We start from the raw sequence: 56,473 nt of genomic DNA on the forward strand, positions 1-56,473 counted from the left end.
TGCCACCGCCGCCGCGGCGAGGGCGTCCGCCACCGCCTGACCGTGATCCAGCGACTGCGACAGGGCGAGCGCACGCTGCATCTGATCGGGCACCGCCGGATCGAGCGCGACCAGTCGCTCCTGACGCCAGAACAGGTCCGGCGCGATCGCGAAATAGCCTTCCGCGGCGAAGGCGTCGCAGACCGACCGGATGTAACCGTTCACGCCGAATATCTCCTGCAGCACCACGATGCTGCCGCCGTTCGGCGAGTCCGGCGTCGCCAGATACGCGTCGAAGCGCTCGTCGCGGCCGGCGGGAACGGGGATGAACGATGAGGGCATGGCAGGGTCTCCGCGGGCGGATCGATCGCCCTTCTTGACGGACCTCATGAAGCAACCGTAAAAACTGTTCAAGAGGACAATCTAATGTCGGATCGGCCGGTTTCGGGTGCACGATGCCGGATAGAGGCAGGGGAGGATCAAGATGGCAAGGATCGCCGAATTCCGGGAGCTGCTGTTCCCGCTCGAGTCGGATCGGCTCGCGCCGTGGCGCGGTGTGGATGCGCTCACCTTCGGGCGGGAGATGCGCCAGCATCCGTTCGCGGGGCGGATGATTTCCGGCTGGGAAGCGATCGCGGATGCGCCGTTCCACGGCCTGACCTGCGACGGCCATTGCGAGAGCGGGCTGTTTGCGCTGGCGGACGAGGGCGCCCCCACGGCGGGGATGGTGCGCGCCGCAGCCGACCTGCTTTCGATCCTTTCGCCGGACCAGAACCGGCAATTGCGCTATCCGATCGATGCGAAGGAATGGCGACGCTGGAGCAATCCGGAGTTCCTGTTCAATCCCAACGGGCTGCGACTGGAAGATTGCGCCGAGCCGATACGCGCGGCGATCCTGCGGCTGATCGAGGCGTCGCTCAGCGCGGACGGCTTCGCCAAGGCGCGCGGCTGCATGAAGACGAACGCCTTCCTGGGCGAATTGTGCGCGCTGCCCAACATCATGAACGAGTGGAGCTACAATTTCCTGCTGTTCGGGGAGCCCTCGCCGGACGCGCCATGGGGCTGGAGTCTCTATGGCCATCATCTGGTGCTCAACTGCTTCGTGCTGGGCGGTCAGATGGTGATCTCCCCCACCTTCATGGGCGCCGAGCCGAACTTCATCGATGCCGGGCCGGACAAGGGACTCCGCCTGTTCGACGCGGAAGAGGAGGGCGGCCTGTCGCTGATGCGCTCGCTCGACGCCGACAAGCGGCGCCGCGCGACGACCTATGCGGCGATGAACGATCCGGCGATGCCCGAGGGGCGGCTGCACATCGGCGATCAGCGGCACCTGGGCGGCGCGTTCCAGGACAATCGCATCGTCCCCTACGAAGGCGTCTGCGCCGCCGAGTTCGACGCGCGCCAGCGTCGCGCGCTGCTCGATATCGTGTCGGCGTTCGTCACCTATCTGCCCGAGGGACCGCTCGTGGCGAAGATGGCGCAGGTCGAGGCGCATCTCGACCGCACCTGGTGGAGCTGGATCGGCGGCCACGGAGACGACGACCCCTTCTACTATCGGGTGCAGAGCCCGGTCGTGATGGTGGAATTCGATCACCACAGCGGCGTGTGGCTGAACAACACCGAACCGGCGAAATGCCATATCCACACTGTCGTGCGTACGCCCAACGGCAACGATTACGGCCGCGACCTGCTGCGACAGCATTACGCGCAGGTGCATCCCGGCAAGACCCCCGGTCGTGATTGACGCCGGGCTGGTGACGCTCGTCACCGCCGGTGCGCTGGGGCTGCGCCACGCGCTCGATCCCGATCACCTCGTCGCGGTGACCGGCCTTGCCGCCGGCGAACCGACCGTGCGGCCGCGCCGACTCGCGCTGATCGGGGCGTCCTGGGGCGCGGGCCATGCGGCCAGCCTCGCGCTCGCCGGGCTGGTCGCGCTATGGGCCGGATGGCAGCCGGGCGAGGCCGGTCAGCAGAATTGGGAGCGGATCGTCGGCCTGCTGATCGCGGTGATCGGTCTGCGGCTGATCGCGATGCGGGTCGTCCTGGTCAGGCCGGCCAGCCTCCCGCCGACGCGCCGCGGCTTTCCGGCGGCGTTCCTCGTCGGCGTCGTCCACGGTCTGGCGGGATCGGCGGGGGTGACGCTGTTGCTTCTGCCGCTCGCCGCGCCGGGGCTGCGGGTGCCGGCCTTGCTGCTGTTCGCGGCGATGACGGCCGTGTCGATGGTCGGATGCATCCTGGCGGTCGGCGGCGTGGTGCGGCGCGTCCATCCGTCGACCGCCATCCCGCAACGGCTGCGGGTCGCCGTCGGCTGCGTCAGCGTGCTGTTCGGCGTGGGCTATGCCATCGCCGCCGCCTGAACGGCAGGGTGAAGGCGGGGGGCGAGAGCGGGGGAGGGGGCGAGGGAGGGGGCCGCGGCGCGGGACCGGCGCCGCCCGGCCCGGCTCAGATCAGCGAATGGAAGACGTTGGCCCCCAGCAGCTCGAACGAGACGTCGCTGCGGTCGCGCCGTCCCGCGAGCGGGATCTTCTCGAACAAGGGGTCGCTGCCCTCCATGATGCGGATCCAGTCGGCGACCTTGTCGCGGCGGACGATCCGCCATTCGCCGCCCCGCTGCTCGAACGTGTCGATGTAGCGCGCGGCGATGACGAGGTCCTTCATGTCCTCGCCCATCGGCGTCAGGTGCCGGCCGATCTCGTAGGATTCGACCCGCGCCCGGTCGCCGTCGCGCTCGATCAGGACGTTGCCGATCAGGTGCTGCACCCGCTGCGTCTTCTGCTGCACGGCGAGGGCGGTTTCGAGCCATTGCGCGAAGTCGACGGCATCCGGCGTCGCCCAGCGGACCTTCGCGTCGGGAAAGAAGCCCGAGGCGAGCAGATCGCGGTCGATCCGGTCCATCCCGCGGTTGATGCGGTACAGGCAGGTGCGGATGGCCTCGTTGGCGGCCAGTGCCTCGACCTGCTTTTCCAGCGCCTCGATCCGCGCCTGTGCTTCCTGTCCGTCCGCCATCATGATCCTCTCCTGTGTACGTGGAGGACACGTCGCATATATAATCCAAACGTTCAACTTAGACTTGGCTTCTCTCGCTTTCGCGCAGCACGTGGCGCTGGATCTTGCCGGTCACCGTCTTGGGCAGCTCGTCCATGATCTCGACGACGCGGGGAACCTTGTACGCGGCGAGCAGGGTGCGGCTGTGCGCGATCAGATCGTCGGGCGTCGCCGCGGCGCCCGGCCGAAGCGAGATGAAGGCCTTGACGGTCTCGCCGCGGTACGGGTCGGGCACGCCGACGACCGCCGCCTCGCGCACCGCGCCATGCGTGTAGAGCGCATCCTCCACCTCGCGCGGCCACACCTTGAACCCGCTGGCGATGATGCAATCCTTGATACGATCGACGAGATAATACCAGCCATCGGCATCCCGCACCGCGACGTCTCCGGTGTGCATCCATCCATCCGCCAGCGCGGCGGCGGTCTGGGCGGGCTTGTTCCAATAGCCCGCCATGATCTGCGGGCCACGGATCAGCAGCTCGCCCTGCTCGCCATCGGCCACGTCGCGGCCCTCACCGTCGACGATGCGCGCGGCGGTGAGCGGCGTGAGCTTGCCGATCGACAGCGATCCGGACTGCGGATCGACCGGGATCGTCGCACCGAACGGCGCGATATGGGTCTGCGCGGTCGTCTCCGTCATCCCATAGGCGGTGTGTATCCGCACCCCGAGCCGGCGCGCGAGCTCCTCCAGCAGGGCGGGGGGGACGGGGGCGCCGCCCGAATAGATCCGGTCGAAGCCGCGCATGTCCTCGGCGCCGATCCCCGGCACGTTCATCAGCGCGTTGAACGCGGTGATCGCCCCGATCGTGAAGGTCGGGCGATGTTCCCGGATGACGTCGAGCAGCAGCGTGGGCTCGACCCGATAATGCAGCACCAGGGTCGCGCGCGCGCTGAGCGCCGCCGCGACGTGACAGCTCATCCCGGTGATGTGGAAGAGCGGCGCGATCCCCAGGATGCGCGAGCTGCCCGACAGGCCGCACAGGTCGCGCATGGACTGGCCGTTGAAGGCGAGGCTGCGATGGCGGATCATCGCCCCCTTGGGCTCTCCCGTCGTGCCGGAGGTATAGAGGATGAGGCCGATCTCGTCGCCGTCGAGCGTCACGTCGGGGACGGCCGGCGACGCGGGTGCGGCGACGATCCGTTCGAGCAGCGGCAGGTCCGGCGTCGGCTCGGCGTCGGGAATGACACGCGCGTCGTGGCGCTGCTGGAGGCCGCGCGCCGATGCGACCAGGATCGCCGGCGCGATCCCGGCCATGCCGCCGGCGATGCGCACCGTCTCCACGTTCTCGGCGAGACAGACGATCGCGCGCGGGGCGCAGTCGGCGAAGACGCGCGACAGTTCGGCGGCGCGATAGGCCGGATTGCCGGGCACGGGGATCGCACCGATCTTCCACGCGGCGACCAGCGCCATCAGGCTCTGCGGCATGTTCTGAAGGATCATCGCCACCCGGTCGCCGCGAACCACGCCATGATCGATCAGCCAGACGGCCGCCCGGTCGCTCGCGCGATCGATCTGCGCGTAGGTGAGCGCGGTGTCGAAATAGGCGACGGCGGTCCGCGACGGTGCCTCGTCCACGCACGCCCGGAACATCGCGAGCATGTCGCGGAACTCGGCCGGCGCCTCCGGACAGGCTCGTGCCATCACCGCTTCGCCCGCGTCGCAGGCATCGAGAGTGCAGTCCCCGGTTCGCATCCACGTCTCCTCTCAGACCACCCACGCCCGGCCGCGTCGCGACCGGCCCGGCCGTTCTCCCTCAACCGGCCAGCCCGGACGGGCGGGGCCACGCCCCCGCCGCCGTCCGCCGCTCGACTTCCGCCACCGAAAGGACCTCGGCGGCCCCGCCGGTCGCGGCGGGATCGGTGCCGCGATGGCGGCGGATCTCCAGCCGCGCGATCTGGTTGCGATGCACCTCGTCCGGACCGTCGGCGAGCCGCAGCAGGCGGGCGGTCGCGAAGGCGGCGGTCAGCAGGTGATCGTTGCTGGTACCGCCGCCGCCGAACATCTGGATCGCCCAGTCGATCACCTGTTGCGCCATCGCGGGCGCGGCGACCTTTATCATCGCGATCTCGCGGCGCGCCTCCTTGTTGCCGACGGTGTCCATCCGCCACGCGGCGTTCATCGTCAGCAATCGTGCCTGATCGATCATCACGCGCGCCTGCGCGATGCGTTCGAGCGTGACCGTCTGCTCGGCGAGCTGGCGACCGAACGCGTTGCGCCGATCGGCGCGGCGGCACATCCGCTCCAGGATGCGCTCCGACAGTCCGATCAGCCGCATACAATGATGGATGCGCCCGGGCCCCAGCCGGCCCTGCGCGATCTCGAACCCGCGTCCCTCGCCCAGCAGCATGTTCCCGGCGGGCACGCGCACGTTCTCGAACACCACTTCGGACGCGCGGTCGGGGACGCCGTAGAAGCCGAACACCGGGAGCGCGCGCAGGACGCGTACGCCCGGCGTGTCGCGCGGAATCAGGATCATCGATTGCGAGCGGTAGGGATCGTCGCCCGCCGGCTGGTTGCGGCCCATGAAGATGATGATCTCGCAGGCCGGGCTGGTCGCGTTGGTGGTGTACCATTTGCGCCCGTTGACGACGTAATGATCGCCGTCGCGCACGATCGAGCTGTCGATGTTGGTGGCGTCCGACGACGCGACCTCGGGCTCGGTCATCGCGAAGGCGGAGCGGATGTCGCCCGCGAGCAGCGGTCGCAGCCAGCGTTCCTGCTGCGCCGGCGTTCCGTAGCGCAGGATCGTTTCCATGTTGCCGGTGTCGGGGGCGGAGCAGTTGAAGATCTCCGGCGCGAACAGGCTGCGCCCCATGATCTCGCACAGCGGCGCATAATCGACGTTGCTGAGCCCGGTCTCGACCTCCGCGATCGGGAGGAACAGGTTCCACAACCCCGCGGCGCGGGCGAGCGGCTTCAGCTCCTCGACTACCGGATAGATCGCCCACGGGCCCAGCCGCTCGGCCTCCTCGTGATAGCGCTGCTCGTTGGGGTAGACGTGCTGCGCCATGAACGCGCGCAGCCGATCCGCCAGCTCGTTGCTCTTCCCGCTCGGCTCGACCATCCTCACCCCCGCCGACACCCGTCGCGGGGGCGTCCTCTCGTCAGGTCACGCTTTACCTTGACTCGATGGACAAGTTAGACCGTTGCGCCATGCTGCGCAATGGCGATCATGCCGTCGCGGCGGTTCGCCGCCGGGGGTGGTGCAGCGGGTCCGTCACGACGTGCCGTGCGACTGGAAGAACAGGCGCAGGCAGAGGTCGATGTGCGCCTCGATGAACGCCGGGTCGAACGGCGACGTGCCGACGTGGTGCTCGATTTCCGACGCGAGTCCGAACACGCGGGTCGCGGCGCCGATGAACAGGAAGTGCAGGTGCGCCGGGTCGCCCTTGATGAACCGGCCGGCGGCCTGCAGCCCGCGGATGAGATCGAGCGTCAGCGTCAGGTCGTGGCCCCGGACCTGATCGAGAATCCACGCGGCACGCTCGGACTGATCCGCGAATTCGTGCGAGAACAGCCAGCCGAGTTCGGGGCGGCTACCCGACGTGCGGATGAAGTCGCCATAGACCGTGCGCAGGATCGTCTCCGGATCGCTGCCCCTCAGCTTCTCGATCGTCTCGACGAACTGAACGTGCAGATCGGCGACCGCCTTCTCCACGACGGCCTGCCAGACGCCCAGCTTGGTTTCGAAATGGTAGATGACGAGTCCGTGCGGAACGTCGGCCCGCTTGGCGATCGAACGCGTCGTCGCCCCCCCGAACCCCACTTGTGAAAATTCCTCCAGGCCGCTGGCCAGGATCTTCTGTCGGGTCGCGATCGAGCGATCCTGCCGGCGGCGGATATTGACCAGTTCCTCCGGCGCGTCCTTCGGGGAAGCATCATCGGCGTGGCGGATCGGCTTCTTGCGGGCGATCGGCCGTTTCGGAGCCGCACCCTCCGTTGCAGGCATCTCGCTCGCTGGTTTTGCCCTGTCGCCCATCACTTCTCGATCCTCGCGCCCGTGCTCACGGGATGCTGTCGTCCGCGGATACGCGACGCGGTCGAGATGTCAAAATCTGTGCCGACGCCTCACCCGTCGCCACGATCTTCGCCATCCGGAAAGAATAGCACGCGCGGCGGACGGATCTGCCCTCGCGGCGCAGGGCTACCACCTGACCCAAGCAAAGATAAACTGACCAAATGTACTGAATCACTTGACGTGCCGCCCCGGGTGGGAGCATCATCGTGGCAACGAGGCGCGTCGTGGCCGGAGCGGACGCCGGTTCGCCGCGCAGAAAAAGGGAGTGGATGGATGACGGACGTACGGGAAGCCGAGATCGACACCGGAACCGCCTATGGCATGAAGCCGGCGACCTACCGCCAGGAACTGGTCGAGGTCGGCCCCGGCACGCCGATGGGCGAGCTGATGCGGCGCTATTGGCAGCCGTGCGCCCTGTCGGAGGATCTGGGCAGCGACAAGCCGCAAAAGGTGCGGCTGCTGGGTGAGAACCTGATCCTCTTCCGCGACAAGAGCGGCCGGCCCGGCCTGGTCCACGAGAATTGCTGCCACCGCGGCACCAGCCTGTATTTCGGCCGGATCGAGGAGGACGGGATCCGCTGCTGCTATCACGGGTGGAAGTTCGACGTGAAGGGCAATTGCCTGGAGCAGCCCGCCGAGATCGATGGCGGCCGCAACCGCGCGAAGGTGCGCCAGCCGTGGTACCCGGTCGAGGAGCGCTACGGCCTGGTCTATGCCTATATGGGCCCGCCGGACAAGAAGCCCGTCCTGCCGCGCTGGGAGCATCTCGAAAATCTGGGCGACGACGAATATATCGAGACGCGCTGGAAGCCGGGCTACGGCCCGCTCAACGACGATCCGTACAATCCGCTCAAGTTCAATTTCCTGGCGGCCTACGAGAACACGATGGACTCGCCGCACCTGCCGTGGCTGCATTATTACCACTCGTGCGACCAGTTCACGGGTGCGCCGCTGCTGCGGCACGACGCGGAGGACGCGAACCTTCCGCCCTATGCCCATATCAAGGACCTGGCCGGACAGATCGTCGCCGAGCGCAGCGAGCTGGGCGTCAAGCAGGGCGTGCCGATGCCGATTCCCGGTCACGGGCTGTTCCTCGCGTCGAACGAGGCCATCGTTCCGAACATGGCGGTGGTCGCGACGCTGATCGACATGCTCTATTTCGTGCCGGTCGACGACACGAGCTTCATCTCCTTCATGCTGTTCCGCACCAAGAAGGGCGAGCAGCGCAGTAACCTCAACGAGCTGCATTTCGGCAAGACCTGGTGGGAGATGTCGGAGGACGAGCATCAGCGCTCGCCGGGCGACTATGAGGCGCAGTTCAGCATCGGCGTGCTTCCGGCGCACAGCCGCGAGCATCTGTCGCAGGGTGACGTCGCGCTGGGCATGCTGCGCCGGCGCCTCGCCGAGGCGGTGCGCGACGTGCAGGAGGGGCGCGATCCCCCCGGGGTGCGGCGCGGCCCGGATGCCGACGACGTGCTGCGGATCGGCGCGCACGGCATGATCCCCTATACCGCTGCCGCCTGACGCGGCGCATCGACAAGGGGGAGGGCGGCGCGGCCCCGGTCGCGCCGTCCGATCGTCGGATACTGGACGCTGGAGACTGACGTGAGCGACGATCGCCTCACCGTGCGCGACGCGACCTTCGCGCTGCTGCGCGAACTTGGGATTACCACGATCTTCGGCAACCCGGGTTCGACCGAACTGCCGCTGTTCCGCGCCTTTCCCGACGATTTCCGCTATATCGTCGGGCTGCAGGAGTCCGTCGTGGTCGGCATGGCGGACGGCTTCGCGCAGGCGACGCGCAACGCCGCATTCGTCAACGTCCATGCCTCCGCCGGGCTCGGCCATGCGCTCGGCAACGTCTTCACCGCCTTCCGCAACCAGACGCCCCTCGTCATCACCGCGGGGCAGCAGGCGCGCTCGATCCTGCCGTACGAGCCGTTCCTCTATGCGCAGCAGGCGACCGAATTTCCCCGGCCGTTCGTCAAATGGGCGATCGAGCCGGCCCGCGCGGAGGACGTGCCCGCGGCGCTGGCGCGGGCCTATTACGTCGCGATGCAGCCGCCGTGCGGGCCGGTGTTCGTGTCGGTGCCGGTCGACGATTGGGACCGGCCCGCGGAGCCGATCGCCGCACGCCGGATCGGCACGGTCGTCCGCGGTGACGTGGAGGTGCTGTCGGCGGCGGCGCAGGCGCTGACGCAGGCGCGCCATCCGGCGCTGGTCGTCGGGGCCGGCGTGGCACGCGACCAGGCATGGGACGAGGCGATCCGCCTCGCCGAACATCACCGGGCGCGCGTGTTCGTGTCGCCCATGTCGGGGCGCAACAGCTTTCCCGAGGATCACCCGCTGTTCGCCGGCTTCCTGACCGCGGGACGCGGGCCGATCGTGCGCGATCTCGCCGGCCACGACGTGATCGTCGCGCTCGGAGGGCCGCTGTCGCTCTATCATACCGAGGCGGCGGGACCGCACACGCCCGCCGGCAGTGCCGTGTTCCTGCTGGTGGACGACCCCGCGCTGGCGCATTGGGCGCCCGCCGGAACGGCGACGGTGACCAACCTCAAGAGCGGTATCGCCGATCTGCTGGCCTTCTCGGGCGAGGTGTCGCGCCATGCCCCGACGCCCAAGGCGCCGCCACCTGTGCTGGACGGCACGGAGTTCACCGATTCCTACCTGCTCCAGCAGATCGCCAGGCTGCGCCCCGCCGGCGCCGTCATCGTCGAGGAAGCGCCGTCAAGCCGGCCGACGATGCACGACTATCTGCCGATCACGATCCCGGACGGCTTCTACACCTGCGCGTCCGGCGGCCTCGGTCACGGCCTGCCCGCGGCGATCGGCGTGGCGCTCGGGCGGCCGGATGCGCGCGTCATCGCCTATATCGGCGACGGTTCGGCGATGTACGCGATCCAGGGGCTGTGGACCGCGGCGCAGCTCGGCCTGCCGATGACCTTCGTCATCGCCAACAACCGGCGCTACGAGGCGATGTACCATTTCGCCGGCGTGTTCGAGATGGAGGCTCCGATCGGCTGCACGCTGCCCGGCATCGATTTCTGCGCGATCGCGCAGGGGCACGGCGTGCCGGCGACGCGCGTGACGGCAGCGTCCGAGCTCGATGCGGCGCTGATGTCCGCCTTCGCCAGTACCGGCCCCTCGCTCGTCGAGGTCGTCATCGCATGATCGCCGGTCGGTCCGATCCGCCCATCCGAAAAGGTGAACAATGAAGATCGTTGCGTTCGAACATGATGATGCGGTGCAGGTCGGCACCGTGGACGAGGACGGCCAGGTCAGCGCACGCGGGGAGATCGCGGCCTTCTGGCGCAATCCGCACGCGGCGCTCGCCGGTACGGGCACGTCCGTGGGTCCGCTGGCGGCATTGCGCCAGCGCCCCGCCGCGCCGCCCACCGCGCGGGTGATCTGCGTCGGGCTCAACTACCGCCGCCACGCCGAGGAGACCAATCTGCCGATCCCCACCGTGCCCGTCATCTTCGCGCGTTGGGCGAACACGCTGGCGGTGGACGGCGACGGCGCGCCGGCGATCGGCGACAAGTTCGATTGGGAAGCCGAACTGGGCGCGGTCGTGGGCAGGCGGCTGTTCCGGGCGACGGCGGATCAGGCGAAGGCGGCGGTGCTCGGCTATTTCGCCTTCAACGATCTCAGCGCGCGCGATTACCAGATGCAGACGGCGCAATGGATCCTGGGCAAGAACTCGGACGCGAGCGGCCCGATGAGCGCGATCGTGACCGCCGATGCGGTCGGCGATCCTGCCGCGGGCCTGCGCATCTCGACCCGGGTGAACGGTACGGTCAGGCAGGACAGCAGCACCGCCGACATGATCTTCACGGTCCCGGAGCTGCTGGCGCACGTCAGCCAGGCGATGACGCTGTATCCGGGCGACGTGATCGTGACGGGAACGCCGGAGGGGGTCGGCATGGCGACGTCCGAATTCCTCCATCCCGGCGACGAGGTCGAGGTGGAGATCGAGCGGATCGGGCGCGTGCGCACCACGATCGTCGCCGCGCCGGCGGCATCGGCCTGACGGGCATCGAAGCGCGACGGTCGCCAGGCGGCGAAAAGACGGGAGAGACGATGATGGCGAGCACGATCGACGAGAGCCGGCCGCAAACCGATACCACCGACCGGCGCGACCCCGTGGCCGAGGCCGACGCGGCCTGCGCCGCGGCAGCCGCGGCCTTTCCCGGCTGGTCGGCGCTGGGGCCCAATGCGCGGCGCGCCGCCCTGATGAAGGCTGCCGACGCGCTCGCCGCGCGCGGCGACGAACTGGTCGCGGCGATGAAGAGCGAGATCGGCGCGACCGAGGGCTGGTCGCGCTTCAACCTCATGCTCGGCCTCAACACGCTGCGCGAGGCGGCGGCGATGACCACGCAGATCGCAGGCGAGGTTATCCCGTCCGACAAACCGGGGTGCATCGCGATGACGATGCGCGAGCCGGTCGGCGTATTGCTCGGCATCGCGCCGTGGAACGCGCCGATCATTCTGGGGGTGCGCGCGGTGGCGATGCCGCTCGCCTGCGGCAACACCGTCGTGCTCAAGGCGAGCGAGCAATGCCCCCGCACGCACACGATCATCGCCGAGGCGCTGGGCAGCGCGCTGCCCGCGGGCGCGGTATCGATCGTGACCAACGCGCCGGCGGATGCGCCCGCAGTGGTCGGCGCGCTGATCGACAATCCGCACGTCCGCCGCATCAACTTCACCGGCTCCACGCATGTCGGCAAGATCATCGCGACGCGTGCGGCCGCGCATCTGAAGCCCTGCCTGCTGGAGTTGGGCGGCAAGGCGCCGCTGATCGTGCTGGAGGATGCCGACCTGGACGAGGCGGTAAAGGCGGCGGCGTTCGGCGCGTTCATGAACCAGGGCCAGATCTGCATGTCGACCGAGCGCATCATCGTCGTCGATGCGGTGGCCGACGACTTCGTCCGCCGCTTCGGCGCCAAGGCCGCGACGCTGACCGCCGGCGATCCCGCCGAGGGGAAGACGCCGCTGGGCGCGGTGGTCGACTTGAAGACGGTGGCGACCGTCCGCGCGCTGATCGACGGTGCGCTCGCCGGCGGCGCGAAGCAGGTGACCGGGGGCGACGCCGACGGCGTGCTGATGCCCGCGCACGTCATCGATCACGTCACCCCCGCGATGAAGCTGTTCCGCGACGAGAGCTTCGGCCCCGTCGTCGGCATCGTCCGCGCGCGTGACGAGGCCCATGCGATCGAGATGGCCAACGATACCGAATACGGCCTGTCCGCCGCCGTCTTCACCCGCGACGCCGCGCGCGGCCTGCGGGTCGCGCGGCAGATCAAGTCGGGCATCTGCCATATCAACGGCCCGACGGTGCATGACGAGGCGCAGATGCCCTTCGGCGGCGTGAAGGCGTCCGGCTACGGCCGGTTCGGCGGCAGGGCCGGGATCGACGCCTTCACCGAACAGCGCTGGATCACGATCGAAACCCAGCCCGGCCACTATCCGATCTGACACCACGTCACCGGCGCCCGTTTGCGGGAGATAGCGCGATGAGCCTGCTGGACTATTCTCCCTACGTCGACCCGACCGTCGTGCCGCGGCTGACCAAGAATCAGGCGCGCATGAGCCTCACCGCCTATCCGCCGTTTCTGGAACGGCTGGTCGGGATGTGGAGCCGGCTCGCGGACAAGCCGTTCCGCGGCATCACCGCCGACGGGCACGTCGAGCCGGGCCTGGTCCGCGAGCGCGGCAACCACCCCGCACCGGGGCGCGTCGCCGAGCGCGCGACCGCCTGGCTCGATATGCTGGCGCCGGAGGAGCGTGCGCGGGTGCACTTTCCGGTCGATTCAGGCCTGTGGCGGCAATGGCACAACACGCCGCTGCTGCTGCGCGAGAACCAGCTGGAGCTGCTGGCGCTGACGCCCGCGCAGCGCGAGGGCGCGCTGGCACTGGTCCGCGAATCGCTGTCGGCCGAGGGTTATCGGCGCACCCGGACGGTGATGGACAACAACCTGTTGCTCGGCCGGATCGACGATCTCACCGACCTGCTGAACGACTGGTCGTTCACGCTGTCGATTTTCGGCCGGCCCTCCAGCGCGTCGCCGTGGGGGTGGCAGCTGTTCGGGCATCACTTGTCGCTCAACTGCCTGTTCTGCGACGGTCATATGGTGCTGTCGCCGATCTTCATGGGGGTCGAGCCCGATGTGGGGGACGGGGCGTCCAACCGGCGGCTGTTCGAACCGCACGAACAGGCCGCGCTCGCCTTCGCGCGCACGCTCGGCGAACGCGACCGGACACGCGCCGTGCTCCACGGGTCGATGCTGACCGCCGAGCAGCCCGACGGCCGCTATCACCCCGACGACGGGCGGCAGGTCGGCGGCGCGTTCCAGGACAATCGCATCGTCCCGTATGAAGGCGTGCCGGTCGCGGACCTGTCGCGCGCACAGCGACACCGGCTGCTCGGTCTCGCTGAGATCTTCCTGGCGACGATGCCCGACGATCCCGCGGCGGCGCGGCTGCGCGAGATCGAGCGTCAGCTCGATCGGACCCGCTTCGCCTGGATCGGCCCGATCAACGATGTCGATCCCTTCTATTTCCGCATCCACAGCCCCGTCGCGCTGATCGAGTTCGATCATCACAGCGGCATCTTCCTCGCCAACACCGACCCGGCCCGCTTCCACGTCCACACCATCGTGCGGACGCCCAACGGCGGCGATTACGGGCACGACCTGCTGGCGCATCACTATGCCGCCGGCGGTCACCACGGCCACGCGTCCCATCACCATGGCCATGCGCACAGCCATGACGGGGGCCAGACCTTCCATTCGCACGACTGACCGCGACCGCTCCGAAAGTCCCGCCATGACCACGTCCGACGATCTGATCCGTCACCTCGAGCAGCCCGGTGTCGACGGCGATCCCGATCGCGAGATCCTGCGCCTGCAACCCGACCTGACGCAGGACGGCGCGCTGGCGCTCCAGCTCGCGGTCAAGCGGCGGCGGGTCGTCGAAGGGGATCGGATCGTCGGCCACCAGGCATCGTTCACCTCGGCCGCGATCCGCACGATGTTCCCCGATGCCCCGCGCCCGATGATCGGCACGCTGCTGGCATCGCTGGTGCGCGGCGACGGCGAGGCGGTGTCGCTCGACAGCGACCGCGCCTTCATCGAAAGCGAGATGGCACTGATCCTCGATCGCGACCTGGAGGGGCCGGACCTGACCGCCGCGGAGGTGCTTCGTGCGGTCGACGGCTTCTTTCCGGCGATCGAGGTCGCGCCGTTGCGCCGCGGCGCGCTGGAGGGGGCATACAGCAACCAGCACATGATCGCGGTGCAGAAGGCGGCGGGCGGGTTCGTGGTGTTCGGGGACCGGATCACGCCCGCGGCCGGGTTCGACTGCCGCGCCGAGGGGTGCCTGGTCGCGATCGACGGCGAGGTGCGCGCCGGCGCCACCGGGTTCGAGGCGATGGGCAGTCCGCTGACCGTCGTCGCGGCGATGGCGGCCGGGCTGGCGCGCATCGGCGAGAAGCTGCACGCCGGGCAGGTCGTCATGACCGGAAGCCTGGCGCCGCCGCAGGTCGTCACCGCCGCTCATCGCTCGGCCCATCTGCAATTCCAGACGTTGGGCGGCGTTTCGGTCCGCTTCGCCGATCCGTCGGCCGCCTGACGTCGCGCTCAGGGAGTTTTCGTCATGCGCTATATCCGACCGTTCGATCGCAGCGTCGCCGGCCCCCCCGTCGAGACGCTGGTCGCCGCCGAGGAGGGCGTCGGCTGCACGATGCGACTGCGTCGCGGGGCGGGGTCGGTCGACGGCGCCGATGCCGGGAACGACCGCTTCGTCCTGCCGCTGATCGGCGAGGCGACGCTGCGCGGGGCAGGAGGCGAGACGGTCGCGCGGGCGAGCGAGCTGATCGTCATCCCGGCGGGCGCCCCGGCCGACGTCCGGGTCGCGGGCGAGACCCTGTGGCTGGAGGTGATCGCCCCCTTGCCCGACGGTGCGCGCGCACAGGCGGATCATCCCGCGCAGGTGGTGGCGATCGACCCGTCCAAATGGACCGAGGGCGGCTTCGCCTATCAGAGCCTGACCGACCGTTCGCGCGGCTCTCAGGCGCTGCGCATGAACATCCTCCAGGTGCAGCCGGGATCGGGCAGCCCGGACTGGCATATCCACGCCTTCGCGCAGATGTACGTCATCCTGGAGGGGGAGATGACGATCGACATCGGCCGGGCGCGGGTCACGGCGGGCGAGGGGACGCTGGTGATCTTCCCGCCGGGCGTCGTGCACCGCAACTTCAACGCGTCCGGCGCGGTCGAGCGCCACGTCACCTTCCTCGTCCCGGAGCCGGCGGCGGACGACATCTTCGACTATGCGGTGACGATCCACGAGCATGAGGCGGCGTTGCTGACATCCATCCCGGCCTGAGCCGGGAAGCACAGCACGGACGAAAGGGGCCGCTCCGGAATTTGCCGGAGCGGCCCCTTTGCTGCGCGGTGTCCGCCCCCCGCGGCGGACGGTCTCCTTCGTCAGTAACGGAACGATAAGCGCGCGCCGTACGTGCGCGGGGGGGAATAATTCCCCTGCGTGATGCCGTTGAGCGAACTGTAATAGGTGGTGGTGAAGAACCGCTCGTCGCCGACGTTGTTGACGAAGCCGGCAAGGCTCCACTGGTCGTCCGCGGCCGACAGGGTGACGGCCAGATCCGTCACCCAATAGGCGGGCTGGACGGAGAAGTCGCGCCGTTCGAACATGACGATGTTGCTGGTCTGATAGTGCGTGTTGCCTTCGAGCGTCAGTCGAAGATCGTCGCTGACCTCGAACGTCTGTTGTGCGCCGAGGTTGATCGTCCATTCCGGCGACCGCAGCGCGCGCGTGCCCGAACAGTCGATCCGATAGCGATTGCCCGAGACGATCTGATAGGGGCATCGGGTCGCCGGCGGGACGGTCCCGGCGGGCAATCCGCCGAGCGAACTGGTGTCCACTTCGGTATAGACGAAGCTGTCGTTGCGCGCGTCGAGATACTGGACGTTGGCGCTCAGCAGCGTGTTGCGGAACGGCTTGGCGGTCAGATCGACCTCGACCCCCTTGTTGGTGGACGAGCCGATGTTCTCGGTCACGAACTCCAGTCCGCCGTTCGTGCCGATGCCGTTGTGGGTGACCTGCTGGTCCTTATACTTCCAGTAGAAGCCTTCGATGTTCAACTGGAGCCGGTTGTTGAGGAATCGGTTCTTCGCGCCGATCGTGTACGCGGTGATCGTTTCCGGACCGAAGACCGGCTGGACCGTCGAGAACGAGAAGCCGCCGCTGCGATATCCGGTCTCCACGCTCGCATAGAGGAGCGAGCCCGAGCGGGGTTCGAATTCGACCGCGCCGCGATAGGTCACCTTGTCGGGTGCCGTCCGCGCGTCGAGCGGGATGACGGATGGCGAGTAGATCGCGTTCGACTGCCCGGTCACGTCGACATAGACCGGGACGCCGGGCGGCTGGACATAGCCGATGCTCAGCAGCGCGGCGGGCAGATCGTCGATGGTCGCGGGCAGGCGCCGGAAATCGGGGCAGACGTGGGAGGGCGCGGTGCAGATTCCCGTCGCCGTCGTGGTGGTGCCGGCGATCGTCTTCACGTCCTTGGTATAGCGGGCGGCGCCCGAGGCGCGGAAGGTGTCGGTGATGTTCCAGACGATCCTGCCGAACGCCGCGGTGGATTCGTTCTTCGCCTTGAACGCGCCCGAACTGCCGAGCACGTTGAAGTTGACGCGGAGCAGGTCGTCGATGTCCTCGGTGAAATACAGCCCGCCGAGCAGCCAGTCGAAGGCCCCGACCGTCCCGTTCAGCCGCGCCTCGATGCTGTATTGCTCGTCCTTCTCGGAGTTCTGGAGGAAGAAGGCGCCCGGTGTCTGCACCACCTCCTGCTCGGCGCCCCGCCAGCCGCCGACGACGGCCAGCTGGGCGAAGCCGAGGTCCGCATCGACGTGTGCGCTGGCGCCGTAGAAGATGTTGTCGAGGGAGGGGCGGCGGGTGACGGGACCCGCGACCGTGCCCGCGGTCGGGACGAATGCGGAATTGAGGAACGCGACCGAGCGCGGGTCGAACAGACCGACGTCGGGCGAGAAGCCGGTCGGGATCAGTGCGCCCGTCTGCGGATTGGTGGCGGAGAGCAGCGTGCCGGTGGGGCCCGTCCCGCCCAGATGGAAAAAGTCGCCGGCCAGACGGATCGTGACCCGGTCATCCGGCTGGAACAGCAACTGGACGCGTCCGCCGGTACCCTTTTCGGTGTAGGTGTCGTCGGAATTATAGCCGTCGTGGCTGTAGGAGATGCCGGAAACGCGCAGCGCCGCCTTGTCCGAGAGCGGAAGATTGACGTACGCCTGAGCGTTCACCGCCTGGTAGTTTCCGGTGCTGATCGTCGCCGATCCCTCATGAAGGCCGAGCTTGGGGGTCGCGGGGATGATGTTGAGCGCGCCGCCGGTCGCGTTGCGGCCGTAGAGCGTGCCCTGCGGCCCCTTCAGCAGCTCGATGCGCGCCAGGTCGTAATAGAGGCCGAACGAGGATGTCGGCCGGCCGAGGTAGATCTCGTCGTAATTCACCGCCACCGCCGAATCGGTGATGGCGTTGCTGGAGAAGGTGCCGACGCCGCGCACGTACAGCAGCGGCGATGCGCCGCCCGCATTGCCGATCTGGGCCGCCGGGGCGAGCTTCGTGAGGTCCTGCGGCTGGGTGACCTGCGTCAGCGCCTCGGGCTGGATGACGTCGAGCGCGAGCGCGGTACGCTGGGACGTGTCGCTGATGCGCGAGGCCGTGACGACGATGTCCTGAATGCCGTCGGCCTGGCTCGTGCTCTGGGGCGGTGCGGTCGTCTGCGGGGCAGGTGCCTCCGCGCTCGGCACCACGGGCGCCGGGGTCACCTGCGCATGCGCCGGGGTGGTGCCGAGCATCGTACCGGCCAGCAACATGGCGGGGATCTTGAAGCGATTCATCCTGTCCTCTCCCTTTCAACGACCGGGTCATTGCGCCCTGGTCCTGGTCCTGAACGATCGTGTGTTGTTCGCTTGGCCAGTTCCTTCCTGCACCCCGATTCGAAGTCCGAAAGCGTGGTAGCGGGTGCGGCAGATCGATCTGCCGTCGTGACCCTTGGAACAGATTTCTGCTAAATTGTCAAAATGGATAATATAGCGTCGGTGCCGGCTGCTCGCGCCTGAAAATGGAGCGATCGGCGTCCGGGCCGGCCGATCCGCCGCCCGGACGCCGACTCGGGCCGTCACGCGCGCTTGCTGTACCTGTCGAGCAAGGCGCCCCGCCCGGCGCGCAGCGCGACGGTCACCTTGAACAATTCCTCCGCCAGATCGACGAGTTGGTCGTAGAACGGCGAGGCCTTCAGGCGGCCGCCCTCGAACTGTGTCTGCACCTGGGGCACGCAGACCAGCGAGGGCGTCACGAACATCCCGAGCCAGCGGCCGATCGCCGCCAGCGCCATCGTGGTGTTGAAGCTGGGGCCCGCGCCACACACCTGCGCGGTGGCGAGCGGCTTTCCGCCGAACAGCGGGCGGCCCTCGACCACGGGCGGGCAGCTGTCGAGCTGATGCTTGAGCACCGCCGACACGGTGCCGTAATTCTCCGGGCTGCACCAGAATTGCGCATCGGACCAGAGCGCCGCGGCGTGGAGTTCGGCGGTCGCCGCGTCGCCGGGGGGGCTGCCCGGGGGCGGCAGCGTGGCGGGGTCGAAAAGGCGGGTCTCGCCGCCCAGATGCCGCAACAGGCGCGCGACCTCCTCGGCCAGCAGATGGCTGAACGAGCCCGGACGCGCGGAGCCGTACAGCAGCAGGAAACGTGGCGGCGGTCCGTCCGCGGCATGGGCGGGCAGGCGGTCGACGGCAAGGGCGGGAAGATCGGTCATCGGTTTTCTCCTGATGCGATGAAGGGGCAGCGACGGGCGATCCCCGGATCAGAGGTCGAGCGTGAGCGAAGGCGATTTCGCGCCGGAGCAGCAGATCATCATCACCGCGTTCGACCGGCGTTCGGCGTCGCTGAGAATCAGGTCGCGATGGTCGGGTTCGCCCGCGAGCACGCGCGTCTCGCAGGCCCCGCACACGCCCTCCTCGCAGGAGAACGGGACGTCGAGACCGGCGGCGAGCAGCGTCTCCAGGATCGTCGCGCCCTCCGCAACCCTGACCGTCCGACCTGTTTTGGAAAGAACCAGATCGTATCCGCCGCCCGCCGCCACCTCGACGTTGCTCTTGAAATATTCGAAGTGGACGCGCGCCTCCTCGACACCCTCCTGCGCGGTGGTGGTGCGGAACGCGTCCAGCATCCCCGCCGGCCCGCAACAATAGACATGGTCCTGCGGCCCGAGCGCGGCGACGATGCCGCGGATGTCGAGCAGCGCGCCGCCGGGCTCGTGATCGACGTTGAGTACGATCTCGCCCGCGCCCTGCGATGCCAGCGCCTCCAGTTCGCCGAGCAGCGCGGCGCGGTCGCGGGTCCGCACGCAATAATGCAGGCGCCACCGGCGTCCGAGCGCGTTGAGGCGCGCCGCCATCGGAACGAAGGGCGTCACCCCGATCCCGCCGGCGATGAAGACCGACAGCGCCGCCCCTTCCGCGAGCGGAAAATTGTTGCGCCAGTCGCTGATACGGACGGTCTGACCCGGGCGGAGCTGCTCCGCGACATAGGCCGAGCCCCCAGTGCTGGCCGCGTCGCGGGCGATCGTGAGCCGATATGGCCCGCGACCATCGGGGTTCGACAGCGAATAGCTGCGCATCAGGCCGTTGGGCAGTTCGATGTCGATGTGCGCGCCGGGGTCGAACGGCGCGAGCGTGTCGCCGTCGAGACCCGCCAGCGTCACGGAGAAGACGTCCGTGGCTTCCCAGGCAATGCCGCTGACGCGGGCGGTGCGGACGATGTCGCTCATCGTGCCGTCCGGTCCGTACGTCGCGCGCGGATTGCCGTCGATCCGGGACGATGTCCGCGCGGTTCGAACGGCCGCGTCTTCCCGTGCACGGGTGGGCATGATCTTCCGCCGCCCGCGGTGGTCGCGTGTCGCATCCCTCTCTCCCAGCGGGTCCGTGTCCATCCGGCCCGCGCAAAGGGCTATGGCATAATACTGGACATTTGGGCAAGATACCTGCACAACAGGTGCACAAGGACAGGGCGCCGCCACCGGGCGAGCGCGTAGCGAGGGAGAGGTGGCTTGGCTCTACTGGACGGCAAGGTCGCGATCGTGACGGGTGGTGGTCGCGGGATCGGACGCGCGCATTCGCTCGCGCTCGCCCGGGCGGGTGCGGCGGTGGTCGTGAACGACCTCGGCGCGGGGTTCGACGGGGAGGGTGCTGCCGACGGTGGCCCGGCCCAGCAGGTGGTCGCCGAGATCGTCGCGGCGGGCGGGCGCGCCGTCGCCGATACGACCGACATTTCCGACTGGGACGCGGCGGCCGCCATCGTCGAGGCCGCGGTTCGCGCGTTCGGCCGGCTCGACATCGTGGTCAACAACGCGGGCATCGCGCGCTTCGGCTCGATCGACCAGGTGTCGCGCCGCGACTGGGAGCAGACGATCGCGGTCAACCTCACCGGCACGGCCGCGCTCAGTCACTGGGCGGCGAAGCACTGGCGCGAACGGGGGCCGGAGGCGGGGCGCCGCATCGTCAATACGTCGTCCGGCGTCGGCCTGACCCCGATCCCCGGCAATCCGATGTACGTGGCGGCAAAGGCGGGAGTCGCGGGCTTCACCATCTCCTGCGCGATCGAGCTCGCCGAGCTGGGCGTGCGGGTCAACGGCATCGCCCCGGTCGCGCGCTCGCGGATCAGCGAGCACGTCGCGGGGGAGATGATGAGCCAGGTGCCCGAGGGGTTCGATCGCGTGTCGCCCGAGCACGCGGCGACGCTGGCCACGTATCTCGCCTCGCCCGCCTGCCGCTTCACCGGGCGCGTCATCGGCGTGGTCGGGGACGATATCACGCTGTTCGACGGCTGGACGGTCTCGCGGCACGTCGACAACGGCGAGCGACCGTGGACGCCCGAGGGGCTCGCGGCCGCGCTGGCCGATTTCCCCGAGCAGCAGGACGGCCGGACGCAGGGCATCAAGGGCCTCCAGCCCAATCCGACCCCCGCGCCGGCGTTGATCGAGGCGCTCGCCGCGATCGAGCGCGCCTGACCGCGGCATCGCGCACGAAGGAGGCATCATGTCCGATTTTTCTGCGATGTCGGTGGCAGGCGACGGTCGTCGCGACCTGGCGCTCGACGTCTTCGCGCCCGACCGCCCCAACGGGGTGGCGGCGATCCTGTTGCACGGCGGCGGCTGGGCGATGGGCCATCGCGCGACGATGCACGGCTACGCCCGTCTGCTCGCCGCGGCGGGCGTCACCGCCGTTGCCGCCGAATATCGCCTGCTGGGCGAGGCGCCGTTTCCGGCACAGCTGGACGACGTCCGCGACGCGGTGCGGTGGGTGAAGGCGAATGCGGGCGAGCTCGGCGTCGATCCGGCGAAGGTCGCGCTGATCGGCTTTTCCGCCGGCGCGCATCTCGCCCTGCTTGCCGCCGGCACGCAGGACGGGTCGGGTCATGAGCGCGCGCTGGGCGATTCGGGCGGCGCCGAGGTCGCGGCGGTGGTGTCGTTCTTCGCTCCTGCCCGCCTGGATGCCGCGCCCGCCGCGCTCGAACGCCCGCCGCTCAGCGCGCTGGTCGCCGGCGGCGGCGTCGCCCGGGCGCGCGAGATCAGCCCGATCCGTTACGTCAATCCGAACTTTCCCACGACGTTCATCGTCGGCGGCATGGCGGACTATATGCAGCCGCTCGCCGCCGGGCTGGACCTCCTGAACGCGTTCGTCGCCGCGGGCGCGGAGGTCGAATTTCACTACCTCCATTCCCAGGTGCACGAATTCCCGAGCACGCCGGGGATGAGTCCCGGTGTCATGGACTCCGTCGCCTTCTTCCTGCGCCGCACCCTGCTCGACCGCGAGACGCTGGCCGTCGAGGCGCGCGAGCAGAATCCCTTCGCTCGCGCTTCCAGCCCCGAGGAGTTCGGCCGGATGATGGCGGGAGCCCCCCGATGAGCGGCGCCGACGCACGCGGGACGCCGGATGTGCACGACGAGGAGACGGCGGCGATCCTGGCGGCGGAGGATCGGCGCCGCGCGGCCACGGTCGCGGGCGACATCGCGACGCTCGACGCGCTGTTCGCCGACGATCTGGTCCATATCCATTCGAACGCACTGGTCCACGACAAGGCTGGGATCCTCGCCCATATCGGGGCGCGCCGCGCCTTCGTGGCGATCGAGCGGGGGCCGTTGCGGGTGCGCCGCTACGGCGATGTCGCGGTCCTGACCGGCCGGCTCACCAACCACCTGACCACGCCCGATGGACCGCGCGTGCTCGACGGGATGGCGACGCAGGTGCTGCGGCGCGAGGACGGCGCGTGGCGCTTCGTCAACTTTCAACTCACTTTGGGGAACGGCTGAAGATGGATCTGGGAATCGCCGGACGGCGGGCGTTGGTGTGCGGATCGTCGCAGGGGCTGGGCTACGCCTGTGCCCGGCAACTCGCGAGCGAGGGCGTCGAGGTGCTGCTGAACGGCCGCGACGAGGCCAAGCTGGAAAAGGCCGCCGCCGCATTGACCGGGGAGGGCGGCACCGTCCGCTTCGTCGCCGCCGACCAGACCAGCAAGGAAGGGCGTGCGGCGATCATCGCCGCGGCGGGCGACATCGACATCCTCGTCAACAACAATGCCGGACCCCCGCCGGGCATCCTGCCCGACTGGGACGAGGAGGCGCTGATCGGCGCGGTGAACGCCAACATGATCCCCGCGATCCAGTTCCTCCGCCACTTCATCCCCGGAATGCGTGAGCGCCGCTTCGGCCGGATCGTCAACATCACCTCGGCGATGGTGAAGTCGCCGCGCTATTTCATGGGACTGTCGACGTCCGCGCGCGCCGGGCTGACCGCGATCTCCAAGGCGATCTCGATCGAGGTGGCGCGGGAGAACGTGACGATCAACAACCTCCTGCCCGAGCGGATCGACACCCCGCGACAGGTGTTCATGGCCAACCGCATCGTCGCCGAGCAGGGCGTCAGCTACGATGAGGCGCGCCGGCAGATCGCCGACACGATCGCGGCGAAGCGGTTCGGCAGGCCGGAGGAATTCGCCGGTGCCTGCGCCTTCCTGTGCAGCGTGCAGGCGGGCTTCATCTCGGGACAGAATATCCAGGTCGATGGCGGCTCGTACGAGGGGCTCTGCTGAGCCGGATGGCCGGGCGTCCGTCGCGCGAGATGACGATTTTGGTGGAGGGCAGGCGATGACGACGGGCGGGGCGAGCGTCGATGTGTTGATCGCGGGCGGCGGACCGTTCGGTCTGACGCTGGCGATCGAATTGGGACGGCGCGGCGTCGACGCCGCGGTGATCGATGCGCGGCCGGGAACAGCGGTCAACCCGCAGGCGAACGCCACCCAGGCGCGCACGATGGAGCATTTCCGTCGCCTCGGCTTCGCCGACGAGGTGCGGGCGCTCGGTCTGCCTGCCGATTATCCGACCGACATCGCCTATTTCACCCGATACACCGCGCGCGAGCTGGCGCGTTTCCGCCGGCCGCCATCGCGCGACGCAGCGCAACTGGCGAGGGAAGGGGCCGCGGCGATCGGCATGAACAACGCCGCCGAGCTGCCGCACCGCGTCTCGCAGAAGTTCGTCGAGCCGGTGCTGCGCCGTCATGCCGAACGCGTCGCTTCGGTCGAGTACGGTGTCGGGCTGCAATCCTTTTCGCAGGACGCGACGGGCGTGGATGCCGTGGCGGTGGACAGCGGCACCGGCGCCACCCGCTGCATCCGTGCGCGCTACCTCGTCGGCGGCGACGGCGCGCGCAGCCTGGTCCGGCGCGAGCTCGGCATCCGCCTTGCCGGCGAGACCGGGGTGACGCGCGACTTCATGGGCGGTCGGATGGTCGCGGTCCATCTGCGCGCGCCGGGCTTTTACGACGCCGTGCCGCACGATCGCGCCTGGATGTACTGGGCGTTCAACACGGAGCGGCGATCGTGGGTCGCGGCGGTCAACGGCGTCGACGAATTCGCCTTCCACACGCAGCTCAAGCCGGACGAGGAAGCGCAGGACGTCGGCCCGGATCTGGCGCGGCGGCTGTTCGACCAGGTGATGGGGCGATCGATCGCGATCGAGCTGCTGTCGGTCGACACGTGGATCGCGGGTCATGCGCTCGTTGCCGATCGCTTCGGCGACGGGCGTGTGCTGATCGGGGGCGACGCCGCGCACCTGTTCACGCCCGCCGGCGGCCTCGGCTACAACACCGCGGTGGAGGATGCGGTGAACCTGGGGTGGAAGCTCGCGGCGCTGGTGCGCGGCGTCGGTGGCCCGGCGCTGCTCGACAGCTACGAGGCGGAGCGCCGGCCGCTGGCGTTGCGCAACACCGGCTTCGCAAGGCAGCTTGCGCGATCGATCGGCGAGTTCGTGCCCGATCCCGCGCTCGAGCGCGACGATGCGGAGGGCGAGGCGGCGCGGGCGGCGGCGGCCGACTATCTCGAGGCGCATGCGCGTCGCGAGTTCAACATCCCCGGCATCACCTTCGGCGGCCGCTACGACGCGTCGCCCGTCATCCTGTCCGACGGGCTCGCGCCTACCGCGGACCGGATGGACGTCTACGAGCCCAGCGCGTCCCCCGGCGGGCGGCTGCCGCACCTGTGGCTCGACGATGGAGCGAGTATCTACGACCGGCTCGGTCCGGACTGGGCGCTGATCGCCACGCAGGACGCGAGCGATGAGGAGCGCGCGATCGCCGACGCGGCGGGTGCCGCGGGCGTCGCGCTGACGATCGTGCGCGTGACGACGCCGGAGGCGCGCTTGCTCTACGCTGCTCCGTTCGTCCTCGTGCGCCCGGACCAGATCGTCGCCTGGCGCGGCGATGGACGCGGGATCGGCGCGACCGGAATGTTCGATACGGTGCTCGGGCGTGCGGCGGCCGTCGCGCGCCCCGCTGCCGCGCGGGCATGACGATGCGCGCGTTCGTCTATCAGCCGCTCCAGACGCGCGTCGTCTTCGGCGACGGCACGCTCGCCCGATTGCCCGAGGAGGTCGAGCGGCTCGGCCTGCACCGTGTGCTCGTCCTTTCCACCGCGGCGCAGGCAGGCGAGGCGGAGCGCGTCCGCGCCATGATGGCCGACGCCTGCGCCGGCACCTTCACCGACGCGGCGATGCACACGCCGGTCACGGTCACCGACGAGGCGATGGCCCTCGTCCGCTCCGCCGGCGTCGACGGCGTGGTGGCGATTGGCGGCGGATCGACGACCGGCCTGGGCAAGGCGATCGCCTGGCGCACCGACCTGCCGCAGATCGTCATTCCCACGACCTATGCCGGATCGGAGATGACGCCGATCCTGGGCGAGACGGAGAACGGCGTGAAGACGACGCGGTCCTCGCCGCGGATCCTGCCCGAAACGGTGATCTACGACGTGGCGCTCAGCCGAGGCCTGCCGCCGGGGCTGTCGGCGACGAGCGGCCTCAATGCGATCGCCCATGCGGTCGAGGCGCTCTACGCGCGCGACCGCAACCCGATCATCGACCTGATGGCGGAGGAGGGGGTGCGCGCGCTCGCCGCCGCGCTCCCCGACATCGCCGCCGACCCGGACGACGGCGAGGCGCGGGCGCAGGCGCTGTACGGAGCGTGGCTGTGCGGCTGCTGCCTGGGCGCGGTCGGCATGGCGCTGCATCACAAGCTGTGCCACACATTGGGTGGCAGCTTCGATCTGCCCCACGCCGAGACGCACGCCGTCGTCCTGCCGCACGCGCTCGCCTACAACGGTCCCGCGGTAGCGCCGGCGATGGCGGCGCTTCGCCGCGCGCTCGGCACCGACGATCCCGCCCGCGCCTTGTTCGACCTCGCCGGGACGCTCGGCGCGCCGCAATCGCTGCGGGGGCTGGGGATGCCGGACGACGGTATCGACCGGGCGGTCGACCTGGCGATGGCCAACCCCTATTGGAATCCCCGGCCGCTCGATCGCGCCGCGCTTCAGGCGACGCTGCGCCGGGCCTGGCAAGGTGCCCCGCCGGCCGCCGCATGACACAGGAGCCCACGAGCATGACGGAGCACCCCACACGGTCCGACCAGGACCTCGCCTATTTCGACGAGCGGCGATCGGCCGAGGTGGTCGCCGCCCGCAACGGCGCGGCGGCGGACGCGCGCACCGCCGAGGTGCTGGGGACCCTGGTCCGCCATCTCCACGCCGGCATCCGCGAGGCGGCGGTCACGCCCGAGGAATGGCTCGCGGCGATCCAGTTCCTGACGCGGACGGGGCAGATCTGTACCGACTGGCGACAGGAGTTCATCCTGCTGTCGGACATCCTCGGCGTGTCGATGCTGGTCGACGCGATCAACCACCACCGGCCGGACGGCGCGACCGAGAATACCGTCCTCGGCCCCTTCTACGTGCCCGACGCGCCGCGCTATGCCAGCGGCGAGAACATCTGCCTCGACGGCAAGGGCGAGCCCATGCTCGTGCGCGGCCGTGTGATCGACGGTGAGGGACGCCCCGTTCCCGGCGCCACGCTCGACGTGTGGGCGACCAACGACGACGGCTTCTACGACGTGCAGCAGCAAGACGTGCAACCCGCCAACAACCTGCGCGGCGTCTTCACCGCGGAGGCGGACGGCCGCTACTGGTTCCGCACCGTCAAGCCGCGCTTCTACCCGATCCCCGACGACGGGCCGGTGGGCGAGCTGCTGCGCGCGCTAGACCGCAGCGTCAACCGGCCGGCGCACCTGCATTTCATCGTCACGGCGCCCGGCTACGACCGGGTGGTGACGCACATCTTCATGCCGGACTGCGACTATCTGCCGACCGATGCGGTGTTCGGGGTCAAATCGTCGCTGATCGCGCAGACCGAGCATGTCGACGACGCGGCCGAGGCCAAGCGTGTCGGCCTGCCCAATCCCTTCTGGCGGGTCGACTGGGATTTCGTCCTCGTCCCCACCGCCTGATCGCCCGAGGTTCCGCGCTGCGGCCGACCGTTACGGCCTGCGCAGCGCGGTGACGATCGCATAGTCCATGTCGGCCAGGAACGTGCCGTCGGTCGCGCGGTTGTGCGGTTCCATGATCGCTTGCGCGCGCGCGCGCCATTGGGCGGCGAATTCCGCCGGCCTCGTCGCGAGCATTTTGCGCATGTTGGGATTCCACTGCGCGACGTGATCGGTCCACGCCGCGGCCGAGGCGAAACAGGTCTCGAAGCGGTCGTGCCGCACGCGCACGTCGCGAAAATAGGGATGGAGCAGCGCGGCGGCGCGGGGGCCGTTGGACCAGGCGTAATGCGGATGGGCCGGGATCGGCGCACCTTGCAGTTCGTGGCCGAGATCGAACATCTGCGCCGGGATGCTCCGCGTCGTATAGGCGGTCAGCGCGATCTTCCCGCCGGGCCGGGTGACGCGCGCCAGTTCCTTTGCCGCGGCTTCCTGATCGGGAAAGAACACGAGGCCCAGCGTCGAGAGCACGACGTCGAAGCTCGCGTCCGGATAGGGCAAGGTGCGCGCATCGCCGACCTGGAAGTCGATCCCCGACAGACCCTCGGCTTCGGCGCGGAACCGCGCCCGCGCGATCGACGGCTTGTCGATGTCGATCCCCACCACCTCGGCATTGCGCCGCGCCGCCGCCAGCGCGGCGTGGCCGGTGCCGCAGGCGATGTCGAGCACGCGGGCGCCGGCGGGGATGCCGATGTCCGCGGCGAGCCGTTCGACGACGATCGCCTGCTCGGCGGCCAGACGTTGATAATCGTCGGCCGCCGCCGTGGCGGTGGGCTGTGCCATGATGGTCCTCTCCAGTCTGTCGTCGCGGCGGCGGCGCCGGTCGTGCGACGCCGCTCCCCTTACCGCCGGGCAGCGATCGCGTCAGGCGTTGACCGCCGCGGGCATCGCGCGGGGTGCCGCGGCCGCGGTGCCGCGCAGCAGCGGGATGACCTCCTGTCCGAACAGGTCGAACGCGACCTTGTTCTCGGGAACGTTGCCGTGATTGTCGAGCATCGCCATGAAGTGGCCGGCGCCGATCGCCTCGCACTGCGCCTCGATCTGCTCGGCGACCTCGGCCGGGTTGCCCGCGATGAACTCCTCCGTCGACAATTGCATCCCGCCGGACGCCTTTTGCGGCGCGTCCGGCACCGGCCCGTGATTGACGCGGTCGTCGTGCTTCAGGAACATGGTGATGACCTGCTCGTGCACCTTCGCCGCGACCGCACGCGCCTTGTCGCCGTCGCTGTCGACGATGACGATCCGGCGCAGGCCGAACGAATCGGGCGACGTCGCCAGCCCGGTCTTGGCCGCTTCCTCGCGATAGCCGTCGAACACCGTCCTGATCTGCGCCAGCGAGTTGAAGCCGGTGCAGATCTTCGTGCCGCGATGCGCCGCCCGCCGCGCCGATCCCTCGCTGACGACGGTGGTCCAGCGGTTGGGCGTGGGGCGCTGCAACGGCATCGGGACCAGCGTCAGATCGTTGAACGTCCAGTGCTTGCCCGCGTGGTTGATCGGTTCACCGGGATGCGTCATCACCCAGTCGAGCAGGTCCTGCGCCTCGGTGTTGCGCTCGTTCGCCTGCTGCACCCCGAGGCCGACCTTTGCCATTTCCGGGGGGATGCCGCTTGCGGTGCCGACCTCGAGCCGGCCGTTGGTCAGATGGTCCAGCATCCCGATCTCTTCGATGACGCGCCACGGCTCGTAATAGGGCAGGACCACGCCCATGACGCCCAAGCGCAACGTCCTGGTGACGGGCGCCAGCGCCGCGATCAGCAGATTGGGCGACGGGCTGTAGCCGGGCCCGAAATGATGCTCGCTGAAGAAGATGCCTTCGAACCCATGGTCCTCGGCCTTGGTCCACATGTCCCAATAGGCCGTGAACTGGTCCTGCACGTCCTGCGGACCAAGCCCCTGGCGCGGCTGCTGGATCAGCACGCCCTTCTCGGTGGGGGCGCGGAAAAATTCGAACAACCAAGGCTTGATCATGCATCATCTCCCTCGTGCCGTGAATCAGCGTTCCTGATGGTCTCCCTGCGGGGCAGGGGATCAGGCGATGGATGATGTCATACACCTTTATATTGTCCGTTTGAACTAAAAAAATGCGACCGTTCGCCCCGGGTGCGATCAGTCCGGTGTCGTCATAAATTTCCCCGCGACGTTCATCAGCGTCTTCGATCCGAGCGCCTTCAACGCGATCTCCTCGATCGGCGCCTTGAGGATGCGGTCGATCGGCGGGATCGCGCCGGGCTTCCGGCTCTCCCGGCCCATGCGGTCGTTCCTGGTGCACCGGATCGGCATCCCCGTCGCCAGCCGCTTGATGCACGTCCCGTTGCGGTCGCAGCGCACGATATCCTCGATCCGGCGGCCGGTGACCTTGCCGGCGTAACCGGGATCGGCCAGCAACGGACGGGCCAGCATGACGAGGTCGGTGTGCCCCTCCTCGACCGCCGCCGCCGCAAGCGTCGGATCATGCAGTCCCCCCATCATGACGGGAACCGACAGCCGCTCGCGAAAATAGCGCGCCTCGCCGTTCTCGATCAGATTGGCGCCGTCCGCGTCGGGCGTGACGTCGAGCGCCTCGTAACAGCCATAGACGAGCGCGACATAGTCGATGCCCGCCTTCTCGATCTCCAGCGCGATGTCCAGAAAGCCTTCGGGGCCCTGTCCGTCGGGCATATAATCGTTCGCCGCGATCCGCAGGCCGATCACGAAGTCGGGACCCACCTGCTCGCGGATGGCGCGCACCATGTCGACGACGATCCGTGCGCGGTTTTCCACCGACCCTCCGTAGTCGTCCGTCCGCCAGTTCGTCCGCGGCGACAGGAAGGAGGCGAGGAAATAGCTCATCATGGCGGCGATCTCGATCCCGTCGAACCCGGCCGTCTTCAGCCTGACGGCGGACGCCACCATCTCCGTCTCGTATCCCTTGATCTCCGCCACCGTCGCTTCCCTCGGCATCGGCGTCGTCATCTCGCCGCCGGGCACGAGCATCATCGGCGAGCTCTTCATCACGAGGTTGAGCGGGCTTGCCGAGATGATCGGGCGATCGGCCGAGGGAACGCCCATCCGACCAAACCCGGGGGCGATCTCCGCGATGATCGGCACGCCCAGCGCGTGGACCGCCGTCACGGCCTTCGCCAGCGCGGGTATGAACTCGTCCCTGTCGGTGCGCAGGACGGGGCGGAAGCGGGATTCATCCCAGCCGCGCTGCGTCGAGACCATCCCGCCGAGGATGATGAGGCCGACACCGCCGCGCGCGCGCTCCTCGAGAAAGGCGATCGTCTGGTCGCTGGCATGACCGTCCGCGGTCGGGCCGTTCGCGGCCATCGGCCCCAGCACCATGCGGTTCCTGATCGTCAGCCCGTTGATCCGGATCGGCCGGGACAGGATGTCCGACGCCTGTTCCGCTGAAACCTTGTGCATCGCCGCGTAACCCCCTCCAGCTTGCGGGCACCGTCTGCGGGCGGCCTTGCCGTACCGTCGGTGTCTCGATCGAATGAATCTAATCTGACCATATGTCCAGTACAATTGGCGATCCGTCAGCTTGGGTCGGGAATGCGGACCAGAAGGCGGAGTTGGGATCGCGGGCGGGGAACAGGTCCGCGCTCGGTCTGCGCGGCCAGACGGTGGGGGCTGCCATGGCTGCCCGGTCGGGCTCCACGATGTCCGCTACTTGTGGGAGCCATGTTCGCGGTAAATGATGCCACTGATCGGAAAGTGCGGCATACGCAACGAACGACCCGGCGAATGGGGCCGGGACCGGACGGGAGAGCAGCGGTGGTACGAGATCGTCGACGGACTGTCGGGCAATCGCCGATGCGGCGAGCGGGCGCATGACTGCTGCCCCCGCAACCGTCGAGCGCGTGCCCGCACCGCACCTCGGCTCCGAAACCGCGACGTGGCCCGTCAACGCGTGGTACGTCGCCGCCACCCCCGACGAGGTCGCCGACAAGCCGCTGGGGCGGCAGATCTGCGGCCAGCGCATGGTGTTCTTCCGGCGGGGGGATGGCGTGGTATCCGCGCTGGAGGACTTCTGCCCGCACCGCGGCGCGCCGCTCTCCCTCGGCTTCGTGCGGGGGGATACTCTGGTCTGCGGCTATCACGGGCTGGCGCTCGCGTGCAGCGGGCGCGCGGACAATATGCCGGGGCAGCGGGTCGGCAATTTCCCCGCCATCCGCGCCTTTCCGGTGATCGAGCGGTACGGCTTCGTCTGGGTATGGCCGGGCGATCCCGAACGGGCCGATCCGGCTCACCTTCATCACCTTCCCTGGGCGGAGAGCGACGATTGGGCCTATGGCGGCGGCATGTACCACATCGCCTGCGACTATCGCCTGATGGTCGACAACCTGATGGACCTGACGCACGAAACCTATGTCCATGCGTCCAGCATCGGACAGAAGGAGATCGACGAGGCGCCGGTCCGCACGCGGGTGGAGGGTGAGGAGATCGTCACCAGCCGGACGATGGAGGGGGTGAGCGCGCCTCCGTTCTGGCGCATGGCGCTGCGCGGCGCCGGGCTGCCGGAGGACGCGATCGTCGACCGCTGGCAGGTCTGCCGCTTCACCCTGCCCAGCCACGTGATGATCGAGGTGGGCGTCGCGCTGACCGGAAACGGCGGCCAGGATGCACCGCGCGAGCGCAAGGCGGCGAGCATCGTGGTCGACTTCATCACGCCGGAGTCCGAGACGTCGCACTGGTATTTCTGGGGCATGGCGCGGCAGTTCGCGGTCGAGAACGCGGCGCTGACCGCGACGATCCGCGAGGGGCAGGGGAAGATCTTCTCCGAGGATCTGGAGATGCTGGAGAAGCAGCAGCGCAATCTGCTCGACCATCCCGGTCGCCGGCTGCTCAAGCTCAACATCGACGCCGGGGGCGCACGGTCCCGGCTGCTGATCGATCGCGTCATCGCCGGGGAGCGGGCGCGGGACGCCGGCTCGCCGGGCGAGCCGATCGCCCGCGGGAAAGGATGATGCAGCCGATCGACGAGGCGACGCTGGCGGACTGGCGCGGGGCGGTGGGGCGGCGCGTGACGCAGCGGGAGCGACTGTGCGCGGGCGATCTCAGCCGCTTCGCGCTGGCGGTCGGCGTGGCGGCGGGGGATGCGGCCGTTCCCTTGCCGCACTGGGCGTTTTTCCTGCCGATGCCGCAGGATAGCGAGATCGGGGAGGACGGGCATCCGCGGCGGGGCGACTTCCTGCCCGCGATTAGCCTGCCGCGGCGGATGTTCGCGGCGGCGGACATGACCTTCGACGCGCCGCTGTCGCTCGACGCGGAGGCGGCGCTGGAGAGCGAGGTGGTCGACGTACGCCACAAGCAGGGGCGCTCCGGCGATCTGGTGTTCGTCGAGGTCGCGCGGACGCTGATCCAGGCGGGCGTGGTGCGCGTGCGCGAGAGGCAGACGTACGTCTATCGCGATCAGGGCGCGCCCGTCGCGATGCCGGTGGCGGCGGCGTCGCTGCCCGACGGCGAGCGGTGGCAGCCGGACGAAGTGAACCTGTTCCGCTTCTCCGCGGCGACGTTCAACGGGCACCGCATCCACTACGACCATCCGTACGCGACCGCGGTCGAGGGCTATCCCGCGCTCGTCGTCCATGGGCCGCTGACCGCGGCGAAGCTGGCGCGGCTGGCGGCGCGGGACGGCGAACTGGCGGGTTTCTCGTTCCGTGCCGAAGCGCCGCTGTTCCTGGGGCAGCCGGTGGTGCTGGAGCGGTGCGGCGAGGGCGCGGTGCGCGCGGTCCGGTGCGACGGCGCGATCGCGATGACCGCGCAGGCGCGCTACCGTCAGTAGCCGCGATCGCGCGCCACCAGTCCCAGCATCGGCTGCCCGGCGCGATGCCGGCGGATGTTGTCGAGCACCGCGTGCGCCCCGCTTTGCGCGCTGGTCGCGCTGGCGATGTGGGGCGTGACGACGATGCGGGGGTGACGCAGCAGCGGATGCTCGGGCGGCAGCGGCTCGGGCTCGGCGACGTCGAGCACCGCGCCGCTCAGATGCCCCTCGTCGAGCAGCGCGACGAGATCCTGCGCCACCAGATGCCCGCCCCGCGCGATGTTCACGATGGCGGCACCGCGCGGCAGCTGCGACAGCGTGGCGTGGTTCAGGATGCCCCGCGTCTCCTGCGTCAGCGGGAGCAGGCAGATCAGGATGTCGCAGGCCGCCAGGAAGCCGGGCAGCGCGTCTGCGCCGGCGTGGCACGCGACGCCGGGCAGGGTGCGGGGGGGAGCGGCTCCACCCGGACAGGGCGAAGCCGAAGGGGCGCAGGCCCGCCAGCACCGCCTGCCCCAGTTCGCCCAGACCGAGCACCCCGACGCGGCGCCGCGCGGCGGGCACCAGCGGGCGCGGTGCCCAGCGGCCGTCGCGCTGCGCCAGCCGATAGTCGATCATCTCGCGGTGGAGCATCAGCGTCGCCATGACGCCATATTCGATCATCCCCTGCGTCAGGCCCGGCTCGATCATGCGGACCAGCGCGACATGGTCGGGAAGGACGCAGGTGTCGACCTGGTCGACGCCCGCGCCGATCGAGAACAGCACCTCCAGCGCGGGGAGCTGCGCGATCAGCTCGGCGGTCGGCGCCCAGGCGGCGAGGTAGCGGGTGTCGGCGGGGGGCGGCGCGTCCTCCTTCGTGACGAAGGCGAGGTCGGGTGCCTCGGCCGCGAACAGCGCGCGCCAGACGGCGCCGCGCTCCGGCGTGGAGGTGAAGTAAAAGGTCATGCGGTCTGCCTCCGGGGGGAACGGGCCTTGGCGGCGGCTTGGCCCCACATCACCGGCCCGGAGATCGCCAGCATGGCGAGCGTGAGCGCGCCGGCCAGAAGGACCAGGCGGCCGATGTTGCCAAAGGTGCCACCGGAATGAAGCGGAAGGATCGTCGGCCACCATGCCGGGTCGTCGCCGGCGCGCCGGACCGTGGGCAAAGCCCCGCCGTGCAGCGGTACGAGGACGCGGTGCAGCGCGCGGGAGCCCTGTTCCGGGGCGTCGATGTTGACGATCAGTGCGCTATCGGTGACGCGCAGGTCGTGGATCGGTGCGCCGGGCAGCGCGGTCCGTGCCGCAAGCACCGCGCGATCGATCGTCGCGGCGTCGATCGCCCCGCGGACCGCAGGGGGCGCCGCGCCGCCGGCGAGCTCCGGCACGACGAGCAGCACGCCGGTGCTCGCGCTGAAGGCGAGGATTGCGGACATCGCGACGCCCGCGGTGCGGTGCAGCTGGCGCAGGACCAGTCGCGGGGCGACGGTCCAGCGGACCGACAGCTGGCGCAGCCGCGGCGCGCGCCGGGGCCACCAATGGACGAGGCCGGTGCCCGCGAGCGTCAGCAGCGCGAGCGCGTCGAGCAGGACGACGGCCATGCCGATGCGCCCCGACAGCAGGCGATGGTGGAGCGCCAGCGCCAGCTCGACCGGAAAGGCGGAGATCGCGCCGCGGCGCAGCACCGCGCCCCCCGCGGGGTCGATCGAGGCATAGGCCGTGCGACCGGGGGCTTCGAGCCGGGCGAGGAACGTGTCGTCGCGCGTCGCGGGCCAGTCGAGCCGGACGACGCGCGCGTGCGGTAGCGCGGCCTCGGAACGGCGCACCGCCTCGCCCGCGGTGATCGCGGTGCCGCGGTGGCGGCTGGTCATCCCGGCGGGATCGATGAGCCGCGCGGCCGGACGATGCCAGAGCAGCAGCATGCCCGTCGCCGCCTGAAGCAGCAGCAGCGGGGCGAGCGCCAGGCCGACGTAGCGATGGAGGCGGAAGAGCAACGCACGGTTCACCACCGCCTCCGGTCGTTGAAGAAGAAGAAGAAGCCGCGCGGGCGCCCCGGCGGGGATCGCTGCAAAGCCTGGCCCGTCACCCGGCACGCTCCACCACGGCAACGACCCGGACCATTGAAAAAAGACGTCCCGGTGCTCCTGCGCAGGCAGGAGCCCAGGGCCAGGCAGAACAGCGCCTGTGGGGCGTGCGACCCTGGGCTCCTGCCTGCGCAGGAGCACGGCGTAGCCTTTTGCAAGGGTCCCGGCCTGTATCCCCGGTCCGCGGCGATTCCCTGAAAGGGGCGTCCGCGAAGGCCGTCAGAAGTTGAACGTGGCGCGCACGTTGAACGCCCGCGGCGCGCCCGGCTGGACCCACAGCGCCGCATAGGAGCTGGCGTAATATTGCTCGTTGAAGAGGTTGCTGACGTCGGCGTTCAGCTTCACCCCCGGCGATACCTCGATCGACCCGGTCAGCCGCACCAGCGTATAGGCCGGCAGGAAGAACTGGGTGCCGGTCTCGCCCAGCCGCCGCCCGACGTGGTTGACGCCCGCCCCCAGCGTCACTTCGCGATCCGCGACCGGGAAGCTCTTGAACAGCAGCAGATTGCCCTGATGCTTGGGCACGTTGATGAGCGGGTCGCCGCGCTTGATCGCCAGCGAGGGGTCGAGCCCGTCGGTCCAGTTGGCGTCGATGTAGGAATAGGCGGCCAGCATCTGGATGCCCATCGGCAGCTTCACATCGGCGTCGAACTCGATGCCCTTGCTTTCCGCCGAACCGACCGCGCGCGACAGGCCGGGGTTGAAGGGGTCGTTGGTCAGGATGTTCGTCTTCTGCATCGTGAACAGCGACAGCGTGCTGGTGATGCGGCTGGTGACGACCTTTCCACCGACCTCATACGCCTTGCTCAGCTCGGGATTGAACGGCTGGTCGTTGGAGCCCAGGCCGCTGTTGGGGCGGAAGCCGCGACCGTAGCTGGCGTAGATCGACAGCGCGTCGGTCGGCTCCACGACGACGCCCGCCATCGGGCTGAACCGGGTGTAGCTCTTGCGCGGGTTGCGCCCGGTCGCGGTGGTGGCGAGGCGGTTGACGATGCTCTGGTCGAAATCGTCGTAGCGTCCGCCGAACCGCACCTTGATCGCCTGCGTCAGCTCGATCTGGTCCTGCGCATAGATGCCCCAGGCCTTTTGCGTTTCGGTATTGTCCTGCAACGCGGCGGTCGGGACGGGGGCGACGACGTTGTAATTGGGGTTGAAGATGTCGATCGCGTAGCGATTGCCCGCCAGCGTCGGGCGGAACCGCTGCTGGACCGAGTTGATGTCGAACTGATCCCAGTCCGCGCCGATGCGGATGTTGTGGATCACCGATCCCGTCGCGAGCTTGCCCGACACCTCGCCGCGCACGGTCTTGTGCGTGGTGGAATAATCGCGGAAGCGGCGCTGGCGTGACAGCGTGCGGCCGTCGACGAACAGCTGCTGGCGCGCGGCGGCCAGTTCGGGATCGCTGGAGAAGCCGCGGAAGATCGTGTCCTTGTATCCGGCACCCAGCAGCAGCGTCCAGTCGCTGCTCAGATCCTGTTGCAGCTGGAGCTGGTGGCCCAGCACCTTGACCGTGATCGGGCCGTCGGCGGGATTGCCCAGGAAGCGCGAATTGGGAATGAGGCCCAGCGTGCCGTTCACCGCGACGACGCCGCGGTCGAACGGCACCTCCTGATTGACGTATTCCATCTCGTAGGTGGCGATCGTGCCCTCGCCGAGCTTCAGCAGCATCGACGGCGTCAGGAAGTAGCGGCGGGTGTGGATCGTGTCGCGGAAGCTGTCGGCATCCTCGACCGCGCCGTTGACGCGGATCGCGAAGGCGTCGCTGACGGGGAGGTTGTAGTCGCCCTCGACACGGAAGGTGTTGAAGCTGCCGCCCTGGATCGCGAAGCTGCCGAATGTCTTGAACGTCGGCTTCTTCGTGACGATGTTGATCGTGCCGCCGGGCTCGCCGCGGCCGAACAGCGCGGAGTTCGGGCCCTTGAGCACCTCGATCCGCTCCACGTTGGAGGCGTCGCGCGGGCCGCCGTAGCCGCGGCCGCCGTTGAAGCCGTTGACCAGGAAGCCGCTGGGGAAATTCTCGTCACCCGCGAAGCCGCGGATCGCGAAACTGTCCCACAGGCCGCCGAAATTGTTTTGCTTCGACACGCCGCTCGCCAGCTCCAGCGCGGTGTCGAGCCGGGTGACGTTCAGGTCCTTCAGCAGGTCGCCGTCCAGGAACTGGACCGCCTGCGGAATCTCCTTGACCGGCGTGTCGCCGAAATACTGCCGCTTCAGCCCGGTGACGACGATGTCCTCGCCGGGCGCGTTGGTCTCGGCCTGCTGGGCCTGGGCGAGCGCAGGCACGGCGACAGCGGCGACGCCTGCGATCAGGATCGAACGAAAAGCTCGCATTGGTCTTCCCCCCTTGTGGAAATCGTTGTTCCTGTCGGTCCTGCGACGAGTTCCGGCCGGCGGTTGCTCGCCATCCGGCCGGGTATGCGCCCGACCGCCGTGGCGGTGCCGATCCGAAGGATGCCTGCGCACCTCTAGTTGAAGCGAGGCTAGGCGCACGCACAGGACATAATCGATCAAATCGGGCGCCCCTTGCGGGCGATTGTGTTGAATGGCGATGGTCCGCGGCGGGGAAAATGCCGTGGCGCAGGCTCGAACGCGGCGAACCTGCGCTCCGCACGTCCCGCCCGCGGGTGGTCAGTGCCGGGCGACGGGTGCCGGATCGATCGCGCGGGCGAGGCGGCGCTCGGCGTTCGGCAGATCCCCGCGTAGCGTCGCGACCGCGACGTCGCGGGTGATCGGGTCGATATGCTGCGGGCGCAGCGAATGTCGCGCGCGCGCGCGGTGGCACGCCGCCACGTTCGCCGTCGGATCGACGAAGCGGGACCGATCGTCATGGACGCCCGTGAAGGTCATCGTCTCGCAGTGTAATAACATAACATCGCGATAGAAGGGACAGGCGATGCTGTCGAGAGGGTTTCGGACCGGCGCGGCCGGCGAGCCGGATCGGCTCCTTCCTGGCGAAGCGCAGTCCGCGCGCCCGGCCGAGCCGTTCGCGCAGCGTGCGCCCGCCTCAGCGTCGCCGGCCGGCATTGTCCGGCAGGGACAGGCGCAAGACGGTGCCCGACGACGGTCCATCCCGGATATCGACCTGCGCCTTCATCTGCGCGGCCAGGTTGCGTACCAGCTTCAGCCCCAGACTGTCCGACCGCTGGAGATCGAAGTCGGGCGGCAGGCCCGCGCCGTCGTCGATGACGCAAAGCTCGATCGCCTCGCCCGCGCGGGTCAGCGTGACGACGACATGGCCGACGTCGCGATCGGCGAAGCCGTGCTCGATCGCGTTGGCGATGCCCTCCGCCATGATGAGGGCGAGCGGGATCGCCGCGTCGGGCGAGAGGCGGATCCCGGGCACCGCCTCGATCCGGTGGATGATGCCCGGTTTGACGTCCGCGGCGAACAGGTCCGCCATCAGGTCGCGCAGGAAGATGTCGAGCGGCACCTGCTCGCCGGTCGTCGAATAGAGCTGGCGCTGGATGCGGCCGATCAGCTGGAGCTTCGTGGAGGCATCGGTCAGGACCATGCGCGCCATCTGATCGGTCACCTGGCGCTGCTGCAGCGACAGCATCGCGCCGACCATCTGGATGTTGTTCGACACGCGGTGCTGAAGCTCGCTGAACAGCAGCTCCGTCCGCTCCGCCAGCCGGCGCTGCTCCGCGGCCAGTCGCGCCGAGCGCTCGTTGGCGCGCTGCATCGCATCGACGAGGACGATGTCGACCGCGACGACGCCCGCATAGAAGCCCAGCGCGACCAGCGTGCGTGCGTCGATGTGGAAGGTGCGGGCCGGCGGGATGAAGAAATACCAGGCGAGCAGCCCGCACACGAGCGCGGACATCGTCCCCGGCCCGCGCCCGAACAGGAACGACGAGATGATGACGGCCGGGAAGAACGTCAGAAAGGGGAAGCCGGGCGGGAAGGCGGGGTCCAGCTCCCAACGGATCCACCACGCGACCGCGGAAAGCCCCAGGGCGATCGCATAGGCCAGCACCCGGCGCCCGCGCAGCAGCGGCAGTTGCTCGAAGATCCGGCGCTTTGCCCCCATGGTTTTCGTCTAACGCCCTGCTGTGTCGCGCTTCCCTGCGCGATCACGCGGCCGGTTGCAAATTCAGGTTAGGGTTTTTGCGGTGTCCGTACGGCGATGCGGTCGTCAGGCCGCCGCGTCCCCGGCGAAGGTGGCGGCCTGTTCGCGCTTTTCGGGGCGGATGTAGATCGAGGACAGCTGCGGGAAGGAGGCACGCAGCCGGTCCTCGATCTCCTCGATGAACTGCTCCGCGTCGCCCATCCTGACGCCGTCGTCGAAGTCGGCGCTGATCGCGACGAACACCTGCCGGGGCGCGGTGTGGATCGTGCGGACGTGGTTGACGCCCGAAATGACCGGGTGCGCCGCCACGATCCGGGCGATGCCGTCGACCAGCCGGGGGTCCGCTCGCTCGCCGATCAGCAATCCCTTGGCCTCGCGCGCGAGGACGATCGCCACGAAGGCGAGGATCGCCCCGATCGTCATCGACGCCAGCCCGTCGAGCCGCGGGTCGTCGAAATGGTGGCTGGCCCATACGCCGGCCGCGGCCACGATCAGACCCGCCAGCGCCGCCGAATCCTCGAACAGGACGGTGAAGGTCGCGGGGTCCTTCGAATCCTTCACCGCCTGCCACCAGCCGGCTTCCCCCTTGGCCGCGCCGAACTCGCGCAGCGCGATCGTCCAGGAGGTGCCCTCCAGCGCGAAGGCGATCGCCAGCACGATGTAATTGACGACCGGCGAGCCGAGCGGCTCCGGCGCGGACCAGTGGAGCCAGCCCTCGTAGATCGAGACGACCGCGCCGACCGCGAAGATCAGGATCGCGACGACGAACGCCCAGAGATACAGCTCGCGCCCGTATCCGAACGGGTGGAGCGCATCGGGCGGGCGCCTGGCCCGGCGCTCGCCGTAGAGCAGGAGGACCTGGTTGCCGCTGTCGACGACCGAATGGATCCCCTCGGTCAGCATCGCGGTCGATCCGGTGATGGCGGCGGCGACGAACTTCGCGACGCCGATCGCCAGGTTCGCGGCGAGCGCCGCCCAGACGACGATGTTGCGTTGGCCGGCGCCTGCTGTACTCATTCCGCGCGCTTAACCGCACTGGCGCGCGATAGCGAACGCTATCAGGGGTTTGGCGCTATCCGGCCGGTTGCTTGATCCGCGGCATGCCCATGAAGTCGCGCTTGCCCAGCTTCATCCCCTGCGCGCGCAGGATCGCATAGGCGGCGGTGGCGTGAAAATAGAAATTGGGCTGCGCGAACGACAGCAGGAAGTTGGCGCCGGTGAACGGCAGCTGCGTCTCCCCGAACGAGAAGCGCGTATCGGCCTCGGCCAGCGCATCGATCTCGTCGCGGTCCAGCGCGGACAGCTCCGCCTGCGCGCCCTGGACGATCGCGCGCAGCCCCGCCAGGTCGGTCGGCCATGCCCCCATGTCGGGCGAGAAGGAGCCCGCGCGCGTGCCGTGGACGCCGCCGATCGAATGCGACGCGCACGACTTCACCTGATAGCCGAGCGGCAGCATGTCGGGGGCCAGCCGGGCGTCGATCAGCTCGGCCTGGGTCATCCCGCGCTCCTCGCAGAACGCCGCGGCCTTCTCCAGGATGCGATCGAGCGCCCCCAGGATCTGCAGGTTGGAGGGGATGACCGCGTCGTAGAGTGAGAAGGACATGTCGCTGCTCCGGTTGTCGGGCACACTATGCACGTGCGGCGCGCGCGTACCAGTCCGCGTAGCAGGTGTCGCGCGCCATGCGGCGGTTAACGTCCGGGGCGCCGTCGCTCCACCAGACGGGGCCGCGCTCGCCGAGACCCACCTTGGCGGCGTCGACGCGGGCCCGCGCCTGCCGCAGCGCCGCGGCGTCGTGCGCGCGCATGGCGGCGTGGACGGCGCGGCGGGCCGACATCAGCTCGTCGACCAGCGCCTGGCGGGCCTCCGGCGTCAGGGACGGGTCGCTGCGACGCCACAACCGCCCGCGCACCACGATATAGCGGCCGTCGGGGGTCGTCAGCGGCTGGGTCATCGGCCCCGCCCGCGTCCGTCAGCGCGCCGGCACCAGCCGCCGCGGCAGGCGGATCGGCATGTCGAGCAGCTGCTGCGCCTTCCCCTTGGCGAGCGGGTCGAGCCGGAGGCTGGCGAACTGCCCGCCGCCAAGCGACTGGATGCAGTGGAGGTTGATCGCGTTCATCCCCGGCAGGTCGTAGCGCCGGACCTCGGGCGCGCTCGCCCCCTCGAACTCGTGCGCGAAGAAGGCGCGGACGGCGTCCGGGGTCAGCGCGGCGCGGATCCACGGCAGCACCTCCGCGCGGCGCGCGATCACGCCGACGTTGAAGGCGTCGCCCTTGTCACCCGAACGCGCCCAGGCGACCCGGATCAGCGGCACCTCGACCATGTCCTCCTCTTCCACGGGCGCGGTATCGTCCACCGCCGGCGGCACGACCATGGCGGGGGCGAAGGGGCGCGCCGGGGCGGGGGCGGCGACCGCGTGGTCCGTGCCGCCGATCGACACCGTGGCGGTCACGGTGTCGCCGGGGACGAGGAAGGAGAAGACCTGCGCCACCGGGGAGATCGTCGGACGCGCGCCGAACCAGCCGGTCGAGCCGACGCTCATCGAGGTGGTGGGGGAGTCGAACTCGCGCATCATGAGCGCGAGCGCCGCCTCGTCGTCATGCTCGGCACCGATGCGCGCGACGACCTCGCGCGTGGCGGCGAGCGCGGGGTCGGCCTGCGCACCGTAGCTCGCCTCGGTCCCCAGCAGTTCGACGCGGGTCGCGCGCAAGGGGGGCAGGTTGCGGTCGCGCAGCATCTCGCCCACGCGCAGGATCACGGCCTCTGCCTGTCGCTGCGCCTTGCGCGCGGCATCGCGCCCGACCACCGGCATGATGCCGATGAAGCGGAACCCCTTTTCATAGGTGACGCAGGTCTTGAGCCGCCCGCTGGGGGGATAGCCCCTCGCGCCCGTCACCCGCACGCGCGCGTCGCCCGCCGGCTCGACGCGCACCTGCGAGAAGTCGCAGACGACGTCGGGCAGGGCGTAACCCTGGGGGTCGCCGACCTCGTACAGGATCTGCTCGGCCACCGCGGGGACGCAGACGAGCCCGCCGGTACCCGCGGGCTTGGTGACGACGAAGTCGCCGTTTGCGTGGCATTCGATGACGGGATAGCCGATATGCGCCCAGTCGGGGACCGCCTCCCAGTCGGTGAACAGGCCGCCGGTCGCCTGCGCGCCGCATTCGATGACGTGCCCCGCCAGCGATCCCGCGGCGAGACGGTCGTGATCCTGAGCGGTCCAGCCGAATTCGTGCATCAGCGGGCCGAGCGTCAGCGCGCTGTCGACGACGCGTCCGGTGATGACGACGTCCGCCCCCGCCGCCAGCGCCGCCGCGATCGGCGCCCCGCCGAGATAGGCGTTGGCGGTCCAGACCTTTTCGGGATCGGGGAAGGGCTGGCCGCCGAACATCTCGCGCGTGCCCGTCGCGGCGAAGTCGGGGACGCGCGCGATCAGGTCGTCGCCGGTGACGATGGCGATGCGGAACGACACGCCCGCTTCCGCGGCGATCCTCTCCATCCGCTCGCGGCAGGCCTGCGGGTTCACGCCGCCGGCATTGGTGACGATGCGGACGCCCTGCGCCTTGATCTCGCGCAGATTGTCCCTCCACACCCATTCGGTGAAGTCGCGGGCATAGCCCTGATCCGGGCGGGCGCGCTTCAGCTGGCCGAGCGGCGCCATCGTCGCCTCCGCCAGATAGTCGAGGACGATATAGTCGAGGCCGCCGGCCCGCAGCAATTGCGGCGCGGCGACCGAACTGTCGCCCAGAAAGCCGCCCGCCCCGCCGATGCGGATCACCTTCGCCATTCCCGCTCCTCTCGCTGTTGCATCACCGTAAGGCGTTGATGCGGCAGCGACAACCGGCGGGCGCTGCGCCGCCGGCCGGCAGAGGCGCGCGCGGTTGCGGTCCTCGCGCCTGGCCGGGCGTCGCCCGCGATGCTTGACTATGATAACGGCTCGCAATAGCGGCGGTCATCGTGGGGAACGGGAAGGCGCTCGTCGTGCGGCAGAACGATTCATGGCGGGCGGACAATGGCTGACGGCGGTCGCCGACCGGCCGTCGCGCCGGCTGCTCGCCGCAACGCCGCCGCGGCCGATGCCGGGTTCGCCCGATGACCCGCCGCGTCCTGTTCCAGATCCACTGGTTCCTGGGCATCACGGCCGGGTTCGTCCTGGCGGTGATGGGCGTCACCGGCGCGCTGATGAGCTTCGAGGACGAGATCATGGCGGCGCTCAGCCCCGGCGTGGTCCGGCTCGCACCGGCGGCCGGCGCGCGGCTGGAGCCGGACGCGCTGGTCGCGGCGGTGTCGCGGCAGCGGCAGGGCACGCCGGTTTCGCAACTGGTGATCCACCGCGATCCGTCGCTGGCCGCGGAGGCGACGCTGGTGCCGCCCAAGGGGCAGCGGCGCGGCGAGCATGTGTTCGTCGATCCGCGCACCGGGCGCATCCTGGGCCATGCGACCGCCAGCGGCTTCTTCCGCACGGTCATGGACCTGCACCGCTGGCTGGCGCTGCCCGGCGGGCCGAACGGCATCGGCCGCCAGATCACCGGCTTCTCGGCGCTGGCGCTGATCTTCTTCGCGCTGTCCGGCCTCTACCTGCGCTGGCCGCGGCGCGCGCTCGACTGGCGGTCGTGGTTCGTCCTCGACCTGCGCAGGAGCGGTCGCCATCTCTACCGCGCGCTGCATGCCGTCGTCGGCGGCTGGGTGGTGCTGTTCTACCTGCTCAGCGCGCTGACCGGGCTCACCTGGTCCTACGACTGGTATCGACAGGGCGCGCGCTACGTCCTGACCGGCACGCCGGGCGGTGCGCGCGAGCAGCGGGGGGAGGGGGCGGTCTCCACGCTGCCGCTCGCGCCCGCCTGGGCGGCGTTCCGGCGCAGCGATGGCCGGGGCTACGACCGGGTCACGATCAACCTGCCCCGCGGCGACGCGCCGGTCGTGATGCGGGTCCTGCCGGAGGGCGCGCGCTTCGACCGGATGACCGACGAGCTGCGGTTCGATCCCGCCAGCGGCGCCCTGACGAAGGCGGATCGCTACCGCAATCGCCGCGCGGGCGAGATCGTCGCGGGCAATTTCTACGCGCTTCACACCGGGCAGTTCTTCGGGCTGCCGGGGCGGATCGTCATGCTGATCGCCAGTCTGGCCATGCCGCTGTTCACCGTGACCGGGCTGCTCCTGTATCTCGGCCGACGCCGGACGAAGCGCGCGCTGGCCGCCATCGCGGCGCGCGCCGATCCCGTCACCGGCACGCACGGCACGGGGCTGCTGGTCGTCCACGCATCGCAGACCGGCCATGCCGAGCGGCTCGCCCGGTTGAGCGCCGCCGCCTTCCCCGGCGCGACCTTATGCCCGCTCGCCGACGTCCGGGCCGACGGTTTGCGCCAGGCCTCGCGCGCGCTGTTCGTGGTGTCGACCTATGGCGAGGGGCAGGCGCCGGACCGCGCGCGACGCTTCGAGGCGCAGGTCATGGCCGCCCCCGCCGATCTGGCGGGGCTGGATTACGCCGTCCTCGCGCTCGGCGACCGCGATTATACCGATTTCTGCGCCTTCGGTCAGCGCGTCGATGCCTGGCTCCATGCCAGCGGCGGGCGCCGGCTGTTCGACCGCGTCGAGCTGGACGGCGACGACCGCGATGCGGAACGGCACTGGCAGCAACAGCTGGCGGCGCTCGCCGGTCATGCGATCCAGCCCGACTGGACGCCCGCCGCCTATGTCCCCTGGACGCTGGCGGAGCGCACCCACGTCAATCCCGGCAGCCCGGGCGCGCCGATGTACCGCGTGGTCCTCCGCCCGCCGGCCCCGACCCGCTGGACCGCCGGCGCCATCGCCGAGGTGATGCCGCGGCACGCGCCCGCGCGGGTCGATCGCTGGGCCGCGGCGGCGGGGCTGGTGGCGGATGCGACCCGGCGCGAGGCGTGGCGCGACCAGGTGCTGCCGGAGGATGGCAGCATGCCGGCGCTGCCGCTGGCGCACCGCGACTATTCGGTCGCCTCGATCGACGCCTCCGGCGTGATCGAGCTGCTGGTGCGGCAGACGCCGGCCGCGGATGGCGATCCCGGCATCGGGTCGGGGTGGCTGACCCGGACCGCGGCCATCGGCGATCCCATCCGCCTGCGCGTGCGCGACAACCCCGGTTTCGCGCCCCCGCGCGATCCCGCCACGCCGCTGATCCTGATCGGCAACGGCACGGGGCTCGCCGGCCTCGTGGCGCAGCTGCGCGCACGGCAGGCGCAGGGCGGCGGCGCGTGCTGGCTGCTCTACGGCGAGCGCTCGCGCCGGTTCGACCGCCCGTTCGCCGACGTGCTGGCCCGCGCGCAGGAGGAGGGGCTGCTCGTCCGCACCGATCTGGCCTTCTCGCGCGACCGTGATGACGGGCGCTATGTCCAGCATCTGGTCGCCGAAGGGGCCGCCGACCTGTCGGACTGGGTCGCGCGGGGTGCGGCCGTCTATGTCTGCGGCAGCCTCGTCGGGATGGCGACGGACGTCGATGCGGTGCTGCGCGACGTGCTGGGCGACCGGCAGGTGGAGGAGCTGGCCGCCGAGGGTCGCTATCGCCGCGACATCTATTGAAGCGGGGCGTCAGTCGCTCCCAAGGTCCGCGGTCGTCGCCAGCAATGCGAAGGTCGCGAGCCAGTGGCTGCCCATGTAATCGTCGTCGAGATGGGGCAGGCTGGCGGCGAGATGGCGGTCGGCCGCCGCGGTCATCGCCGCGCCGTGGGGATATCCCGGGCCGAGCGCGACGGCGAGCGAGCGCCAGCACCATGCGCGGCTGAGGTTGAGGCCGTCGAGATGCGCGATCTTGCCGTCGCTTCGGTCTGAGACATGCGCCGGCGCGAACAGCGTCGCAGGCTCGCCGCGCGACAGGTCGGGGAGGAAGGCGTCGAACCAGGCCGCGAACGCCGGCGCCGGCAGCACGCGGCTCATCAGCAGCGCCTCGGTCAGCGCGGACGACAGGAAGTCGTCGCCCGAGGGCTCCCACGCCTGGCACCCGCGATCCGCCCCGAACCACGCGCGGGCGTGGCGATCGATCGACGTGACGAGCGACGCGTCGTGCGCCGCCGCCCAGTCCCGCGCGAGCACCAGCGCGAAGGCGGTGTTGGGATGCGTGCCGACGCGGATCGGGTAGGTCAGCCTGGGCAGATAGCCGGCGAACCGCGCGGCGAAGGCGGCGGCGAGCGGCGCCAGCGCCGCGCCCCAGCCGGTGTCGTGGCGTGCCGCCTCGCCATGCAGCGCGAGCAGCCAGGCCCAGCCGTAGGGCCGCTCGAACCCGGCGCTCATCGGACGGTCGAGATAGGCCAGCTCGCCCGCCACGTTGGACGGGGTCAGCATCGCATCGGCGCGCGCGGCGATCGTCGCGGCGGCGGGCAGGTCCGGGAACAGCCGCCGCAGCGTCAGCAGCTGCCACCAGCCGTGCACGCAGCTGTGCCAGTCGAAGCTGCCGTGGAAGATCGGATGGAGCGATGCCGGCGGTACCGCGTCGTGCGCGCCGGTCAGGACGTGATCGAGCTTGTAGGGATAGGCGCGCCCGACATGGCCGAGCGTGATCGCGGCGAAGCGGGCGGCCATGTCGGCGGTCGGGCTGGTCATCGTATCACCCACCAGAGGAGCAGGATGTTGAAGCCGAGCAGCGGCAGCGCGGTCGCCGCCTGCGCGCGGATGACGCCGTAGCGGTCCTTCAGCTCCAGCAGCGCGGCCGGCACGATGTTGAAGTTCGCCGCCATCGGCGTCAGCAGCGTGCCGCAGAACCCAGCGAGCATGCCGATCGCGGCAACCGGCGCCGGGTCGCCGCCGAACTGCCGCACCAGCAGCGGGATGCCGACCCCCGCCGCCATGACCGGGAAGGCGGCGAAGGCATTGCCCATCACGATGGTGAACAGCGCCATGCCCAGCGCATAGACGAGCACCGCGCCCAGCACGCTGCCCGCCGGGATCGCCGCGCCCGCCAGCCCCCCGACGACGTCGCCCACGCCGGCGAGCGCGAACACCGCGCCCAGGCTGGCGAGCAGTTGCGGCATCACCGCCGCCCAGCCGATCTCGTCGAGCAGCCGTCGCCCGGCGCGGATGCCCGCGAGCGGCGGCGCGCGCAGGACCCGGTGGCACAGCGCGAGCGCCAGCAGCACGCCCATCGCCAGCGCGACCAGCGTCGCCTGCTTCGGATCGATCAGCGTCGGCATTTGCTTGAACAGCAGCGTGCCCCCCAGCGCGGCGGCGGGGATGACGAGCGCCAGGATCAGGAGCGGCCCTTTCGGCGCATCGGCCGCGGCCGGCTCCCCGCGCCGCATCCGGCCCGAGGTGGCGGTCGCGACCAGCGCCAGCACGAGGACGCCGTTGCCGACATCGCCGATCCGGTCGCCGGCGAAGAAGGACAGCGCCAGCAGCGCATGGAACAGCGCATTGGCCCAGCGCCGGTCGACGATGCCGAGCACCGCGCACCCCGCGAAGAACGCCCCCGCGACCAGATACACGAAGCCGAGGCCGATCATGCCGCACCCCGCGTCAGGCGGCGGTCGAGCCACCAGAGCCGCGCACCGTGGATCAGGAAGGCGGCGACCGCGGTGGGGATCGCCCAGACCGACAGGTGGAACGGCTCGATATGGATGCCGTAGCCGTCCAGAACGCCCTTCATCAGCAGGATCGAGCCGATCGCGATGAAGATGTCCTCGCCGAAGAACAGGCCGATATTGTCCGTCGCCGCGGCGAGCGCGCGCACCTGCTCCGGCGCCGCGGCCCCCTGTCGCTCCGCCGCGGCCTCCGCCATCGGCGCGACGAGCGGGCGCACCGTCTGGGCGGGCCCGGCGATCGCGGTGAGGCCGAGCGCGGCCGCGATCTGGCGGAACAGCAGATACCCCGCCAGCAGCCGCCCGACGGTCAGTCCGCGCAGTCCGGCGACGAGCGCGCGCGCCCGCGCCTGCAACCCGCCGCGCTCCAGCAGCCCGATCACGGGCAGCACCATGTAGATGGCGGTGACGTAGCGCGTTTCGTTGAAGGCGTGGCCGAAGCGCGCCAGCACGGCGAGCGGGTCGAGCCCCGCCGCCAGCCCGGTCGCCAGCGCCGCGACGACGATCACCAGCAGCGGGTTGAACCGCAGCAGGAACCCCAGCGCGATCACCGCGACGCCCGACAGGACGAGCATCAGCGCGCCGTCCCGTAGCCGCCGCCGCCCGGCGTCTCGATCACGAAGACGTCGCCCGGCGCCATGTCCGCGGAGGCGACCGACCCCAGCGTTTCGACGCCGCCATCGGCGCGCTCGATCCTGTTCGCGCCGGGCGCGCCGTCGCCCCCGCCCGCCAGGCCGAAGGGCGCGATGCGGCGGTGGTTCGACAGGATATTGGCGCGCATCGGCGCGAGGAAGCGCAGGCGCCGCGTCGCGCCGTCGCCGCCGCGCCATTCCCCCGCGCCGCCCGAGCCGCGGCGGATCGAGAATTCCTCCAGCAGCACGGGGAAGCGCGTTTCCAGCACCTCCGGGTCGGTCAGCCGGCTGTTCGTCATGTGCGTCTGCACCGCGCTGGCCCCCGCGAACCCCGCCCCCGCCCCCGCGCCGCCCGCGATCGTCTCGTAATATTGGCGCGCCGCGTCGCCGAAGGTGAAGTTGTTCATCGTCCCCTGCGACGCCGCCATCGCGCCGAGCGCGCCCATCAGCGCATCGGTGACGACCTGGCTCGTCTCGACGTTGCCGGCGACGACCGCGGCGGGGAAGCGGGGGTTGAGCATCGAGCCCGGCGGCACGACCAGCGTCACCGGGCGCAGGAAGCCGTCGTTGAGCGGCGTGTCCGACGCGACCAGGGTGCGGAGCACGTAGAGCACCGCCGCGCGGGTCACCGCGAGCGGCGCGTTGGTATTGCCGGGGCGCTGCGCGCTGGTGCCGGTGAAGTCCACGGTCAGCGCGCCCGCCGCCGCGTCGACCCGCACCGCGACGCGCACCACCGCGCCGTCGTCGGTCGGATAGGCGAAGGTGCCGTCCGACAGATCGCGGATCGCGCGGCGCGCCAGCATCTCCGCATGCGCCTGCACATGCTCCATATAGCCGGACACGACCGCGAGGCCCTGTTCCTCCACCAGCCGCTCCAGCCCCGAAACGCCGTGGGCGCAGGCGGCGAGCTGCGCGGCGAGATCGGCCATGTTCTGGTCGATGTTGCGCGCCGGGTGCGGGCCGGCGGCGAAGAGCGCGCGCAGCTCCGCATCGCGCAGCCGCCCCTGCGCCATGACGAGGATGTCGTCCAGCACGACGCCTTCGTCGCGCAGGCTGCGGCTGTCGGCGGGCATCGAGCCGGGACTGGTGCCGCCGACATCGGCATGGTGCCCGCGCGCCGCGACGAAGAAGGCAGGCGTCGCGCCGCCGGCGAAGACGGGCTGGACGACGGTGATGTCGGGCAGATGGGTGCCGCCGCGATAGGGATCGTTGACCGCATAGGCATCGCCCGCGCGCATCCCGCGTCCGTCCGCGGCGCGGCTGGCGATCAGGTGGCGGACGCAATCGCCCATCGACCCCAGATGCACCGGGATGTGCGGCGCGTTGGCGATCAGATGGCCGTCGGCATCGAAGATCGCGCAGGAGAAATCGAGCCGTTCGCGGATGTTGACCGACGCGGCGCTGCGCTGGAGCGCGGAGCCCATCTCCTCGGCGAGCCCCATGAACAGGCCCGCGAAGATCGCGAGGCGGACGGGATCGACCTGCGTGTCGACCTGCGTGTCGGCGGTGGCGGTGCGGGGCGCGGATCGCGTCAGGCGCAGCGTGCCGTCGTCGAGCATGGTCGCGGACCAGCCCGGCTCGACCGCGACGGTGGAGGTGTCGTCGACGATCAGCGCCGGCCCCGCGACGAGAGCGCCGGGCCCCAGCGCCGGGCGGCGGTGGAGCGGCGCCCGGTGCCGCGCGCCGGCCATCGTGACCCGCGTTTCCTCCGCCGGGTGCGCCTCGGCGGCGACCGGCATCGCGGCGAGCGGCGGGGTCGGCAGGACCGCCTCGACCTGCACGCGCTCGACGATCAGGTCGTCGTCGCCCACGAAGCCGAAGCGCTCGCGGTGCGCCGCGGCGAAGGCGGACGCCATCGCCGTCGCCGCGCCGACCGCCACGTCGATCCCCTGATCGGTGCGCGCGTAGCGCAGCGTCGCCGTCCGCTCGACGACCGCGCCCACGCCGACCTCGCGGCGCGCGTCCACGGCGAGATCGTCCAGCGCCGCGCGCCAGGCGTCGTCCGCGAGCGGTGCCTCGGTCGTCCGCTGCCGCACCGCGCGCCGGTCGGCGAGCGCGATGCCCCAGGCGGACAGGACCCCGGCCAGCGGATGCGCCAGCACCTGCGCAATGCCCAGCGCATCGGCGACCAGGCAGGCGTGCTGCCCGCCCGCCCCGCCGAAGCTCATCAGCGCGTAGCTGGCGGGATCGTGACCGCGCGCGACCGACACCGCCTTGATCGCATTCGCCATGCTGGCGACCGCGATCGCGACCAGCCCCTCGGCAGCGGCCATCGGATCGGGCCGCGTGCCGCCGGCGGCGGCGACCGTATCGAGCAGCTCGTCGAGGCGCGCCTGCGCCGCGTCGCGGTCGAGCGGCTGGTCGCGTCCGGGGCCGAAGACGGCGGGAAAGTGCGCGGGCACGATCTTGCCGAGCAGCAGGTTGCAGTCGGTGACCGTCAGCGGCCCGCCGCGGCGGTAGCATGCCGGGCCGGGATCGGCGCCGGCCGACTCCGGCCCGACGACGAAGCGGCCGCCGTCGAAGCGGCAGATCGATCCGCCGCCCGCCGCGACGGTGTCGATCCGCAGCATCGGCGCGGAGACGCGGACGCCCCCGATCACCGCCTCCTGCCGCCGCTCGAACGCGCCGGCCCAGAGCGACACGTCGGTCGAGGTGCCGCCCATGTCGAAGCCGATCACCCGCGGCGCGCCGGCCGCGCCCGCCGCCGCCGCCATGCCGACGATGCCGCCGGCGGGACCGGAGAGCAGCGCGTCCTTGCCGCTGACGTCGCGCGCCATCGCGAGCCCGCCCGACGAGCGCATGAACAGCGGGGCCCCGCCGAACGCCGCCTCCAGCGCGTCGACATAGCGGCGCAGCACCGGCGAGAGATAGGCGTCCGCCGCGGTCGTGTCGCCGCGCGCGATCAACCGGACCAGCGGCGAGACGCGGTGGCTGGCGGACACCTGCGTGAAGCCGATGCGGGCGGCGAGCGCGGCCAGCGCCGCCTCGTGCGCGACATGGCGCCAGCCGTGCATCAGCACGATCGCGACGCTGCGGAAGCCCGCGTCGAAGGCGGCGCGCAAGGCGCTGTCCGCCGCTGCGATGTCGAGCGCGCGGATGGTGCGGCCGTCGACATCGACGCGCTCGTCGATCTCGATCACATGGTCGGCGAGCGGCGGCGCCTTGTGGATGGCGCGCGCGAAGATGTCGGGCCGGTCCTGATAGCCGATCGCCGGCGCATCGCCGAACCCGCGCGTGATCGCGAGCACCATGGGCTCGCCGCGCCGTTCGAGCAGCGCGTTGGTCGCGACGGTCGTGCCGATCCGGACGTCGATCGGCGGCAGCGCGCCATCGGTGACGCCCGACAGCCGCCGCACCGCCTCCACCGCGGCATCGTCGTAGCGGCCGGGATCGATCGACAGCAGCTTGACGATCGCGATCGTCCCGTCCGCGCGCTCCGCGACCACGTCGGTGAAGGTGCCGCCCCGGTCGATCGCGATGCGGCGGAGGGGGGCGGGGCGATCGTCCGGGGAGGCCATGCGGCCGTATCGCAGCTGACGCCGGCGATGTCACTCGCGCCGCTCAGCGGAAGGCGGCGGAGACGATGGCCTGATGCCCGAGGACGAACTGCCCGACATAGGTGACGAAGCTGATCGTCAGCCCGACCAGGAACACGCGGTACGCCCATCCCAGCAGGCGGTATTTCTTGTAGTGCAGCACGCGGCCGTTCTGGTGCACGTCGCGCGCCATCGTCGCGAAGATGGTGTCGTCGCTCTGCATCTGCTCGCACAGGCGGGCGACGTATTCGTCTTCGTCGAGCTGGCTGAACGAGCCGAAGAACAGCAGGTTGGGGCGCGGCGTGCGGATCGTGCGGACCTGCGGCAGGATCGCGAGCACCGCGAGCACCGCCGCGAAGAACGCGAACGCGCCCAGGATCAGCAGGGGCAGCGGCGTGCCGCCGCCGTTGCTCTGGCCGATCGCGATCGTGAAGATGACGAAGGTCGCCCCCATCAGGATGCTCGCCTTCTGGTCCGCCATCTGGCTCAGCGTCACATGCGTGCGATGCACCGCGACCAGCATGTCGATCGCGTTCGCGGTGTAGCGCGCCGGGATATGACGCCCGGGATCGCCATCGTCGTCGCGCATGTTCCGTTCCCCCCGTATCCGCCCCGGCGACGAAATGCCGTGTCGCGGCGTGTTTGCACAGCGAAAATGCGCGCGGCGACGGCGGCGCGCGGCGTGGTACCCGGATGGCCCGCGTTCGTTTGACCTGCTATCCATCCGGTTGAAGCCACGCGCGAAGGGACCTTCCATGCCGCTGATTGTGAACGGGAAGCAGGCGGACGCCCCGGCCGACCCACGCGTTTCGCTGCTCGATCACCTGCGCGAGAACCTGCACCTGACCGGCACGAAGAAGGGCTGCAACCAGGGCGCGTGCGGCGCCTGTACCGTGCTGGTGGACGGCGAGCGGATCCTGTCCTGCCTCGCGCTCGCGGTGCAGTACGACGGGCGTGCGATCACGACGATCGAGGGGCTGGCCGACGGCGATGCGCTGCACCCGTTGCAGGCCGCCTTCGTCGAGCACGACGGCTTCCAGTGCGGCTATTGCACGCCCGGGCAGATCTGCTCGGCGATCGGCATGGCCGGCGAGCTGGAGCGCGGGGTGCCGAGCCACGTCAGCGCCGATCTGTCGGGGCGGGCGTCGTGGACGCGCGAGGAGATACAGGAGCGGATGAGCGGCAATCTGTGTCGCTGCGGCGCGCACAACGGGATCGTGGACGCCATCCGGGCAACCTTCGCGGCGGAGGCATCGGCATGACGCCGTTCGATTACGCCCGCGCCGCGGATACCGCCGACGCGCTGCGGCAGGGCGCGGTCGCCGGTACCGCCTATCTGGGCGGCGGTACCAATCTGGTCGACCTGATGCGCGAGACGGTCGCGCGGCCGGCGCGGCTGGTCGACGTCAGCACGCTGCCCGCCGCGATCGGGGAGACGGCGGACGGGGGGCTGACGATCGGCGCCGCGGTCCGCAACACCGCGCTGGCCGAGCATCCCGCGGTACGCGCGCGCTACCCGCTGCTGTCGCGCGCGATCCTGGCCGGCGCGTCGGCGCAGATCCGCAACATGGCGACGGTGGGCGGCAACCTGCTGCAACGCACGCGCTGCACCTATTTCTACGACACCGACGGATCGCGCTGCAACAAGCGGGAGCCGGGCGCAGGATGCGATGCGCGCGAGGGGTTCAACCGCATCCACGCGGTCCTGGGCGCGTCGGACGCGTGCGTGGCGACCCATCCGTCGGACATGTGCGTCGCGCTGGCCGCGCTGGACGCGACGGTCCATGTCGCGGGTCCGGGCGGCGCGCGGACTATCCCCTTCGCCGATCTCCATCGCCTGCCCGGCGACCGGCCCGATCGCGACACCCACCTCGACCCCGGCGAGCTCGTGACGGCCGTCGCGCTGCCGCCGCTGCCCGACGGCGCGCGGTCGACCTATCGCAAGGTGCGCGACCGGGCGAGCTATGCCTTCGCGCTGGTGTCGGTCGCGGCGGTGCTGGAGCTGGAGGGCGATCGCATCCGGCACGTCCGCATCGCGTTCGGCGGCGTCGCGCACAAGCCGTGGCGCGCCGCGACGGCGGAGGCGGCGCTGCTCGGCGCGGCGGCGACGCGTCAGGCGTTCCTCGACGCCGCGGCGGCGGAGTTCGCGGACGCGCGCCCGCTGCGCGACAATGCGTTCAAGCCGGCGCTGGCGACGCGCACGCTGGCCGCGGTGCTGGAAGACCTGTCGACGGGAGTGGCGGCATGAGCATCATCGACAGCGCCAAACAGGCAGCGCAGGGCCTGGTACAGGAGCTGGTACAGGGCGCCATGACGAAGCTGGTGCCGCTGGCGCCCGACAGCTGGATCCCCGGCGGCGTCCCCGACCCGCTGATCGCGCGCAAGCATGGACTGATCGGGCAGCCCGTCTCGCGGCTCGACGGCGCATTGAAGGTGCGGGGCGAGGCTGCGTTCGCTGCGGAGCATCGCTTCCCCGACATGACCTATGCCGCGCTCGCCTATGCGACCATCGCGCGCGGGCGGATCGCGACGATCGATGCCGCGGCGGCGGAGGCGGCGCCCGGCGTGGTGCTGGTGATGACGCACCGGAACGCGCCGCGCATGGCGACGCCGCCGGTGTTCGGCTCGTCACCGTCCGCCGTGGGGCCGGCCGACCTGCCGATCCTGCAGGACGATCGCATCCACTGGAACGGGCAGCCGATCGCGTGCGTGCTGGCCGAGACGCAGGAACAGGCCGATCACGCCGTCTCGCTGCTGCGCGTGACCTACGCCGCGGAGGAGTCGACCACCTCGCTCGCGGGCGCCAGGGCGAACGGTATCGAGCAGGGGCTGTTCATGGGTCAGCCGCTGCTGAACGAGATCGGCGATGCCGAGGCGGCCTTCGCGGCGGCGCCGCACAAGGTCGATCACCTCTATCGCACGCCGCGGCACAACCACAATCCGATCGAGCCGCATGCGGCGACGATCGCCTGGATCGGCGACGAGCTGGTGATCCACGACGCCAGCCAGATGGTGACGCAGCAGGCGCAGACGATGGCCGATACGTTCGGGCTGGCGACCGATCGGGTGCGGCTGACCTCGCCCTATGTCGGCGGCGGGTTCGGCAGCAAGGGGCTGTGGGATCATCAGGTGATCGGCGCGGCGGCGGCGAAGCTGGCGGGCCGTCCCGTGCGCATCGCCCTGTCGCGCGAGGGCGTCTACCGCGTCGTCGGCGGGCGCACGCTCACCGAGCAGCGCGTGGCGATCGGCGCCGATGCGGACGGGCGGTTCCAGGCGCTGATCCACACCGGGCTGTCGGTCATGACGCCGCACAACAACATGCCCGAGCCGTTCATCCTGGGGACGCAGGCGGGCTATGCCGCGCCGAACATCCTGCTGAAGGTGGAGGTGACGCGGATGAACATGCTCGCCAACACCTTCATGCGCGCGCCGGGCGAGGCGGTCGGCACCTTCGCGCTCGAATCCGCGATCGACGAGCTGGCGGTGGAACTGGGGATCGACCCGGTCGAGCTGCGGCTGCGCAACGAACCGGACAAGGACCCGACCAACGGTCTGCCCTTCTCCTCGCGCCATATCGCGCAGGCGTGGCGCGAGGGGGCGGCGCGCTTCGGCTGGAACGATCGCCCGGCGCGCGGCACGCGGCGGGAGGGCGAATGGCGCATCGGCGTGGGCTGCGCGACCGGCACCTATCCCTATTACCGGATGCCCGGCGCGGAGGCGCGCATCACGCTGACCCGCGAGGGCGATGCGGTGACGGCGCTGGTCGAGGTGGCGGCGGCGGAAATGGGGATGGGCACCTCCACCACCACCGCGATCGTCGCGGCGGAGCGGCTGGGCCTGCCGCTCGACCGCGTCGCGGTGGGCTATGGCGACAGCGCCATTCCCGGCGCGATCATGGCCGGGGGATCGCAGCAGACCGCGGCGATCGGCGCCGCGGTGATCGCCGCGCACACCGCGCTGGTCGGCGACCTGCTCCAGCTCGCGGGCAACGATTCGCCGCTCGCCGGCCTGTCGCCCGAAGAGGTCGGGTGCGACGACGGTGGCCTCGCCAGCCTCGCCGACCCGGCGCGGCGCGAAAGCTATGCCTCGATCCTCGGCCGGGCGCAGCGCGACAGCGTCACCGCGACGAAGGCGGGGTCTGCACCGCTGGAGACGATGCACTGGTCGATGCATTCGCACAGCGCGCTGTTCTGCGAGGTACGGGTCAATGCGGTGACGGGCGAAACCCGCGTCAGCCGCTTCCTCGGCGCGTTCGATTGCGGCCGCATCCTCAATCCCAAGACGGCGCGCAGCCAGTTCCGCGGCGGGATCATCATGGGGCTGGGCATGGCGCTGATGGAGGAGACGCAGTTCGACGAACGCAACGGGCGGATCATGAACCCCAGCCTGGCCGAATATCACGTGCCGGTGCATCTCGACGTGCCCGAGATCGACGTGATCTGGACCGACATCCCCGATCCCCACGCCCCGATGGGCGCGCACGGGATCGGGGAGATCGGGATCACCGGCGTCGCCGCGGCGGTCGCGAATGCGATCTACGACGCGACGGGCACGCGGGTCCGCGACCTGCCGATCACGCTCGACAAGGTGGTCTGATCGCGCGGCCCCGCCGCGATCACCCCTTTACCGCGTGCGATCCGTGGCGGATGCGCGCGCTGGCGATGCTTTCGGTCATCGTCTCATATTGGGCGACGGAAAAGCCCGCCGCGAAGAAGGCGCGAACCTCGCTGGCGGGCACGGCGAAGCTCATGTGCCAGGTCAGCACCGCCATCCGCCGCAGCGCCTCCAGCCGCGGGTCGGCGAGATGCGCGGGATGACGCCGCGTGCCGAAGACCTTGCCCAGCGCGATCGACATGCGGCCGGGGCGCGACAGCGAGGACAGCCG

General features: G+C 70.3%; 49 protein-coding genes and 1 pseudogene (2 of these 50 only partly in view). 23 read left to right on the forward strand and 27 right to left on the reverse strand.

Annotated elements, in window-relative coordinates; translation table 11 throughout:
* Window positions 1–321 carry the beginning of a dienelactone hydrolase family protein gene (locus PGN23_RS08015; RefSeq protein ID WP_335302367.1) on the reverse strand. 378 nt of this gene lie to the left of the window's left edge, so the window shows 321 of its 699 coding nt (coding positions 1–321); it begins with the start codon at window positions 319–321; its stop codon lies beyond the left edge, outside the window.
* A gap of 142 nt (window positions 322–463) precedes the next feature.
* Between PGN23_RS08015 and PGN23_RS08020 the strand changes: the two genes are divergently transcribed.
* Together PGN23_RS08020 and PGN23_RS08025 are read left to right on the forward strand one after the other, a co-directional pair.
* Window positions 464–1,723, forward strand: coding sequence for a DUF3500 domain-containing protein (locus PGN23_RS08020; RefSeq protein ID WP_335302368.1), 1,260 nt, complete (start codon window positions 464–466; stop codon window positions 1,721–1,723).
* Window positions 1,716–2,336, forward strand: coding sequence for a hypothetical protein (locus tag PGN23_RS08025; RefSeq protein ID WP_335302369.1), 621 nt, complete (start codon window positions 1,716–1,718; stop codon window positions 2,334–2,336). Before PGN23_RS08020 ends, PGN23_RS08025 begins: the two co-directional genes overlap by 8 nt.
* 85 nt (window positions 2,337–2,421) lie before the next feature.
* Here PGN23_RS08025 and PGN23_RS08030 read toward each other — a convergent pair whose 3' ends face one another.
* The 4 genes from PGN23_RS08030 to PGN23_RS08045 all read right to left on the reverse strand — a co-directional run bounded on the left by PGN23_RS08030 (window position 2,422) and on the right by PGN23_RS08045 (window position 7,004).
* Complete coding sequence (locus PGN23_RS08030) at window positions 2,422–2,988, reverse strand: nuclear transport factor 2 family protein (protein WP_335302370.1); 567 nt, start codon at window positions 2,986–2,988, stop codon at window positions 2,422–2,424.
* 55 nt (window positions 2,989–3,043) lie between these two features.
* On the reverse strand, window positions 3,044–4,717 hold the full coding sequence (locus PGN23_RS08035; RefSeq protein WP_335302371.1) for a class I adenylate-forming enzyme family protein: 1,674 nt from the start codon (window positions 4,715–4,717) through the stop codon (window positions 3,044–3,046).
* Window positions 4,718–4,778: 61 nt separating this feature from the next.
* Window positions 4,779–6,089 carry an acyl-CoA dehydrogenase family protein gene (locus tag PGN23_RS08040; RefSeq protein WP_335302372.1) on the reverse strand — a complete coding sequence of 437 codons (1,311 nt, stop codon included), beginning with the start codon at window positions 6,087–6,089 and terminating at the stop codon, window positions 4,779–4,781.
* A gap of 153 nt (window positions 6,090–6,242) precedes the next feature.
* Window positions 6,243–7,004 carry a TetR/AcrR family transcriptional regulator gene (locus tag PGN23_RS08045; RefSeq protein ID WP_335302373.1) on the reverse strand — a complete coding sequence of 254 codons (762 nt, stop codon included), beginning with the start codon at window positions 7,002–7,004 and terminating at the stop codon, window positions 6,243–6,245.
* A gap of 312 nt (window positions 7,005–7,316) precedes the next feature.
* Between PGN23_RS08045 and PGN23_RS08050 the strand changes: the two genes are divergently transcribed.
* From PGN23_RS08050 to PGN23_RS08080, 7 genes are all read left to right on the forward strand, one after another.
* Complete coding sequence (locus tag PGN23_RS08050) at window positions 7,317–8,567, forward strand: Rieske 2Fe-2S domain-containing protein (protein ID WP_335302374.1); 1,251 nt, start codon at window positions 7,317–7,319, stop codon at window positions 8,565–8,567.
* A gap of 81 nt (window positions 8,568–8,648) precedes the next feature.
* The gene (gene mdlC / locus PGN23_RS08055; protein ID WP_335302375.1) at window positions 8,649–10,217 is read left to right on the forward strand and encodes a benzoylformate decarboxylase; all 1,569 of its coding nucleotides are present in this window, start codon (window positions 8,649–8,651) and stop codon (window positions 10,215–10,217) included.
* Between the two features lie 40 nt (window positions 10,218–10,257).
* A complete protein-coding gene (locus PGN23_RS08060; RefSeq protein ID WP_335302376.1) occupies window positions 10,258–11,076 on the forward strand; it encodes a fumarylacetoacetate hydrolase family protein in 819 nt (272 codons plus the stop codon).
* Window positions 11,077–11,129: 53 nt separating this feature from the next.
* Window positions 11,130–12,521, forward strand: coding sequence for an aldehyde dehydrogenase (locus PGN23_RS08065; RefSeq protein ID WP_335304550.1), 1,392 nt, complete (start codon window positions 11,130–11,132; stop codon window positions 12,519–12,521).
* A 38-nt stretch (window positions 12,522–12,559) separates the two neighbouring features.
* Window positions 12,560–13,846: a DUF3500 domain-containing protein gene (locus tag PGN23_RS08070; RefSeq protein WP_335302377.1), complete on the forward strand. Its 1,287-nt coding sequence runs from the start codon at window positions 12,560–12,562 to the stop codon at window positions 13,844–13,846.
* A gap of 25 nt (window positions 13,847–13,871) precedes the next feature.
* Window positions 13,872–14,675 carry a 2-keto-4-pentenoate hydratase gene (locus tag PGN23_RS08075; protein ID WP_335302378.1) on the forward strand — a complete coding sequence of 268 codons (804 nt, stop codon included), beginning with the start codon at window positions 13,872–13,874 and terminating at the stop codon, window positions 14,673–14,675.
* 24 nt (window positions 14,676–14,699) lie between these two features.
* On the forward strand, window positions 14,700–15,431 hold the full coding sequence (locus PGN23_RS08080; protein ID WP_335302379.1) for a cupin domain-containing protein: 732 nt from the start codon (window positions 14,700–14,702) through the stop codon (window positions 15,429–15,431).
* A gap of 101 nt (window positions 15,432–15,532) precedes the next feature.
* Here PGN23_RS08080 and PGN23_RS08085 read toward each other — a convergent pair whose 3' ends face one another.
* The 3 genes from PGN23_RS08085 to PGN23_RS08095 all read right to left on the reverse strand — a co-directional run bounded on the left by PGN23_RS08085 (window position 15,533) and on the right by PGN23_RS08095 (window position 19,911).
* Complete coding sequence (locus PGN23_RS08085; protein WP_335302380.1) at window positions 15,533–17,980, reverse strand: TonB-dependent receptor; 2,448 nt, start codon at window positions 17,978–17,980, stop codon at window positions 15,533–15,535.
* Between the two features lie 281 nt (window positions 17,981–18,261).
* A complete protein-coding gene (locus PGN23_RS08090) occupies window positions 18,262–18,897 on the reverse strand; it encodes an NADPH-dependent FMN reductase (RefSeq protein ID WP_335302381.1) in 636 nt (211 codons plus the stop codon).
* 48 nt (window positions 18,898–18,945) lie between these two features.
* On the reverse strand, window positions 18,946–19,911 hold the full coding sequence (locus PGN23_RS08095; protein ID WP_335302382.1) for a PDR/VanB family oxidoreductase: 966 nt from the start codon (window positions 19,909–19,911) through the stop codon (window positions 18,946–18,948).
* Between the two features lie 279 nt (window positions 19,912–20,190).
* Between PGN23_RS08095 and PGN23_RS08100 the strand changes: the two genes are divergently transcribed.
* Genes PGN23_RS08100 through PGN23_RS08130 form a run of 7 tightly spaced genes read left to right on the forward strand, consistent with a single transcriptional unit; the run spans window position 20,191 to window position 26,971 of the window.
* On the forward strand, window positions 20,191–21,150 hold the full coding sequence (locus tag PGN23_RS08100; protein ID WP_335302383.1) for an SDR family NAD(P)-dependent oxidoreductase: 960 nt from the start codon (window positions 20,191–20,193) through the stop codon (window positions 21,148–21,150).
* Between the two features lie 28 nt (window positions 21,151–21,178).
* On the forward strand, window positions 21,179–22,048 hold the full coding sequence (locus PGN23_RS08105; RefSeq protein ID WP_335302384.1) for an alpha/beta hydrolase: 870 nt from the start codon (window positions 21,179–21,181) through the stop codon (window positions 22,046–22,048).
* Window positions 22,045–22,452: a nuclear transport factor 2 family protein gene (locus PGN23_RS08110; RefSeq protein WP_335302385.1), complete on the forward strand. Its 408-nt coding sequence runs from the start codon at window positions 22,045–22,047 to the stop codon at window positions 22,450–22,452. Before PGN23_RS08105 ends, PGN23_RS08110 begins: the two co-directional genes overlap by 4 nt.
* 2 nt (window positions 22,453–22,454) lie before the next feature.
* Entirely contained in the window at window positions 22,455–23,231 is a 777-nt protein-coding gene (locus PGN23_RS08115; protein ID WP_335302386.1) for an SDR family oxidoreductase, read from the forward strand.
* 55 nt (window positions 23,232–23,286) lie between these two features.
* On the forward strand, window positions 23,287–24,987 hold the full coding sequence (locus tag PGN23_RS08120; RefSeq protein WP_335302387.1) for an FAD-dependent oxidoreductase: 1,701 nt from the start codon (window positions 23,287–23,289) through the stop codon (window positions 24,985–24,987).
* A gap of 2 nt (window positions 24,988–24,989) precedes the next feature.
* The gene (locus PGN23_RS08125; RefSeq protein WP_443019804.1) at window positions 24,990–26,054 is read left to right on the forward strand and encodes a maleylacetate reductase; all 1,065 of its coding nucleotides are present in this window, start codon (window positions 24,990–24,992) and stop codon (window positions 26,052–26,054) included.
* 17 nt (window positions 26,055–26,071) lie between these two features.
* Window positions 26,072–26,971: a dioxygenase family protein gene (locus PGN23_RS08130; protein WP_335302389.1), complete on the forward strand. Its 900-nt coding sequence runs from the start codon at window positions 26,072–26,074 to the stop codon at window positions 26,969–26,971.
* A gap of 30 nt (window positions 26,972–27,001) precedes the next feature.
* Here the strand turns inward: PGN23_RS08130 and PGN23_RS08135 are convergent, their stop codons facing one another.
* From PGN23_RS08135 to PGN23_RS08145, 3 genes are all read right to left on the reverse strand, one after another.
* A complete protein-coding gene (locus tag PGN23_RS08135; protein WP_335302390.1) occupies window positions 27,002–27,790 on the reverse strand; it encodes a class I SAM-dependent methyltransferase in 789 nt (262 codons plus the stop codon).
* A gap of 81 nt (window positions 27,791–27,871) precedes the next feature.
* Entirely contained in the window at window positions 27,872–28,975 is a 1,104-nt protein-coding gene (locus PGN23_RS08140) for an LLM class flavin-dependent oxidoreductase (protein ID WP_335302391.1), read from the reverse strand.
* A gap of 138 nt (window positions 28,976–29,113) precedes the next feature.
* A complete protein-coding gene (locus tag PGN23_RS08145; protein ID WP_335302392.1) occupies window positions 29,114–30,412 on the reverse strand; it encodes an NADH:flavin oxidoreductase in 1,299 nt (432 codons plus the stop codon).
* A gap of 410 nt (window positions 30,413–30,822) precedes the next feature.
* Here PGN23_RS08145 and PGN23_RS08150 point away from each other — a divergent pair, with 410 nt between their 5' ends.
* Both PGN23_RS08150 and PGN23_RS08155 read left to right on the forward strand, forming a co-directional pair.
* Window positions 30,823–31,959, forward strand: coding sequence for an aromatic ring-hydroxylating dioxygenase subunit alpha (locus PGN23_RS08150; RefSeq protein ID WP_335302393.1), 1,137 nt, complete (start codon window positions 30,823–30,825; stop codon window positions 31,957–31,959).
* Window positions 31,956–32,777, forward strand: a complete 822-nt coding sequence (locus tag PGN23_RS08155; protein ID WP_335302394.1) for a hypothetical protein — start codon at window positions 31,956–31,958, stop codon at window positions 32,775–32,777. Before PGN23_RS08150 ends, PGN23_RS08155 begins: the two co-directional genes overlap by 4 nt.
* On the opposite strand, the gene PGN23_RS08160 is transcribed toward PGN23_RS08155, so the two are convergent.
* Together PGN23_RS08160 and PGN23_RS08165 are read right to left on the reverse strand one after the other, a co-directional pair.
* Window positions 32,771–33,196, reverse strand: a complete 426-nt coding sequence (locus PGN23_RS08160) for an NAD(P)-dependent oxidoreductase (protein WP_335304551.1) — start codon at window positions 33,194–33,196, stop codon at window positions 32,771–32,773. The genes PGN23_RS08155 and PGN23_RS08160 overlap by 7 nt on opposite strands.
* A gap of 58 nt (window positions 33,197–33,254) precedes the next feature.
* Window positions 33,255–33,443: pseudogene (locus PGN23_RS08165) on the reverse strand (glyoxylate/hydroxypyruvate reductase A); the annotation flags it as partial.
* Here PGN23_RS08165 and PGN23_RS08170 point away from each other — a divergent pair.
* Window positions 33,397–33,576, forward strand: a complete 180-nt coding sequence (locus PGN23_RS08170) for a hypothetical protein (protein WP_335302395.1) — start codon at window positions 33,397–33,399, stop codon at window positions 33,574–33,576. The pseudogene PGN23_RS08165 and the gene PGN23_RS08170 overlap by 47 nt on opposite strands.
* A 118-nt stretch (window positions 33,577–33,694) precedes the next feature.
* Here the strand turns inward: PGN23_RS08170 and PGN23_RS08175 are convergent, their stop codons facing one another.
* The 8 genes from PGN23_RS08175 to PGN23_RS08210 form a co-directional block, all read right to left on the reverse strand.
* The gene (locus tag PGN23_RS08175) at window positions 33,695–34,735 is read right to left on the reverse strand and encodes a PepSY-associated TM helix domain-containing protein (RefSeq protein ID WP_335302396.1); all 1,041 of its coding nucleotides are present in this window, start codon (window positions 34,733–34,735) and stop codon (window positions 33,695–33,697) included.
* Between the two features lie 297 nt (window positions 34,736–35,032).
* Window positions 35,033–37,144 carry a TonB-dependent siderophore receptor gene (locus PGN23_RS08180; RefSeq protein WP_335302397.1) on the reverse strand — a complete coding sequence of 704 codons (2,112 nt, stop codon included), beginning with the start codon at window positions 37,142–37,144 and terminating at the stop codon, window positions 35,033–35,035.
* Window positions 37,145–37,441: 297 nt separating this feature from the next.
* Window positions 37,442–37,660: a hypothetical protein gene (locus PGN23_RS08185; RefSeq protein ID WP_335302398.1), complete on the reverse strand. Its 219-nt coding sequence runs from the start codon at window positions 37,658–37,660 to the stop codon at window positions 37,442–37,444.
* Window positions 37,661–37,817: 157 nt separating this feature from the next.
* Window positions 37,818–38,843 carry a sensor histidine kinase gene (locus PGN23_RS08190; RefSeq protein ID WP_335302399.1) on the reverse strand — a complete coding sequence of 342 codons (1,026 nt, stop codon included), beginning with the start codon at window positions 38,841–38,843 and terminating at the stop codon, window positions 37,818–37,820.
* Between the two features lie 105 nt (window positions 38,844–38,948).
* The gene (locus PGN23_RS08195; protein ID WP_335302400.1) at window positions 38,949–39,899 is read right to left on the reverse strand and encodes a cation diffusion facilitator family transporter; all 951 of its coding nucleotides are present in this window, start codon (window positions 39,897–39,899) and stop codon (window positions 38,949–38,951) included.
* 55 nt (window positions 39,900–39,954) lie between these two features.
* Complete coding sequence (locus tag PGN23_RS08200; RefSeq protein ID WP_335302401.1) at window positions 39,955–40,485, reverse strand: DUF1993 domain-containing protein; 531 nt, start codon at window positions 40,483–40,485, stop codon at window positions 39,955–39,957.
* 25 nt (window positions 40,486–40,510) lie between these two features.
* Window positions 40,511–40,834, reverse strand: a complete 324-nt coding sequence (locus PGN23_RS08205; RefSeq protein ID WP_335302402.1) for a hypothetical protein — start codon at window positions 40,832–40,834, stop codon at window positions 40,511–40,513.
* A gap of 18 nt (window positions 40,835–40,852) precedes the next feature.
* Window positions 40,853–42,667 carry an acyclic terpene utilization AtuA family protein gene (locus tag PGN23_RS08210; protein ID WP_335302403.1) on the reverse strand — a complete coding sequence of 605 codons (1,815 nt, stop codon included), beginning with the start codon at window positions 42,665–42,667 and terminating at the stop codon, window positions 40,853–40,855.
* Between the two features lie 305 nt (window positions 42,668–42,972).
* On the opposite strand from PGN23_RS08210, the gene PGN23_RS08215 reads away from it, so the two are divergent.
* Complete coding sequence (locus PGN23_RS08215; RefSeq protein WP_335302404.1) at window positions 42,973–45,432, forward strand: sulfite reductase flavoprotein subunit alpha; 2,460 nt, start codon at window positions 42,973–42,975, stop codon at window positions 45,430–45,432.
* Between the two features lie 9 nt (window positions 45,433–45,441).
* On the opposite strand, the gene PGN23_RS08220 is transcribed toward PGN23_RS08215, so the two are convergent.
* The 5 genes from PGN23_RS08220 to PGN23_RS08240 are packed head-to-tail and all read right to left on the reverse strand — an operon-like array spanning window position 45,442 to window position 52,177.
* Window positions 45,442–46,449, reverse strand: a complete 1,008-nt coding sequence (locus PGN23_RS08220) for a DUF2891 domain-containing protein (RefSeq protein ID WP_335302405.1) — start codon at window positions 46,447–46,449, stop codon at window positions 45,442–45,444.
* On the reverse strand, window positions 46,446–47,345 hold the full coding sequence (locus tag PGN23_RS08225; protein WP_335302406.1) for a DUF979 domain-containing protein: 900 nt from the start codon (window positions 47,343–47,345) through the stop codon (window positions 46,446–46,448). The genes PGN23_RS08220 and PGN23_RS08225 overlap by 4 nt, the downstream gene beginning before the upstream one ends.
* Complete coding sequence (locus PGN23_RS08230) at window positions 47,342–47,995, reverse strand: DUF969 domain-containing protein (RefSeq protein ID WP_335302407.1); 654 nt, start codon at window positions 47,993–47,995, stop codon at window positions 47,342–47,344. The genes PGN23_RS08225 and PGN23_RS08230 overlap by 4 nt, the downstream gene beginning before the upstream one ends.
* The gene (locus PGN23_RS08235) at window positions 47,995–51,570 is read right to left on the reverse strand and encodes a hydantoinase B/oxoprolinase family protein (protein ID WP_335302408.1); all 3,576 of its coding nucleotides are present in this window, start codon (window positions 51,568–51,570) and stop codon (window positions 47,995–47,997) included. Before PGN23_RS08235 ends, PGN23_RS08230 begins: the two co-directional genes overlap by 1 nt.
* 43 nt (window positions 51,571–51,613) lie before the next feature.
* Window positions 51,614–52,177 carry a Pycsar system effector family protein gene (locus PGN23_RS08240; protein WP_335302409.1) on the reverse strand — a complete coding sequence of 188 codons (564 nt, stop codon included), beginning with the start codon at window positions 52,175–52,177 and terminating at the stop codon, window positions 51,614–51,616.
* 166 nt (window positions 52,178–52,343) lie between these two features.
* Here PGN23_RS08240 and PGN23_RS08245 point away from each other — a divergent pair, with 166 nt between their 5' ends.
* The 3 genes from PGN23_RS08245 to PGN23_RS08255 are packed head-to-tail and all read left to right on the forward strand — an operon-like array spanning window position 52,344 to window position 56,184.
* Entirely contained in the window at window positions 52,344–52,850 is a 507-nt protein-coding gene (locus tag PGN23_RS08245) for a 2Fe-2S iron-sulfur cluster-binding protein (RefSeq protein WP_335302410.1), read from the forward strand.
* Window positions 52,847–53,836 carry an FAD binding domain-containing protein gene (locus PGN23_RS08250; RefSeq protein WP_335302411.1) on the forward strand — a complete coding sequence of 330 codons (990 nt, stop codon included), beginning with the start codon at window positions 52,847–52,849 and terminating at the stop codon, window positions 53,834–53,836. Before PGN23_RS08245 ends, PGN23_RS08250 begins: the two co-directional genes overlap by 4 nt.
* Window positions 53,833–56,184, forward strand: coding sequence for a xanthine dehydrogenase family protein molybdopterin-binding subunit (locus PGN23_RS08255; RefSeq protein ID WP_335302412.1), 2,352 nt, complete (start codon window positions 53,833–53,835; stop codon window positions 56,182–56,184). Before PGN23_RS08250 ends, PGN23_RS08255 begins: the two co-directional genes overlap by 4 nt.
* Before the next feature lie 19 nt (window positions 56,185–56,203).
* Here PGN23_RS08255 and PGN23_RS08260 read toward each other — a convergent pair whose 3' ends face one another.
* Window positions 56,204–56,473, reverse strand: the 3' portion of a protein-coding gene (locus PGN23_RS08260) for a hypothetical protein (protein WP_335302413.1). Its footprint extends 132 nt past the window's final position; only the last 270 of its 402 coding nucleotides appear in the window; its start codon lies off the right edge, out of view; it ends in the stop codon at window positions 56,204–56,206.

It is taken from the genome of Sphingomonas adhaesiva (genome assembly GCF_036946125.1).
Classification (GTDB): domain Bacteria; phylum Pseudomonadota; class Alphaproteobacteria; order Sphingomonadales; family Sphingomonadaceae; genus Sphingomonas; species Sphingomonas adhaesiva_A.

What these genes read in the sequence shown, in the direction of transcription:
- PGN23_RS08230 (WP_335302407.1), bottom strand. Translation starts at nt 47,995, where the DNA reads ATGCTCGTCCTGTCGGGCGTCGCGGTGATCGCGCTGGGGTTCCTGCTG.
- PGN23_RS08120 (WP_335302387.1), top strand. Translation starts at nt 23,287, where the DNA reads ATGACGACGGGCGGGGCGAGCGTCGATGTGTTGATCGCGGGCGGCGGA.
- PGN23_RS08145 (WP_335302392.1), bottom strand. Translation starts at nt 30,412, where the DNA reads ATGCACAAGGTTTCAGCGGAACAGGCGTCGGACATCCTGTCCCGGCCG.
- PGN23_RS08050 (WP_335302374.1), top strand. Translation starts at nt 7,317, where the DNA reads ATGACGGACGTACGGGAAGCCGAGATCGACACCGGAACCGCCTATGGC.
- PGN23_RS08080 (WP_335302379.1), top strand. Translation starts at nt 14,700, where the DNA reads ATGCGCTATATCCGACCGTTCGATCGCAGCGTCGCCGGCCCCCCCGTC.
- PGN23_RS08240 (WP_335302409.1), bottom strand. Translation starts at nt 52,177, where the DNA reads ATGCGCGACGACGATGGCGATCCCGGGCGTCATATCCCGGCGCGCTAC.
- PGN23_RS08225 (WP_335302406.1), bottom strand. Translation starts at nt 47,345, where the DNA reads ATGATCGGCCTCGGCTTCGTGTATCTGGTCGCGGGGGCGTTCTTCGCG.
- PGN23_RS08075 (WP_335302378.1), top strand. Translation starts at nt 13,872, where the DNA reads ATGACCACGTCCGACGATCTGATCCGTCACCTCGAGCAGCCCGGTGTC.
- PGN23_RS08085 (WP_335302380.1), bottom strand. Translation starts at nt 17,980, where the DNA reads ATGAATCGCTTCAAGATCCCCGCCATGTTGCTGGCCGGTACGATGCTC.
- PGN23_RS08190 (WP_335302399.1), bottom strand. Translation starts at nt 38,843, where the DNA reads ATGGGGGCAAAGCGCCGGATCTTCGAGCAACTGCCGCTGCTGCGCGGG.
- PGN23_RS08030 (WP_335302370.1), bottom strand. Translation starts at nt 2,988, where the DNA reads ATGATGGCGGACGGACAGGAAGCACAGGCGCGGATCGAGGCGCTGGAA.
- PGN23_RS08195 (WP_335302400.1), bottom strand. Translation starts at nt 39,899, where the DNA reads ATGAGTACAGCAGGCGCCGGCCAACGCAACATCGTCGTCTGGGCGGCG.
- PGN23_RS08250 (WP_335302411.1), top strand. Translation starts at nt 52,847, where the DNA reads ATGACGCCGTTCGATTACGCCCGCGCCGCGGATACCGCCGACGCGCTG.
- PGN23_RS08150 (WP_335302393.1), top strand. Translation starts at nt 30,823, where the DNA reads ATGACTGCTGCCCCCGCAACCGTCGAGCGCGTGCCCGCACCGCACCTC.
- PGN23_RS08220 (WP_335302405.1), bottom strand. Translation starts at nt 46,449, where the DNA reads ATGACCAGCCCGACCGCCGACATGGCCGCCCGCTTCGCCGCGATCACG.
- PGN23_RS08185 (WP_335302398.1), bottom strand. Translation starts at nt 37,660, where the DNA reads ATGACCTTCACGGGCGTCCATGACGATCGGTCCCGCTTCGTCGATCCG.
- PGN23_RS08155 (WP_335302394.1), top strand. Translation starts at nt 31,956, where the DNA reads ATGATGCAGCCGATCGACGAGGCGACGCTGGCGGACTGGCGCGGGGCG.
- PGN23_RS08210 (WP_335302403.1), bottom strand. Translation starts at nt 42,667, where the DNA reads ATGGCGAAGGTGATCCGCATCGGCGGGGCGGGCGGCTTTCTGGGCGAC.
- PGN23_RS08255 (WP_335302412.1), top strand. Translation starts at nt 53,833, where the DNA reads ATGAGCATCATCGACAGCGCCAAACAGGCAGCGCAGGGCCTGGTACAG.
- PGN23_RS08125 (WP_443019804.1), top strand. Translation starts at nt 24,990, where the DNA reads ATGCGCGCGTTCGTCTATCAGCCGCTCCAGACGCGCGTCGTCTTCGGC.
- PGN23_RS08180 (WP_335302397.1), bottom strand. Translation starts at nt 37,144, where the DNA reads ATGCGAGCTTTTCGTTCGATCCTGATCGCAGGCGTCGCCGCTGTCGCC.
- PGN23_RS08200 (WP_335302401.1), bottom strand. Translation starts at nt 40,485, where the DNA reads ATGTCCTTCTCACTCTACGACGCGGTCATCCCCTCCAACCTGCAGATC.
- PGN23_RS08105 (WP_335302384.1), top strand. Translation starts at nt 21,179, where the DNA reads ATGTCCGATTTTTCTGCGATGTCGGTGGCAGGCGACGGTCGTCGCGAC.
- PGN23_RS08070 (WP_335302377.1), top strand. Translation starts at nt 12,560, where the DNA reads ATGAGCCTGCTGGACTATTCTCCCTACGTCGACCCGACCGTCGTGCCG.
- PGN23_RS08035 (WP_335302371.1), bottom strand. Translation starts at nt 4,717, where the DNA reads ATGCGAACCGGGGACTGCACTCTCGATGCCTGCGACGCGGGCGAAGCG.
- PGN23_RS08040 (WP_335302372.1), bottom strand. Translation starts at nt 6,089, where the DNA reads ATGGTCGAGCCGAGCGGGAAGAGCAACGAGCTGGCGGATCGGCTGCGC.
- PGN23_RS08235 (WP_335302408.1), bottom strand. Translation starts at nt 51,570, where the DNA reads ATGGCCTCCCCGGACGATCGCCCCGCCCCCCTCCGCCGCATCGCGATC.
- PGN23_RS08020 (WP_335302368.1), top strand. Translation starts at nt 464, where the DNA reads ATGGCAAGGATCGCCGAATTCCGGGAGCTGCTGTTCCCGCTCGAGTCG.
- PGN23_RS08130 (WP_335302389.1), top strand. Translation starts at nt 26,072, where the DNA reads ATGACGGAGCACCCCACACGGTCCGACCAGGACCTCGCCTATTTCGAC.
- PGN23_RS08115 (WP_335302386.1), top strand. Translation starts at nt 22,455, where the DNA reads ATGGATCTGGGAATCGCCGGACGGCGGGCGTTGGTGTGCGGATCGTCG.
- PGN23_RS08065 (WP_335304550.1), top strand. Translation starts at nt 11,130, where the DNA reads ATGGCGAGCACGATCGACGAGAGCCGGCCGCAAACCGATACCACCGAC.
- PGN23_RS08135 (WP_335302390.1), bottom strand. Translation starts at nt 27,790, where the DNA reads ATGGCACAGCCCACCGCCACGGCGGCGGCCGACGATTATCAACGTCTG.
- PGN23_RS08140 (WP_335302391.1), bottom strand. Translation starts at nt 28,975, where the DNA reads ATGATCAAGCCTTGGTTGTTCGAATTTTTCCGCGCCCCCACCGAGAAG.
- PGN23_RS08060 (WP_335302376.1), top strand. Translation starts at nt 10,258, where the DNA reads ATGAAGATCGTTGCGTTCGAACATGATGATGCGGTGCAGGTCGGCACC.
- PGN23_RS08205 (WP_335302402.1), bottom strand. Translation starts at nt 40,834, where the DNA reads ATGACCCAGCCGCTGACGACCCCCGACGGCCGCTATATCGTGGTGCGC.
- PGN23_RS08170 (WP_335302395.1), top strand. Translation starts at nt 33,397, where the DNA reads ATGACGCCATATTCGATCATCCCCTGCGTCAGGCCCGGCTCGATCATG.
- PGN23_RS08045 (WP_335302373.1), bottom strand. Translation starts at nt 7,004, where the DNA reads ATGGGCGACAGGGCAAAACCAGCGAGCGAGATGCCTGCAACGGAGGGT.
- PGN23_RS08215 (WP_335302404.1), top strand. Translation starts at nt 42,973, where the DNA reads ATGACCCGCCGCGTCCTGTTCCAGATCCACTGGTTCCTGGGCATCACG.
- PGN23_RS08110 (WP_335302385.1), top strand. Translation starts at nt 22,045, where the DNA reads ATGAGCGGCGCCGACGCACGCGGGACGCCGGATGTGCACGACGAGGAG.
- PGN23_RS08090 (WP_335302381.1), bottom strand. Translation starts at nt 18,897, where the DNA reads ATGACCGATCTTCCCGCCCTTGCCGTCGACCGCCTGCCCGCCCATGCC.
- PGN23_RS08245 (WP_335302410.1), top strand. Translation starts at nt 52,344, where the DNA reads ATGCCGCTGATTGTGAACGGGAAGCAGGCGGACGCCCCGGCCGACCCA.
- PGN23_RS08095 (WP_335302382.1), bottom strand. Translation starts at nt 19,911, where the DNA reads ATGAGCGACATCGTCCGCACCGCCCGCGTCAGCGGCATTGCCTGGGAA.